Below are 51,926 nucleotides of genomic sequence, written 5' to 3'. Positions count from 1 at the left end.
TTCCATTTTAGAGATTTGTTTAAGATAAGATATAACTCATTGAGATGTGTCATAGTATTCGTCGTTAGAAAACAATTATTGTGACATTATTTCAATGAGTTATCTATTTTTGTCGTGTACAGAGATTTTTTTCAATTTCATTTGCAAATTTCAATTCATCTAATTTATTTTCAGATGTTGAGGCTTCAATTTCTTTAACTTTCTCTGAATTAGTCCAATTATTAATCGTATTTGAATTGGTAACATGAGCGGCGGCAGTTAATGATGTCGCCAGCGCATCAAATCCTTGAGCTATTTCAGCTCCTACCGCACTATCTAAAGCTAAAGATTTTCCTGTCTCAATTGCTAAACGGACTGGGCCTGAAATCATTAGTCCTACCGCAAGTTGAACAGTACCTAAATCAACTCCAGTATCTTCACTAATCTGCTTTATATTATTTCCTAAATCAGCAATATTGCTTAATATCGTCATACCAACTGTGGTTTGGGTCGTAACTTTTGTCTCAATGTCAGTTCCTTTCGCATAAATTACTTCTTGTTCATTTACGCCTATTTTAGGTTGTTTAAAAATCGTTTCTAAACCAACACCAGATTGAGCTAATGTATCTAGTTGACTCTGAATTTCACTAAACTCTTTTGCTGCATAGAAAAAATCTAATTTAGAAAATAAAGCTTCAACTTCTTTTGGCTCTATCCCTCGTTTGAGCAATTCACTTGCAACTTTGTCACCAACTACACCCGTTTCTTTATATTCACTTGGTAAATTGTAAAGCCTTGCCTGAATATTATTTAGTGTTTGTAAAGCCTTATCTTTATACTCACCCGCTGGTAAGGCTTGTGCTAAATTTTCTGCACTTTGACGGAAATTCTCTGGCAAATCCTTCTGTTCTTGAATAATCTCCTGTCGTCCAGCTTCTGTCAGTAATCGATGATCAATCGTTACTGAACCATCCAGCATACCTGTGGTCTGATCACGAGTAATTTCTTGGGTATTGTTGATATCACGGTTGGTGGTATCTTTCACATTCGTCACAGTACCTTGACCTAAGGTTGCCTTGGTCAGTTGTTCTGTTTCTTGCCCGCTGCTATTGATACCAATGGTCGTTGAACCTTTTGGAGCTGTAGAAGCTTCTTTAGTTCCCTTTTGTGGAATACCAATACTGGTCGATACATTAATTTCAAAAATTAAAATCCTTTAACGTCTTTCCTTTTTCATCCAATAATTTATATACAAAATCAGGTTCAATTTTTAAAAATAACTCAATAACATCATGAATTTTCCAACCATGTATTTCTGGATGATCAATGATTGAAATTAAATGTTCTTTTAAAAATGGAATATATTCTTTGAAGTCCTCATCGATTATTAAACCAAATAAAGAATCTATTCCAAAAGGTTGAGTATTAGCAAGCTCTATTATTTTGACAATATATGGAAACAATTTTTTTCTTGTTAAGGTACCTAGACCATGGTCAGATTTATCAGCCCAATAACGAATAAATGCTCTAAGAACATGTTGCAATGTATCATCATAACCATTTAGCCTATGATCAATAAAACCATTTAATTTATTGTTTTCAAATAATGCAGTTAAAGCATTAAAACCATAATCATCTCCCCAAAATGTCAACAATTTAGCAGCTTGGAATACAATATAGTCATCCGAATTTGTTAATAATTCTCTTAACTGTTCTATACGGCTAACTGAAATATCTTCAGCATCTAAGTCCTCTGCTATATCTGTATAATTGACACTATCAGGAATCTCATTTAATAAGTCTATAATCTTCTGTTCCAACTCTATACTCCTTACAAACTATTTCTTTATGTATTCTGATGGAACACAACCTTTGATTAAGCATTCCCCATCTCTAATAGCATGATTCAAATCTTTATTTGCATCTCTTAATTTATCTCGATTTTTTTTACTAGGATTACGATCATATTTCGCCTGAGCTGCATCGACTTTAGATTGTAATTCCTTTCTAACTTCGGTATGTGTCACAATCTGACTACCAGAAATCTTACCTGCATCAATATCTTCCTGCAATCGCTTCGTATCAATCTTAATTTGCTCACCACCATAATTTTTAGAATCAATAGCTATTGCTGGATCACTTGTTGAAATGTATGGTGTATTCTCAGAATTACCACCTCTAATATGAGATTGAACAGATCCTGTTCCTTCAGGGTTTGCAGCAACCAAATCACCTTTGTCATTTATGTAAGCTTTTGGTTTACCTTTATAATTTTCTGTAGCAGAAAAATCATGATCATTACGAGTAACATAATCAGGAACAGTAGGTTTTACTGATATTTCATCACTATTTTTAGCTTTTCCTTTCCCTGAAATTAGTGTCTCAGCAGCTATACCAACAATAAAAGTAGCACCTAGCTTTGCATTTTGCAGTGATTCCGCATAATTAAGACTTCGTTGAAAATCATCATCGCTTAGTCCAAGCTGTTTCAACTCACTAATTTTTTCAGACCGACTCCAATCATCATATAGACCATCTGAAAGTCCGTAGAGTGATTTTACTAAATGATCTGATACCGCATTTGTAGCATAATCAATATATTCTCCACTAAATTGATTAACTATATATCCTGCTGTTGCTTTTACAGGCCCTCCTAACAACACGCTAGCAGCAAGTTGTATTTTTTCAATGTCAACACCACTATCTACAGAAATTTTTTCTATATTTTTACTAATTTCTGCTGCCGCATGTAAAAATTTAAAACCTAGTAAATCCGTTTCTTTTACAGCAAGAGAACTATCTGTATTTTCAGCTAATATACTAATTAAGGAGTTTGAGTTGACTATTGGTTGCTCTTTAGAGAGCTCAGAATTAAGAATCTGTTCAATGCCACTACCATTCTGACTCAAAATATCTAATTGTTCTTGGACAGCAGATAATTTTTGAATTGCATACCAATAATTATCTGTATCTATAATCTTTTCGACCTCTTTAATTTCAAGACCATTTTTCAATAGCTCCCCTGCAACTTGCTGCCCATATTCCTCTAAACCCTCAAAATCTGCTGGTAAACTATAAAGTTTTGCTTGTATATTATTTAAACTTTGTAAAGCCTTCTCTTTATATTCTCCCTCAGGCATTTGCTTCACAATATTTTCAGCACTTTGACGGAAATTTTCAGGTAATTCCTTCTGCTCTTGAATAATCTCCGCCCGTCCACTCTTACTCAGTAAACGCTGATCAACCGTCACAGAACCATCCAGCATGCCCGTCACTTGGTCACGAGTAATTTCTTGCGTATTATTAATGTCCCGATTGGTGCTGTCTGGGGCATTTGCAACAGTCCCTTGACCCATCGTTGCCTTAGTCAATTGTTCTGTTTCTTGTCCACTGCTGTTAAGGCCAATGGTGGTTGAACCGTTTGGATATTTGGATTTTTCTCCATCTTTGTTGTTCGTGGTTTTGCCTATCGTCGTTGATACATTAAAACCACTGCTACTGTTGTAGTTATGATCTTCTATGTCTTTCAGCGCAAGTTCGCCTGAATAGTTCAGCTTACCGTGATCCGTTAATGTGCCGTCTTCATTCTTCGTCGCATTGGCAATCACACCACCAATACTGGTAATATTTTTAACACCCATCGCATCTAGATCAGCATCGTTCTGCGCATTGCCAATCAGCAGCTTACTAGTGTCATTTACCCATGCACTGTCAATGCTGCCCTTACTTTGGTTATAGCCAGCGCTGATATTGCTGGCTTTACCGTTAGAACCAAAACCTAAGCCAATATTTCCGCCTTTGCTGCTATTACTGCTAGTCTCTGTATCCTGCAAGCTTTCTACATGGATCTGATTTACTTGTAGATTACCTCGGTCAGCGATAGAAACCTCACCGCCCTGAATATTCAGTTTGTCTATTGCACCTTCAGTACGATTCAGCACAACTTCACTATTTACGTGGGTGAGGCTTTCGTTTTGTGATTGGCTGGTTTGCTTGCCTATTGAAGCACTGCCGCCACCGCCATAGGTATAGCTCACACTTTGGCTATTGGTTTTACTATTGCTGTCCTGTTTACTATGCTCGACGCCTGCAGTCACATTGAGGTCTTTGCTGCCATCAAAGGTCGTGGTGCCTGTTGCATTCACTCGGCTGCCTTGGATATTGATGTCTTGGCCTTCTGATTTAAGCTGAAGGTTATTTAAATCTAAGTTGCTACCTTGCCATTGGCTTTGTTCTGTATTCGTGGTCGTCGTAGTTTCAATCCTTTCACCATTGGCACCAATAGTAAAGCCATAGGTTGCACTGCTTGCAGCCGCAGATGCGGCTGCTGCCCCTACAGCAATCTGTGCACTTGCCACATTGGCCGTTGCCATTGCGACATTGGCTTTGCTGTCATCTAAGGCTCCTTTGGTAATTCGACCCGCTGCATAGTCACGTTGTGCTTGGCTATAATCATCTTTAGCTTTAGATAAGGCTTTAGTTGCATCTGCAACAGCTTCTACCGCTAAGATTGCATCTAAATAGGCATTGCGAATGCCGACTTCTGTACTGATGGTTTCAGTATGAGTCTTTTCTTCTGTGGTGGTTTTATTTTCATAACCGCCTATGTTAAGATTTCCTCGACCATGATCAATGATCGTATCACCTGTCACTGTGATATTTTGGCCGAGGATATCTACACCTTCTGCACCTTGAATTGTTAAATTTTCAGTATTGATATTGCCTGACTTATGCGTTGTGGCTGTAGTTTTAACGGTATTCTCTGCGTCTTCAAGTACAAAGCCGCCCACTCGAATGCTGTCTTTATTCAGCTTAACCCCAAGACCTTGTACCGTTTCTTTGCTGTTTGACGTAACAGTTTTGTGTTGTTCTTCTGCTGCATCGAGCGTGACTTTTTTGCCCGCTAAGACCGTGTTCTGTGCATCAATGTTGCTACTGGTCAGTGTCGTTTGACCTGCTGAACCCACATAGACATTATTGGCACCAAGATCGGTCCCTGTTTGTGTTCTTTGCTCAGTCCGTGTGCTCGATGATTCTCCGATCGTGATCTTCGGTGCTTTTAATCCCGGAGCTAAAGCCTCAATACCCGCTAAGCCAACAGCAGTCACTTTCATTAAGTCTTTGGCAATGCCACGATAACCTTTTTGGGTTTCATCCCATTGCTGATCATTGGTTTCTAATGTCGTCAGACTGACATTTTCGGGCAGGGCATTACCATCTTTGGATTTTAAACTGCCATCCGCTTGGCGTTCGAATTGTTTATTGCCAATATAAATATTGTCTTGAGCTTGTATATCATTGGCTTGCAGCTCGATATTTTTACCGGCATTGATATCAACATTTTTGCCAGCTTTGAGCTGTGTTTGTGCAACATCTTCGTCGATATATCCTGATTGACGGTTTTTAAATTGAATTGTATTTTTCTTGGCTGTTTCCGTGCTCTTTATATCAGTATCAATATCTGACAAAAGTTTTACATTGCCTTGGTTTGCCGTAATTTGAATGCTGTCTTTCGCACCAGCTTGCAGGTGCGTGGCTTGAATATCTCCTGTTTGGCTATTGATCAGGATATTGCCACCCGATTGGATGTCGGTTGCAATCGATTGACTGGTCGAAGATTGGATTTTTTTATCTGTTGTAGAGAAGCCACCTTTTTCTTGGGCTGCAAGCTGAGAACTGCGTTCATCTCGTCCATTTTCGATCAAGACATTTTGTCCAGCATCAATCACTACATTGCCCGACGTACTGTTCAAGGTGCTGGCTTTAATCTGAGTATTGGCACCACTTTGCAGGGAAATATTTCCTTTCGCCTGAATCTGCGTCCCTACATCTCGACTCGAAGCATTCAGAATCTGATCCTTGTCACCTGCTGAGCTTAAATCACTGCGACTGACATTCACCGTAGAAAGATTCAGGTCTTGTCCCGCTTGGATCGCAATGCTACCTTGGCTTTGTAGATCTGATGCAGTCAGATTGATATTATTCTTGGCATTGGCAACCAGCTGACCATCCGCATCTTGTACATACAGCCCAGCAACACGGCCAATGTTTTCAGCGCTAAATTCACTTAAACCGTGCTTATTTTCAGTTTTAATCGTCGTGGTGATGTTGTTAATGTCTCGGCCCGCATCAAGGGCAAGGATTTGATTGGCGGTCATTGTCCCACCAATATTATTGATATCGGTGTGTGCTGTCGCAAAGACATCTCGACCTTGTATTAAGCCACCCACGTTATTAATGTTATTGGCTTCAAGACTCACCAATTGGCGTCCAGCAATACTGCCTTGGTTGTTTAAATCCCCACTCAGTTTTAAATTGACCGTCTCGCCTGCAATCAAGGCACCTTTGTTGTTTAAGTCCCCCGACTGTACCGCAACATACACTTTCGGTACCAAGACTTGGATTTTTTCGCCATCAACGGTAATGGTTTCTGTCACCAGCCACACCATATCACTGGTCAATCGAGCAATCTGTGCTTCTGAGAGCTTCACTCCAACACTTAAATTAAGATCTTTGGCAGCACTTACCCCAGAATCCATCAAGGCTTTGAATTGATCCTCGAAGTTCGTATAACCATCTAAATAAACTTGACCCGTCAGTTGTGCAATTTGGTCATTGACCAGTTTTTGCTCGTAATAACCATCCCCTAAACGTTTTTGCATATTTTGTGGGTTGGTCGTGAACATTTGCAGCATGTAATCACTGCCTAACCAATTTTTATAATTGGTAAAGGCATCGCTGCTTTCAATCAAAGGGCGGTTATTATTTTCTTTATTAACGCTGTATAAGGATTGCAGCGGTAAGCTGAGTTCTGAGGTATCACCATTTAATGTGCCTTGGTGAGCACCATCATATTTCACCACATCAAGTTTTATTGGCGTTACGATATCAGCTGGATTATAGGGTTTAACACTGTTCCACTTACTTCGTTTACTTGTACCTAATGTATTCCAACCTACATAGTGATACTGTGATGTCCCCGTTTTAATCACACGATGCTCACCCTCAGCATCAATATTATTCACTTCATTTTGTTCAATATTAATGCCTTTCGTCGCTAGAATTTGGCTCTTGTCATTGGTCAGGCTTTGGCCTTTTAGCGTCAGTGTGCCACCTGAAATAATCTCCGCTGGTGCACTGGAATCCACATAGTGTTGGGTTTCGTACTGGTTGTAGATATATCGGGTATAGTCTTCATATTTTTGACCATCCAGATAAATGCTGTCATAACTGCCACGACCTGTAATATGCGATGAATCAAGAATTTCAGCGCTTCCAGCACCTTGATAAGCGGTCACATCTTTGCGGGTTTCTGGTATTTCTTTGACACTTGAACTGAAATGCAAATTTCGGTTGGTCAAAATATCCACGCCTAAGTACATATCACCCACGGATTGAATACGTGCACTGGCATTGTCTAATAATGCGGCAGAGCCTTCTGCCATATGGTTTGCATTGAGTTGTCCACCAACAGTCAGCGCACCTTCGCTGGCAATTAAGGCTTGTTCTCGGTTTTCAATTTTTCCGCCTGCAATATCTAAGCGTTGACGTGCCGCAATCGTGCCTGCTTTGACATCGCCATTGGTTTGCTGTTCTGCATTGAGAAGATGCGCGGCTTGCAGGGCAATATGGTCACCATAGATTTGACCTGTACCCACGTTTTGGATGCCTTGACTGGCATCAATACGAGTTAAACCTTGGCTATTAATGAGGCCGGTATTGTTGACGTTTTCAGCCTGAATGCGTTGATCGCCTAGACTTAATATCTTGCCATTATTGTTTAAATCTTTTGCTTGAAGATTTAAACTCGCTGGGGTGCTATCGACTTTATTTTCTGCAACTACTGCACCGCTATTTTGCAGCTCGCCATTGGCACTGATTTTAATATGCCCGGCTGAAGCAAACACTTGCCCTGCATTGTTAATCCCAACCCCTTGTTCGGTACTGATTAAACTGATTTTGCCCGCATACATTCCGCCTAAGTGACTGGTATCAATGGCAAACTGTGGCACAGTGCCTGCCAACCCCGAAGCCGCCTGTATCGCACCAGCCTGCGGATTAACTTCAATATCATTTTGTCCAGCAACCACCGTCAATTCTTTAGCCCAAATCCCCGCATTGATCTGTGCAGCACGGCTGAGTAACTGGGTATAGTCGGCTTTACTGGCATCCAAGCCCTGACCTGTGATGTTAATCACCCCGTCACGGACTTGATAACCTGTCACTTGTCCATTTTGAATATTCGGATTGGCGGTACTTAAAGTCACCCCACCTGCATTGATAAAACCGCCACCATCGACATTAATCCCAGCTTGGTTGGCAATGATCACATCTGCTTTACGTCCACCGACCTCTACATAGCCATTTAAGTGACTTGGATTGCTGCCGTTCACCTGATTAACAATGACTTTGGCTTCACCGCCTGCAAGCCACGGATTGGCTTGGATATAACCCCCAAGCTGCGTTTGAGTATTTTGGCGGCTGTTATTTAAAATGACACCGTTCTGATTCACATCAAATTGCTGGTAGTGATTCACCGATACCCCAGCTTTGCTTGGGGTTTGAATATTCACCTGCGTTGTGCCATTGGCACTGTTCAATATCGTTGGACGCTGATTGCCTGCCGCATTCGAGTCTGCAACAACATTGCTGTGCGATACACCAATAGATGCATTGATCAGGGCAGTGCCTGTAATCAGCATCAATGAAAATGAAAGAACTTTTAAAGCTAAACTTTTTTCAGAAGCAACGACTGGTGTTTCAAGATCAACCGCTTTATTATTCTGTGTTGAGGCTTGTCCTGCAGCTGCGACATTTTCTGCAACAGCAATCATTTCACCACGGGTTTGACTAAAAATCGTTTTATAGCAGTTCTTATTCATTTTTCAATTACCAATGTGTCTTTATTTGGGAGATTTTTTCGCTTTAATACTACGAGCTCATTTTTTAGTTTGTACTTTTCTTTAGATCAGAATGAATAACTGGCACTAAAACCATAATTCAAATCATAATTTTGGAAATATTCAGGCTTCTTGATTGGTTTACCGATAAATATATCGTAGTAAAAAGTGCCACCCACCTTAAATTGACCACGTAGCCCCATCGCACCACCCACAAGGGTTTTACCTAAAAGCCATTGGGCAGATTGACCATCAACATGCCCAGCATCCAAGGCCATATAGAATTGATGTGCGGGAAAAATAGACATGGCTAAATCATTGCGCCAGTAGAAGCCACGGTCTGCTGCTAGGGTTAGGTCACCATCAAAACCGCGTACTGTATACCTTCCACCAATGGAAAGCCGGTCTTGGATGGTCAGCGGGGTGTCATTGTATTGCGCTCTAAAGGCACTTGAGTAGCTATATTGCTGGTTCTCAAATTGGAACGGAACATTCAGATTGGCATCTAGCGTCCAGATCTTCATCCGTGATGTACCTTCGTTCAGCGCTTCCTCAACTGCTGGTAATGAATCGAATGCACCTGTGCCTCGCTTATACCCTAGACTCAAATCCAGCACTGCAAATTGAATATATTCACGATGATCAAGGTTTAACTGCCAACCCGCAACATCTCTGCGCTGTATGGTCAGTTCGGCATCATCAATATAGCTTTTAGATTCTCGATGCCAGCCTTTCAAGGTCGCTGAGGTTTTACGCTTGGCATCCCGATAAAGCAATCGGGTCAAGCCTAAGTCTTGAGTCTGACTTTCTCCATTATAGTTATAGACATTATTGGTGCCTGCAACAGCTTGGTCATAATTGTATCGACTCGCATTGGCGCTGATCAGCCAGTTTTTATAAGGGACTGAATAATGAAGGGCATAGTTATGGGTTCCGCTCTTCACAGTGGTTCCATTTTGATCCGTAATCTCTTGCTGATCTGCTAAGTTACGGCCCATGGTGACGTAAAATAAGTCACTTCTAAATAAAGGGTTATCGACTGAAACGGTGATGTTACCTTGGTATTTACCGGTTTGACGACTACCGGCATCATCAGCACTTAAGGTCACGCGAATTGGAATTTTTCGCTGTTTCCATTTGACGATAACATCACTTTGATTGGGCGCATCTGCAGGAATAATTTGAATATCAGCTTCCGCTGTAGGCAGTCTTTTTAAGTTTTCTAAGCCTTGCTCTAAGTCACGTAAATTGAGAATATCGCCACTCTTCATTGGAAAGATATTTTTGGCATATTGAATTCGGCCTGCTCGGGTATTTTCCTCATCACTTAAATCGAGTTTGATTTCTCGAACTAATCCCGGAATGACGGTGAGTTTTAATACGCCTGTACTTAAGTTTTGAGGTGCAGCCAATATTCGTGTCGTAGTAAAGCCTCGGCCAATGATGATGTTCTGCGTTTGCGTCATCAACAGATTAATTCGCTGCTCACCCATGCATAAACCTGGAGTAAAACTTAAATCTTTTAACGCTTGTTGCACATATTGATCAAAATGCTTACTCATTTCGCCATCAAGTTCAACTGTCTTGATTTCAAAACAATTCTGATCTTCAAGGTCGGTAAGTTGTACAGCTTCTTTTTTTTGGATGACATCTAAATTAACATCACGTTCTGGTTGTATAATTTTTTCTAGTTCTGCTTGGCGCTGCTGGTTTCGAATCAAACCATCTATCGCTGGATCAAATGTTTCTGCAAATGCAAAAGGAGTAACAACAAAACCACCCAAAGTAAGCAAAATACTTTTTAATACTATATTTTTTTTGAACATAAATTTATTGCATGTTAAATTTTGCGCAGAAATTAACAAATAATGACCAAATATTCAATGGTATTTTATTTTTCAATTTCTCCCATTAGATTGTACCCCTCAATAGACACTTAACTTTCATTCTGCAGGACACCTTCACTTGCCACATGTGTCGTTGATAGCCAATCTGACCATTGTTCTTGATATAACTGTACCATATGAGCACTTGGCTGTTTTTTCGTAAGCGTCCGCTGAACACACCTTATGAATTCATCCTATAAGCCTTAATTTAGTCCCCACTTAAAAACAAGTGGGGACTTAAATTTATGACGACAAATAATCAGACATCCATCGCATCTCTAGCGAAAAAACGAAGAACATACAGTGCTGAATTTAAACAGCAGATCGTTCAGGCTTGTAAAGCACCTGACGTTTCAATTGCTTCGGTCGCTTTGCAACATGGATTGAATGCAAATCTTGTATCCAAATGGATTCGCTTATTTGATGGTAAACCAAAGAATGATCGCTCACCACCACCGAATAAACCTGCATTTATTGCCTTATCCTGCTCTGCACCATTAGATCCTATTTCTACTAATATGTTAACGGTTCAAATTGCTTTACCTCACTCAAAAGCAGAAATTGGCTTTGTGATACGGGTCTGATTTTTCTTGATAAGCTGTGGCTCAAATTTACCCTCACGATCTCTAGGGGTATCTAGTTCAAACTCACCATCATCAGTCAGTAGACGCTTCGTTGTGTAACCATTGCGAGCATTTTTACCTGTTCGTGGACTATTCTTTTCGTAACCTAAATGGTCGGTGAGTTCCGCATTAAGGGCAGTTTCAACAGTCAATTTCTTTAAAGCCCGACTAAAATTATTGAGATCGAGTTCGGTTTTTAGGTTCTTGGCTAACTCTTTAGCGAGTGCCAACATTGCTTCATCTTTCATGGTAAACACCTTTTGTTTGACCCCAACAACGTTGGGGGAGTTTAAGCGTTTACATAGTTTTATTTACAGTCTCAACAAATCCGAAAACAAGGCATCACCATTGCTCATCTAAGGAGTAGACCCAGATACGATATTAGGCATATTTAGGTTTTTTGTCGTGTACAGAGTCAAAAAAGATAGAATCTGGATTTTTATTACATTTACTATCCGTATACTTCAACAGCAGCTTTGAATGTTTCACTTAACCTTAAACTTTTTTTAAAATTAAATATATTTACATATACGTTCTAAAATTTGATATAATTTATTAAAACTTTAGATTCCAAGTGTAAATAATGAGAAGCGCTAATATTCGACGTGATGGCTACTTAAAATTTCTGAATACATGGCAAGACCGTGATGTCATTAAAGTACTTTCAGGTGTGCGTCGCTCTGGAAAATCCACCTTATTGGCAATGTTTCAACAAATCCTAAAAGCACAGGGTGTACAAGCCGAAAACATCATTGCCATCAACTTCGAATTTATGGAATTTGAAGAACTCACCGATTACCGTAAACTACATGATTATGTATTGTCCAAAGTTGATAAAAGTAAAAAAAACTATGTTTTCTTAGATGAAATACAACATGTTACAAATTTTGAGAAAGTAGTCGACTCTTTATATGTTCGGGATTATATCGATTTATATATTACAGGCTCAAATGCATTCTTTCTAAGTGGAGAACTTGCGACTTTACTTACAGGACGCTATATCGAGCAACATGTTCTACCTCTGTCATTCCAAGAATTTAAACAGTGGCATATTGAAAATAATCCGATCATCCAACAATTATCAAATCGTGATTTGTATGCCATGTATACGCGCAGTAGTTTCCCTTATACGCTTGCCATGACTAGCCAGCAGGAAACTTATGATTACTTGCAAGCAGTCTATGCCAGTGTAATGTTTAAAGATGTTATTCCCCGTTTGAATACTGCCGATATTAACTCTCTCGAGCGTGTCGCAAGATATTTGGCAAGCGTGACAGGCTCACCTATTTCCATCAATAAAATTAAAAATACCTTTGTTTCAAGTGGGGTTAAAATTTCATTTGAAACAGTAAAACGCTATATTCAGGGCTTACAGGACAGTTTGTTATTTTATAGTGCCGCACAATTTAAAGTACGCGGGCGTGAGTTATTACAATCCTCTGAAAAATACTATTTAGTTGATGTCGGATTGCGCCGGATTATGTTGCCTGATGCTAATGCTGATCAAGGTCATATCTTAGAAAATGTGATTTATCTTGAGCTTGTCAGACGAGGTTATACGGTCTATGTAGGGCGGGTTGATGAATATGAAATTGATTTTGTTGCTGTCGATACTTTACAGAATTTAACTTATTATCAGGTGGCATTAGAAACGCTCAATGAGGAGACACTCAGCCGAGAGTTACGTCCATTACAGAAAATTTCTGATTCGTATCCCAAGTATTTGCTTACCTTAGACACGATAGGGACTGAAGCGAATTATAATGGTATTGTAAAAATGAGTGCTCTCGATTGGTTGCTATCTGAAAATAAGTAAAGTTGAGGGTAGACATGGATACACTTATTTATTAATTAAAACTCAAAGACTTTTCAGCATTAACCAAGAGTGTGATCAAGCATAATTTCTGCTCCATTTGTGATGGATTGATTTACCTCGACTCGATTTCTATCTGATTAAGATGTATGGTCCGCTTGCATCATGTGAGGACAGGAAAAGGCGAAACGGCTACTTTTTGCATGTGATTAGATAGTTACGGCTGTTATAATCCGTTACTTAACGGGGGATTAATATGTTTAAAAATTTATTACTGAGTTTATTTGTGGCTGTTCCACGGCTTTGTTGCATAAAGATTTTGTAAGCTTCTGATTTAAATAGGTTTGTATGAATTTCAACCTAAAAATTAATGAACAAAATCAGTTGGTTATGTATTTATGCAACAAAGCCTATGTTAGAATATTTTTTTATCGATAGTCCAACATTAAAATTTCGTCTATCTGCGGGCTCAAAGAAACGATTATTACTATCATTGACAATCACGGAACCCACATAGTTTCGATCTAATAAATTATCTAGTCGTGCATAAGTATTTACTTTCCAGTCTTTATTGACCCACAAATAGCCAACATTTGCCGCAACGACCGTATAACTTGGTGCAGTATCAGAGTTGATATCATCGACATAAATCTTGTCCATATAACGTGCTTCTAAGCCTGCCTGAAATCCCTGCTCAGGTTGCCATGCCAAGCCTACAAAAGCTTGATTCTTGGCAATACCTGGAATATATGTTCCTTTTTGTATCAGCGGTTTGGTTGTGGTCGCTGGAATATCAGCATCAAAAGTCGCATCTAAATAACTATAACTGGTTCGAATATTGAGTGCTTGCCAGAGCTGTTTTTGCCACGATAACTCTAAGCCTTCACGTAAGGTTTTTTCTGCATTACGAAATGTGCTTCGCCCGCCATTGGCATCGTCAGGCACAATGTCATTTTTAGTTTCAGTATGAAATACAGCAAAAGTAAATAACCCTAAGGTATTCTGCGATTTTAAGCCAAGTTCTACGGTATCACTGGTCGCAGGTTTTAAATTAAAGTTAATGCCTGAAGTCCCTACTGTAAGATAGGCCATCTCGGTAAAGGTTGGTGTTTCGAAGCCTTTGCCATAGCTAGCATAAGTATAAAGCTCAGGTAATATATCCCAGCCTAAAGCGACAGTTGGAAGTAACTTTTGATAATCTGTTGAACCACTGTCATCACCATTGCCTGTGGTTTAGTCATGGTGCTGAAGCTATTTCTGATGTCTTAATTCTATTACCTGCAACACAGTACATTTAAGTTGATGATGCTACTAGCAATGTTTTAACTATTGGAAAATATTACAGTAATTTAAATTATTTGGGGGAATTTTCAATAAACATAAATTTCGACACGTCACATTGTGTCGTTAGTAAGTAGGATGATTCAATCACTTCAAACTTAGCATTGGTATAACCCTGCCCTATGAGACAGCTTCATAATAAGGCTGCTTATATCTAGAATACTGTGGCAGTTTAAAGTTTTATTTTAATTTTACCTCAAACCACATTTGATAAATAATGAAGAAAACCTAGATATAACCCCCACAAACTACTGATATTTTTAATTTGCTAAAATTTTACATTGATCATATTTCATTCATGTAATTGTCATTTTTGCTTCTTATGATGAAGCTTTTTAAACATGATGCTTCAAAAAAATGAAAAAAAAACCACTAACCTTAGCTTTATTAGCTTCGACAATTTTATTAACCGCATGTACTGATGATGGGGACAATGGTCAAAATGGATTGAATAGTTTGATTCAACAGACGCCTTTAGTACTTGGAAATGATGATTGCTGGAGTGCTGGAACACGTATTGAAAGTGGTTTGGATAAAAATCAAAATGGTGAGTTGGATGCGAATGAAATCCAGCAAAGCTCCATCCAGTGTGGTCCAAACTTATTTGCCCAAGGGGTTGCATTGCCTTACCAAAACTTAACAAGCTTTAAGGCGAATGGAACAACTATTGCGAGTGCATTTACACTTCGACAGGGTGGCTTTGGCTCTGATGTTGCTGCCCATCCTACGAACAATAAACAATTTTACGCAATCACAGATCGTGGCCCAAATGCTGACTATAATGATGGCGTGAATGGTGCTGGTAAGATTTTTCCAATGCCAGACTATATACCTAAAATTGGGTTGTTTGAGGTACAAGATGATGGCTCAATCAAACTCATCAAAACGATTTTATTAAAAGATCGTGATGGAAATAATATTAGTGGATTACCGAATACTGCTGCACTAGGTGGTACAGGCGAAACACCTTACGATATTCATGGCAAGGTCATCGCTAAAGATCCATCAAAGCCTTATGACCCAATAACGAACCCTATCAAACTTGATGATTACGGTCTCGATTCTGAAGGTTTGGCAGCATTGAATGATGGTACATTCTGGGTGAGTGATGAATATGGTCCTCACATTGTGCACTATGATGCCAATGGAAAAGAAATTGGTCGTATTAATCCTTTTGTAAATGATGTGCGCAATACCTTCACTTTACCGCAAGAATTTAGTTATCGTCGTGCCAACCGTGGTATGGAAGGTTTAACTATTACACCTGACCAAAAAACATTGGTTGGGATTATGCAATCGACAATGGACTTACCGACTAAAGCTGTTAATAAATCAACCTTAACACGTATTGTGACGATCAATCTTGAAACAGGAAAAGTTGCTCAGTATCTCTATCGTCAAGAAATTGATGCTAACTCAAACTCAGCTATTATTGCGATTAATGATCATGAGTTTTTAGTACTGGAACGTGATGGCAAATTCCTTAAAGACGATCCGAATATCATGAAACATGTTTATCGTATTGATCTGAAGGATGCTACCAATTTGGAGGATATCGCAACTCAGGGCGATCTAGTGCAAGATCCTAAACTTGGTTTAACGATTGCAGGTAAAACCCTCGAGCAATATTTCATCAATAACGATAAAAAATGGGAAGCATTACAAGCACTAAATATTCAGCCAGTAAGTAAAACATTGGTATTGGATATGGGTAAACGTGTAAGTTATGCGCATGACAAAATGGAAGGTCTATGGTTGATTAACCGACAAACTCTTGGCATTGTGAATGATGATGACATGGGTCTTTGGACAACCAATGGTTTAGAGCAAAAGTATTTGGATAATGTGGGCATGCGTGTCGATACACCTACCTTATATATTGCCGATAAGTTAAATCTTTTCAACCCATAACAATGAATGAAGCCCAAAAGCTAAAACTTTTGGGCTTTTTAAATTCAACTTTTGTCTAGAGAGAAAAATGAGAATAACTCAATCGGCTTTGATAACTTTCTTGGCAATTACAGTGCTACCATCGCTGAGCTATGCATCTCCCAAAGTCACATCTCGCGAATACAAAGTACTATTAGATCCCATAAATTTTAATTATGGAAATGAAGCAAGCAGCATAAATAGCTATTTTTCAGCGGTGAAAAATGCGATTGAAAATAAAATCAGTCGTGACGTAACTGGTGCTATGATCTTTGATACACAAAGAGAAATCCGCTTTTACGATACTCAAGGAAGCTGTACTTTAAAAAATATGGGATACAGCTTCAGAGAGCGTAATGAAAATGGTACAAAAGAAGTAACTTTAAAGTATCGTGGATATGACCATTATATTGCTGACTTCAAAGATTTGACTAGCAATGTATCAGGCGCAAAAACTAAGCTAGAAGATGACATTACTCGTAAAGATAACTTGAGTTTCCTTGTAGTTGCAAGCAAGTCAACAACCGTACCAACCTCGCGAACCATTAACGATTTTGAGGATATCAATATTCTATTTACTGGCTTCAAAAATGACTATAATTTTAATAATAGTCTAGCCCTGAATCAAGTTGGTGGTCTAACTATCTATGAACGAAAATATAGTGGTGCAACGATTGATTTAGGTGAATTCGATGCAGATTTAGAGTTAAGTTTATGGTATACCCTATTGCCTTACGGTAGTCTAAAACCTGTTTTAGCAGAAATTTCGTTTAAATATTCAGATCCCAATGCGAATTTCACAAGAAAAGTAGTTGATCGTGCTGCTTTAAGCTTCAGTGCTTTAAAAGGTTTAACCCAATATAATGCACCAACTTCGACAGCAACAAAGACTCAGTTTGTGTACCAATATCAATCAAATTTCTGCAATTAGCCTTCATACACATCTAGAAAATTTAACCTGATAGAAACAATAAAAAATGGGTAACTGTCAGATCAGGTTTGAGATACAAGTTATCCTTCTCTGCCCCAATTTCAAGCCCAATATTTAAAGCTTGGGCTGTTCTAAACACATTAATCACACAGCCTAAACCGAGTGAATAAATCGGCTGTCTTAATAGAACAACAACAGCACCTAGAATATGCTCAACTTCAGCCACAGTTTCAGGCTCGTATAGGTATTTTCCGTTCGCTTCTACGTGATTGTCAGTTTAGGACGCAAACTGGGGCTCATCCCGCCTGCACGTCCAACGCACAGCTTGGGGTATGAAGAATCACTCTATTGGTTCAGAGTATTGGCCTTCTTCGATGGCAAACGCAGCCGCATGTCGAAAAGGCCCATCAGGCGAAAATAGCAAGCCCCCCATTTGATCACTTACCGTGGCAGTTGGGACAATGGGGCAACACTTGATATGCCGAGCTTAAGAGGGTGAATAAGAGGGATGTGAACCGCCCCAAGGAATGGGGCAATTGGGGATGCGGTAACAACTCCTAACCGCATCAAGAATACCAAACTTGCAAAAGTCCCAAATTGGGACTAATATCTATTTATGAGAATTATCGCACTATCAACCTTAAAAACATTTTGGGAAGACAGCTCAGAATACATTGACGCTAAAGAGCCAACGTTAGCTTGGTATAGGCATGCATTAAACGCTGATTGGGGAGCACCGGCGGATGTGAAACAGGACTTTAGAAATGCCAGCATCCTCAAAGATGGGCGTGTCGTGTTTAACATTGCCGGTAATAAATACCGGTTAGTTGCTTGGATCAATTATGCGTACAAAGTGGTTTACATACGGTTTATCGGCAGCCATGCGCAATACGATAAAATTGATGTACAAACGATTTGAAGCCAAAAGGTAGTAACAAGAGGTAAATATAATGGACATCAGACCTATTAAAACAGATGCCGACTACCGCGCGGCATTAAACGACATCGAAAACCTAATGATGGCGGAGCCTGATACCGTCGAAGGCGAAAAGCTGGACATTTTGGTTACGTTAGTCGAGGCCTACGAAGCAAAGCATTTTCCAATGGATTTGCCAGACCCTGTTGAGGCAATAAAGTTTGAGATGGAGCGCAAAGGCTTAACCGTTAAAGATCTTGAACCCATGATAGGTAAAAGCAATCGTGTTTATGAAATCCTAAACCATAAGCGATCACTCACGCTAAAAATGATTTGGAAACTTCATGAAGGGTTAGGTATTCCAGCAGAGTCGCTGATCAAGCCACCGCAAGTTCGCGCTTTATAGTGCTGCGAATCAAAATTAGTTTGTTATGAATGACGCTCGCTACCCAAACATTTCTGCTATTGATAACAGGCTAGCTGAGCTTGAAAATGAAAAGCAGCAGCTTCTCGCATTAAGAGAGGCTTTGCGTAGCGCTCAAATCGAGCGTTCAGTACAGACATTCACGCCAGAACAAAAGGTCGCCTTATTCAGACAACGATTTCGTGGAAGAGAGGATATCTTTGCCAATCGTTGGCAAAATCAACAGGGGCGCAGTGGCTATTCCGTAGCCTGTGATAATGAGTGGGTAAGCGGGCTATGCAACAAACCCCGCATTAAATGCCAAGACTGTTCACACCGAAAGTTTAGCGAATTAAACGAGCACATTATTTACAGGCACCTTGCCGGTCATCAAGTGGTTGGTCTGTATCCACTACTTAAAGATAATTCGTGCTATTTGTTGGCAGCCGATTTTGACAAAGGCTGTTGGCAAGAAGAAGTCAAAGCAATGTCTAAAGTGTGCCAAGCGTTTGATATTCCGCACGCGATAGAAATCTCGCGTTCTGGCAACGGGGCTCACTTATGGATATTTTTTGAAACCAATATCCCAGCGAACCATGCTCGGGCACTGGGTTTCGCTTTGCTTGATAAAGCCATGGAAATATTTCCAAATCTATCGTTTGACTCCTATGACAGGCTCTTTCCTAACCAAGATGTACTTCCTGAAGGCGGGTTTGGCAATCTCATTGCGTTACCACTTCAAAAGGAGGCTCGCCTTTCAGGTCGTAGTTGCTTTGTTGACAGTGACCTGAATGCCATCGATGATCAATGGCGGTACCTTGCTGAGCTTAAAACGCTCACTCAGTCGAGTATTGACCAACTCATAACAACTATTTCACCCAACACCCTATTACTGTCCGAGCAAGGGCTAACAGACAACCGCCCTCCTTGGGAAATCACAGCCAAAGCCGCACCAATAAAATTAGAGTCTTTGCCGAAAAACGTGACCATTACCTTGGCCAACCATATCTACTTTTTGATGAGCGAGTTACCTGGGCCATTACTGGCCGGACTAAAGCGATTAGCTAGTTTTTCTAATCCTGTGTTTTTTAAAACACAAGCGTTGCGCTTTTCAACCCATGGCATTCCGAGGTTTATTTCCTGTGCTCGTATTGAAAACGGTTATCTAGCACTACCGCGAGGCTGCCTCGATGATGCGATTGCTTTGCTACAAGAGCAAAACATTTCGCCACTATTTGACGATAAGCGTGAAATTGGTAAACCATTATTAAAGCTTACCCCTGAGTTCACTTTGCGAAAGAACCAGCGTGACGCAGTGGCCGCAATATCTAAACATGACTTCGGTATTTTGCATGCGCCAACTGCATTTGGAAAAACGGTTACTGCCATTGCTATGATCGTAAAACGCAAAGTAAATACCCTCATACTGGTTCATAGCCGACAACTGCTCGAACAATGGCAAGAGCGCTTACGCACGTTCCTACCCGAAGTAACCATTGGCAGTATAGGCGGAGGTAAAAGAAAGCCGAGTGGCATTATCGACATAGCCACCTACCAAAGTTTGGTTAATAAAAAAGACAATTCCATCACTCCTCTCATTCAAGACTACGGCCATATTATTGTTGACGAATGCCACCACCTATCTGCACCAAGGTTTGAAATGGTACTCAACGAGGTAAGAGCAAAATATGTATTGGGCCTTACAGCAACACCAGAGCGACAAGATGGTCATCAAAAGATCATTTTTATGGCGGCAGGGCCTATTCGCTACAAAGTGAAACAAAGCCCTGATGAGCAATTTACTCAAACCGTGATGATTCATCAGCTCTACGATGTACCAGCAGCAGAGCTTATAAAAACAGATGAGCGCCCCAAAATAAGCGATGCCTACCGCTGGCTCGTCAATAATGAGCAGCGCACTTCAAAAATCGTCTCAGACGCCTACGAGTGTGTTCAAAATGGCGGACACCCGTTAGTCCTTACAGAGCGTAGAGAGCACGCAGAATCCATACACTCACGACTTACCGAAATGGGTATAAGCACTGTCGTACTTAAAGGCGCCATGAAAGCTGCGGAACGCAAGAACGCTGACAATCATCTGCAATCGGCTCAAGTCGTCGTCGCAACAGGAAAATATGTAGGCGAAGGGTTTGACCTACCAAGACTGGATACGTTGTTTTTGGCCATGCCCATCTCATGGAAAGGAACATTGGCTCAATATGCCGGTCGTATTCATCGTGAATCGGAAGGCAAAACACAAGTCACTATTCACGACTATGTGGACTGCACTCTCCCTATGCTGCAACGCATGTTTAAAAAACGCGAGAAAAGCTACAAGGCTATGAGGTACGCCCTTGAGTACATTGATGACAACAGTAACAAGCAACCTTCATTGAAATTAGAAAACATCCCTTCACCAAATACCAAGCCAAAATAAACAGCAGCACTTCATTAAACACTTCCCCATGCCTTTACCCCCATACGCCAAAACTGAGCTAAATCAGCTGTGGTTTGTGCTCCACAATTGGAAATAAATTCAGCAATCTCTAAGTAGCTGGCACCTTGAGATTGTTCACCATCATAGTATTGAAGCTGTGTCATGGCCGACGAAAAATGCAGCCGCTTGTCACCGTCGCGGTCAAACCGTTTTGTTAAGAAGGTATGGTGCTGTGACGAAAATTGCCTCATCTCACTTGGAAACATGTCAACACCTGCCGCTAACGCCAATTCATAACAGACCATCTCCCACGCGCCCACATCATGGGTATCGTTTAAATTGGGAAACTTAGCAATCCACAAGTGGTCTTGTTCATCTGTGACACAAGCTTTGGGCCTTGCACCACCTAATGATGAGCCTGGAGAAATCAGCATTTTCAACCAGCGGTAATACTCGTCACTGTCGATGTTATCGTCTTTTTCAATCTGCATTGCTGCATGCTCTAGCTCTCGCAAAGAAGCCATTGGCGGCGCAGCAAATTCAGAATTGTCGTCCAAAAAAGCATTCGAGCCTGTTCGCTTAAATCGAATACCACCCATCCGGTAAGAGTCATTTACGCCCAGCAGGTAATCCAATTCGTTTAATCGACTTGTTGCTCGAATGCCTTTGCGCGCCTCAATCGCCGCACGCCGCTGCATTAAAATACGCCCCCATCTATCAGGCGATGAATCAAGAAATGCGCGGAAGCTTTTATCGACTTCATCGTTTTAGAGTACACCGGAGTGGAGGGTCAGGATGGGATCAATTTGCAAGCGATAGGCTGAGGTTAAAAATGCTTTATCGTAGGCAAAACTAAACACGCCACCTCGGCTTGAATCGCTGTAAGAAAGCAGCCCTATTAGCAAAGGTGCTTCAATTGGCTGCCAGTCGGCATAGACTTCAACGATTTCACGGCTCATCTTGAACCTTCCAGCAATTTTATGTTTTGCAGCTTGATACCCACTTCATCATGGGCGGCCATTTCTGCAAAGTTGCTTTCCATGCCAAGAACGGCCATCACCTTTAAGTAAGTGCCTATGGCAACGCCCGGATCACCGGCTAAGACTTAATTCACGGTTTTATGATCAAAACCAGTACGTTCACACAGTAGCTTTTTGGTAAAACCACGTCTTTTCATCGCCAACAGCAAGTCTTCACCAAACTGCGTCAGGATTTTACGCTGCTTTGGAAACAATATATTGTGTAAGTCACGCTTAGCCATATCACCAACCAAAGGGACTATATTCCCACTTTACTCAATATAATTGGATTTATATCCTACTTTTAGGTTTAGCTTGCGCGTTGGCCAAGGCGATGATGTGAATCCCTGAATGCCAAAGGTCATCAAATTACACTTTTATGCGCATAAAAATGTAAAATTCCGCACTTTTCTGCGCGTAAAAGTGTAGGCTGAGTTATACTACAGGCAGTTAACAGTCTTAATTGGCGGGAAATGACAATGCAGCGCAACTTACTAAACGCCCTAATAACATGGAAAAATCAACCGGTGCGCAAGCCATTATTGATCGATGGTGCAAGACAAACAGGTAAAACCTATCTGCTACAAGAGTTATTTGGGAATACCTTTGCCAACATCCTTCGTATCGACTTCCTTGAAAACCCTGCCTACAAAGAAGCGTTCGATGGCTCTCTGTCACCTGACGAGCTAGTAATGAATATTGAGTTGTTAACCAACCAAGCGTTCAACCCAGAAACCGATCTGCTGATATTAGATGAAATTGGCGAATGTGAACGTGCCGTTACCTCACTAAAGTACTTTGCTGAAAAAGCACCGTCCTATTTTGTCGCTGCCAGCGGCTCGAATATTGGTTTGCTCAACACCTTCCCTGTGGGCAAGGTAGAACAATACAATTTACGACCACTGACCTTCCAAGAATTTATTTACGCATCCAACGAGCAAGCGCTGATCAAAGCGTTTGATAGTCAAGCAAGCACACCGGCAGTACACACCAAATTGATGGACAAACTCACTGACTACTTTTTTACTGGTGGTATGCCGGAAGCCGTTTCTGCTTGGTATCAGTATAAGGATTCAAGCATTCTAGAGCGTGTTGAAAAAGTCACAAAAATTCATGCCGATTTAGTGGAAGGTTATCGCCGCGATTTTGGTAAGTACGCGGGCAAGGTCGACACCACACTGATTGAATCGGTATTTAATAGCATTCCAGCCCAGCTATCACTTGTCAGCGATGAGTCGGTTAAACGCTTTAAATTTAAGCATGTGCATGAGCGTAAATCTCGTTATAGCGATTTTGAAACCGCGATCCATTGGCTTAACTGCTGCCGCCTAGCTTTGCCAAACTACCCTATTGAAGGATTGCCGAAATCTCCGTTAGCGGCCTATAAAAAAGAAAATATGGTGAAACTGTTTTTGTTTGATGTGGGTCTGCTTAATCATATGCTCGGCAGCAGTTATAAAGAAATTAAGCAACAAAACTATGAATACAAAGGTTATGTGGCTGAAAACTTTGTGCAACAAGAGCTCACTGCCATTGGCGTTGACCCAAGCTATTCATGGAATGACGCCCGTGCCGAAATCGAATTTATTTTGGCGACCGATGAAGGCGATATCGTCCCTGTGGAGGTCAAAAGTGGTAAACGTACAAGAGCAAAATCGTTGGCATCCTACGTTGAAAAATGTACTCCAAGTAAAACCTTTAAGTTAACGGGTACACAAGGCTCATCCGCATTAGAGCAAACCAATATCGTGATGCCTTTGTATTTCACGCAGTATTTACCACAGAGATGGTAAAAGCGCGTTACTTAGACCCCGAGGTCTACACAAAGTGACTTCATAGGTAACAATTTGTAGACCTTTGGTGGGCTTACAACCTTTCAACCAACCCTCAATCGGTTTTTTGCTAACGTCATTTGGCCAGCCTATCGCCTCATCGTTTAAAGCAAATCACTCAAGCGATTTAACAGTGCTTTACGGCTATTATTCGCCACAACAAAGCGCTTAAAACGTTGTTCAAACGCCGCTTCATCAGCTTTGAACTGATAGGCCTCAAACAGCTGATGCAGATAGCGTGATGCCGCATCGTAACCACTGGCGCAAGTTCGATCCGCTTGCTCTTGTGATTGCTGCCAGTAGTGCTCACGTTGATTGTAGATATACGTCAACGCTTTTTCTTTTTCCGCTTTTTCGATAGCTAATTTTTTTGCGAGTGCTGCGGCTTGCTCTTGCTGTAATTGACTTTGCGCTTGCTCAATGAAAGGAGAAATGACGGCGGAAGTTAACCAGTATTGATAGATCTCGTCTGTGTTGACAGGTTCTTTTCGCGTCAGCGCTAAGGCTTGGTGACGGGTTAGCTGGCCTTGCTCAAACAACGTGCGTAATAGCGTGTCTTTCTCTGCTTGCGAGAGATTATGGATCCACGCATCAAGCGTAAGCTGAGTTTGTTTGGCTTGGTGACTGGGTTGTTCGCTCAGCACCATGGCGAGCGCCTTAACCAATGCTAAGGGAATATCATACAGCGCAGCAAACGACTGCTCCTCTTCCCTGAGGTGCTCAAAATCGAATTGAATTAACGGCACTCGCTCAACGCCATCATTAAAATCAAACGCTTTGAGCCACATTAAGTACACAAGGCGCCAATCCCCTTGCATTAACCCGCCGCGTAAAGCGGCTAAATGCTGGAAAAAGTCGTCAGCATGCTCATCGTCAAAATACTCATCACACTCCTCAAGGGAAAAAATCAGCAACTGCCACTCATCGTTTTCGTGAACATGAAGTCCATCACTTGAAAAGCCAAGTAACGCATCTGGAAGCGTTCCTGCTGGTAGCTTGATGTATACATCGATTGAGCCCCAATCGGCATAGTAAAAACCGATATCAAAGTATTTTAACATCAGCTCAAAAGGCTCGGCCTTTAGATCACTGTAGGTGTAATACACCTGAAAGGCCGTAGCGCTGATCTCGGCACGGCTTGAAATGGCTCTGAGTGCTTGACGTGCTTTAGCATCTAAATACCCATCCAGACGCTCAAATTTATAGTATTGAAATTCGCTCACGGTGACCTTGCTATTTATTTATTGTGAATTGAAAAGTTTGTTTTAACAAAGGCTGTACCTGAATCACTCTGGCGACTTGTTCAGCGTTTATATAACGTCTTGGGTCAATCGTTACAAATCCCCAAAACTGCAAAAATCGCTCAATAAATCGTGATTCGATGAGCATACTTAAGTTTCTTTCTGGCGAGAAGTAATCATCCGTAGGGAATACCAGCAATAGATTAGGGAAAGCTGTCATCACCTCTTTCACAAGCTGCTCCACACTGTTGTGGCTTTGAATACGCCACAGCATAAACAACCAAAAAGTGCGCAAGTCGACATCGTATTCGAAACTGTCCAAATAACCCCAGTTATATTTGCTGATAGCGGCCTCTAACATAGGTTTGAAAAAGGCCTGTATGCCTAGCGCTTGATACTGCTTTTGCGCTGATTTTTTTACATGGTAGCGGCCACTGCGCCGATAAATAATACCGCTAATTTCGGCAAGCACTCGGGTGTAGTGCAAGGCATTAAATTTGTCTTCATTGCTGCCCGAAAACTCGCTGATGCTTATACTACGTTCTAATTGAGCAACGGCAAACTCAGGCAATAACTCACTGGCCTGTTTAACCAACTTAGCCGGTAAGTTGCCTTTACTCGTGGCTTTGAAGGAGCCTTCTTGCGCCATGGCCTCATCAAGAATGAGGGCTAGATAACGCATTATTGGGCTGGCAGAAAGAGAGTCGGGAGTGCAAATTGTCACCCACTTTAATTCATCAAAAGGCGCATAAAGCCAATTGGCCATTTGCGTTGGCGTTACGCCACAAAAATCGGGATGAGGTTGATGATTGCGTTCTTGCACTTTGTGCTGCAAAGCGGCATTGAGTTCATCAAGACTCAAATTTGGGTTCATTGCCAGCATGGTTTCAACATCATCGAAGACTTGGGCATGTTGCTTGGAAACGCTGCTCATACAACAACGTTTAAATTTTTTACCACTGCCACAATGGCAAGGATCGTTTCGGCCGAGCTTCATTACTGTCCCTTCTTATTGTTATAGAAAAAGCGCTGCATTTTCTTGTTTACGCTGCTCCAATGTCTTAGCAATCACGGACATTGTTGTTTTACTGATCCCTTGTTGCTTGGCAAGATACGTAAATTGGCTGATGGCTTCTGCGACTTCTTCAATAACTTGCTTTGCATCATTCCAATTCGCAAAGCCAGCACTAGTAGCAAGTTTTTGCATCACCTTAAGCGATGGCACTTTGCCATAACCGCCGAAAGCAGTGGCGTGTTCGTTGAATGGATGTGGGCTGTAGGTAACATCGTAAAAAGGTGCAGGGTTCCATTGACCGTCATCCGCTTGCAAAAACGCCCAGTTTTTACTGTGGTCGTCTTGGTTAGACGACAGCAGGTTAAAAACGGCACGGCGAAATTGCAGCTGCCCAGCAGCAGGAGATTTACACAACTGACGGCTGGCTTTGATCAAGTCAATATAATCTAAACTTGGCGTTCGAAAGTCTGCATCCAGCAGCCCGCAAGCGCTGTGCATATGCAAGCGACCTGAACTGCGATTACCGCTTAAACGGGCCTGCTCCGTGACATAATCAAAACGCTTAAGCGCCAACCAGGCAGACGCACCGCTTGTAGTTGGTGCTTCAATGAGTTGCCAGACTGGTGGTTGGCACTTGGCAAGCTCGGCCATTTGCAAATAAACCGCTTCACACAACCCTTCTTCATGCCCGAGCGCGAGATTTTTCGAGGTAAACTTAATCAGCCAAGCCTCATCTCCAGGCTGAGCAAAGGTTCGACAATGCTGAGTTTCCCCTGCAGGCATATAAATCTGCGCCTTAGGCCTTGCTCCACCCGAACTACCACCGGCGACTAATGCGGCCAACACCTGTTGCGTATGCCCATCTAACTCATCGTGATTATCATCCATATAATCTGACATTGAAGCATCGAACAGCGTTTGTGCTTCTAAGCCCAAGGTTGCTAAATCAATGTCCGCGTATGTCGTGGCTGAAAACTCAGACACCGGAGCAAAAGACAGCGCTCCCATGCCTTTATCACCGACAAAGGCCAGTCTATCCATCGCCGTTAATTGATTAGGTAGGATGCCCTTTTGCCGGAAAATACGATCTTGTAACAACATGCCCCAGCCATCGGGCAAACAATCCCCAAATACGCCATGTACACCTTGGTGCGGCGCTTTAGGTGCGGCTTGAACTAGCGTATTCGCTTGCAAGGTAAACGGTGATAAATTGCCAAACTGCTGCAAATAGTCGTCAGTATACTGAAAAAAAACGCCTTGCCGATTCTGCGCCAAGACTCCAACAGATATCTGCTCACCTGAGCTTAGCGTACGAGTAACATTAAGCTTCTGAATCGGTTTAAAACTCATCTTTTAGCACCTCATCAATACTCATGGGTATAGCAGCGCGTTCTTTGCTAAGTTGCGTGAGCTGATAAAGCCTATCTAGCGAATCAAGTGTCTGCCATAGCAACAGCAATTGACGAAATGAAATTTGCCCGGTCAGCTCAAATTTCTTAATGGTGGCCGCAGGTACGCAGCTTCGCTCAGCCAATGCAGCGCGCGACAGCTTTGCCTGCTTGCGTAACTCACGTAAATAAGCCGCATAAGCTTGGCTTACATCGGTATCATCAAGTAAGGTAAAATTCATCCGCAAAGACCAAATGGATACAGTTATATCCATTATAGCGAAATAAAACATAAAGTGGATACTATGATATCCATAATTGCGTAGAGTGTTGAAAAAATCACTCGATAAAGCCCTTCAAAACTGCTATTTTTAGACCCTAACAGCAGCATAAGATTAACCCGTTAGGTCAGGTGGCCTAACTTAAATAAAAAAGTCTCCGACAAACCCGGTACGGTTCAGCCATATATAACTCCATCAACCTGATTTTTTACCATTCGGTTTACCTAATTAATCATCACAAAATTATGTTGGTGATTATTTGGTAAATTTTTAAAAACTTATGTGACCAAAATTAAACGATCTTAATAAACATTAATTCCAATAAAAATATTTTAAAACGTAAGTTATTGATGTTATTGTACTTATATACACAGCAATTTATACAATTTAATGTAAATTATGTTGGTGACTATTGCCAAGGTTGGGGTATTTTTATGATCTAACTTTTACTACTTTGTAGCAGGAATCACAGCCATACAATCAATCAATCCCAACCTCGGTAATAGCTTAAAAATATTACTAATAAAAATAGAACCAAATTAAATTATGCACACCAAAACTATAAATTGTGTCTACTTTTCTACACTTACACAATAAATACCGTTAGATTACTTGAAAAGTAAACAGTTAAATAGTAGAAATGTATCATAGTTATATTTTAATAATCTAAATATGTGCCGTGGAACGCGTAAACAAGTAACTTCTGAATGTTCATTTAATTTTGATAACCCCAAAATTATCTTCAAGCGAGATCTTTCTAAACTCGCATTAAACACTCATCCAGATTTTGCTGGCATTCATCACTGCTATCACATGGCCTTTCGAGCTCTACGATTAACTTCTCATTTTCGTTTAGCATCAAACAAACTCAATGTTTGGTCTATAGCAGGAATATCCAATTTCTGGATCGCTGATAATTTTGATTTGTACCTGCATCACATGAAGCTTCCGCCTTCACCTCAGGAATTACATGTATATACGTTCCCACCTGATGCCAACTTACAACAACAACTCAAACACTATGCAAGCTTTGAATTCTTAAGTTTTTTGCAAGCAAATACTTTTGATATACACAATTTAAATCCGCAGCATCTTCAGCAAGCGATCAACCGATATATTTCGACTGAAGTTTTACTCGACTTTAATCGCTTACATTCATTCAAAGCACATAAAACGCTCAGTCTTGAGGGGCTTGGTAAGTTACTCAATTTTAGCCATACACAACTCCACAATAGAAACAGAAAAATCCATGCACGTCGCCAGCATCTACTTGACGAAGTCAGCAAGCAATCAAAAGTCGTCGATCATTATTTAAATCAAAATGATTTTTCACCAAATCCAACAGATTTTTGGAATTGTTCATATGCACGAAAGTGAAACTAAGCCCCTTCCTCAACCCAAAATTTTATTATCAGACTTATTAAAAAAGCTTTTTAATGCAGAGGATTTGTGTCTTCATGCACATATTAACTTTATCGCAGATCTATTGGTTTACCATGACTGCTCAGATTATCTTAAGGGGCTTGTTCTCAGTGAGATTGAATCTGATATTTCTACAAGTTCACCACCTCGCATTCCCGCTACTCTCCAAGCGTCTAGAAAATCTAAAATTGGTGATTCCCCAATCACGTATTACATCAACAGTATTGCCAGCATTTATCATGCGCACACGGAACTACTCACCTGGAATGTGCTCGTCCTTAAAGCAGCACTATATTTATTAGCATTGCCGCAGATCAAACCAGATTTATTTGAAAAACAACATACAGAGCATCTCAATACGATTAAGCGCTTATTTCAGCGTTTCCGCGTTGCAAACAAGTCTTTTTTTGCAAAAAAAAAAGATGCTCACGCATTAGATTATCAAGCATTCTTAACTCTTAAATTCCCTGCTTTATTTCTATCATTAGAGCAATTTGTAGAGTCTGCTCTTCAACCTGAAGCAGATCAAGAACTAAATGATTTTCAGAAAAATTTCTGTGATGAATTACGTATTGCATTCAATTATGTACTAAAAAGCCGTCCAAAAATTGCCAAATCAAGTGTAGATAGTAAACTGCAATATCGTACATGGGATACCGATGGAACTATTAACGAAATCATTGAGACTAAAAAAAGTAATAGAGGTTTAGCTAATGAGCAAGCCCTTGACGAGCAAGAAGACCCCTCTGTTATTGTTCAAGCAGATCAGATTACACCACTTGCCAGACATTCTAAAAATGCCCAACGTATGGCACTTTCGTTAATTCCAAAACATATGCAACGACAAGATCATTTGCTCACTGCAAGTTGTTTACTCCCAAGTGTTTATACTATTTCTGACCTAATTACATACCTGTATCATGATGATAAAAAACATAATGATAAAAGCGTGCTCGTTGTATTACTTTGCTTAATCACAGGCGTTGGCTTTAAAGACTGGTTAAATTTTCAAAAAAGGCGTGTAAAAAGATTAAATCATCGCCAAGTCATTAAATTGCAAAGTGACCAATACTATCTCTCAACCAAATTCAGCATTTTTGAAGATGCAACGTTTGAATATCCGGAGTCACTGATCAATAACACCGTTCATTTAGATATCCCTATCCCAAATCACTTTATTGATCGTATCAAAGCAGAACCAATCATCACTGAAGATGAGCTAAAGAAAAAAATTAGAATAATAAAAGATGAAGTCAAAATTCCTCAGCTGAACTTATCAAAAACTAGCTCATTACTGCATCATGTTATTTTGCAAAAAACAGGCAATAGGCAACTTGCTGACATCATCACTGGTGTAGATGCAAGTCACTCTTCTTCAAGCTCTTACTGCCATTACAATGTAAATAAATTACAAAAAAATTATGTCAAAGTTTTATCTGAACTATGTACACAGCTCGCTGAAAATGACTACGGTGATATTGTCTATAGTGATCAGTCCATCTGCTTTGGTAGCCAAAAAGCACCAAGTAAAAATGTCATAAAGGACATCCTTTTCTATCTTTACACCAAAATTTATACGACTTCAGATAACGACTGGGTAGAAAGTTTTAATGCTTATAGCATTTGGATGTGGCATATCCTACTTTTGTTTACCGCTGCACGACCTGTTCGGGACTTTCCAGGTTTTTTGAATAATATAAGTTTTCAGCAACAGACAATTATGCTGTCTGACAAAGAGGTCGGTGGTAGACGTGGCTTTGGACGCTTGATTCCACTTTGTGCATTTCTCATCGGTGAATTAAAGAAATATCTTCGTTTCCTCGAACATATCCAACAACATTACATGGCGATTAACCGCGAAATCTCAGCCCAAATTGATGCCATATTTAATAATGAACAGCCTCTGTTAAATCTTTTACAAAATGGCACACTCACTCCGCTTACACCTTCCAATGTGCGTGACTTTCATCCTGAAGTTGGGTTAGCACATCCCAACTGGCACCGCCATACAACACGTGCCTTTCTCACCAACAAACAAATCCCCGAGCCTTTAATACTTGCACTTTTTGGACATGAAGCCTTCCAACAGGAAGCCGCACATCCATTTTCTAGTTTGTCTCTGAACCAATATCGCGCGCTCGCAACACATTTAAATGAAATGCAGGAATATTTTGAAATTATTGGAGTGAATTTAAATGTCCTCATCGCTTAAAAAAGCAGATCAACTGTTTGCCGAAAAGAAACGAGAACTTACTCGACAATTAAATGAACAAAAAATTCAAAATGAAGTTCATGCTTCACTCCGCAAATATTTTTCAGAACAGCAGTTTGATCAGAATCCACATTTGCTAGGTGATTACGGCGAGGTTTATAGCCACATCAAGAAAAACTCTACGAGTAAAAAGTGGATCAAGTTTGCATATGATTTTTTTGAAGATTACATCAAAGAGTTAAATGCTCAGCATCGCTTGGATTTAGAGCTGCCTCATGCTGTTTTAGATATTAAAAGAGATAAGCCTATCGTGACCATGAGCTGGAATGCCGATGGTCATGAAATAAATGACCTCGTACAACAGCTTTATAATTATTGGGAATTGGCTGAAAGCTGTGACTCATTCTCAAATGAGGAAATCGTGGGCAATATTATATTGTCTGCCATTCTATTTGGTGGCTTAAATGAAAAAGCTGAACTTAATGCCTTGCTTGAACACCTCAGAAATCCAGTAAAAGTACGCCATTATAAAGACCTTAATATTCTTTTTTTAGAATCCCATTCTAATCATTATGGCGATATTTTTATTGATGAATATACTGTTCGAAAATCTAGAAATTTTATTCCAGACCCCGTCACACGTCTGTGGCTAATACATTTTAATCTGAGAGATATTCGACATGTTCATCTTCCCGTAGAGGGCTATCTTGAGTATATCTTTCGAAAAATAAAGAAAAAGTTTAAAAAAAATAGCTTATCGCATTTACTTCAGCATGCTCGCTACAACTGGTTACAGCTTCCCAACGTAGATATAGATCCGGCGCTCTCTGAATGCCTCATCGGGAATTTACTCAGTTGTGGTTTACCCGAACAAGAGTTTGAGCGTTTTGTGCAACCAAAATTTAAATATAAGCATGAGCTCACTACTGAAGTCATTCATCAGTCTAAGAATTTACCTCCACAAACTGTTTATTTGCATCATGAGCAAGATGCACTAAAAGATGTACTAAAAATTCATAAAGACTTATTAAAAATTATTCGTCTTCGCCAAACAGATGCCCCAATCTATCAACTCATGATCGATTATTGTATGGAGAATGCAAAACTCTTTAATGAATACAGTAAACGAATCACCCTGTGGTTAATTAGTCTCTTTAAACCACCTCAAGAAGATATAGATCTGCTAGCTCAGAGATTTGATTTTTGCGCTACAATTTTTGCTAAAATCATTTCCAACAATAGCCAGTTAGCCAAAAGCTCAATTTACACATACTACACTCGAATTGGTGAGCCTTGGCTAATCTATTCTTTACAATATCAATTTTCTGAGGACGATGAAGAAACACGCCTGCAAAAAATATATGCACAGATTTATCAAAATAACTGTATTGCTGAAAGTCTGCTCGAAGATACTGTTAAAAAATCGGCTGCTCAAATTGTAAAAACACTCAAACGTTTTCATCAATTTCAAGAACAACTATTCGATGCCCCAGCATTCACTTTAGAGACGCTGGATCAACAAACCAGACCACGCACACGTATTATCAGCCCAGTCACATTTCAACTGTTAATCAAAAAACTTCAACAAGCACATCTACAAAATATCATCTCTCAACATGACTATGAAAATCTTAGTCTTATTTATACGCTTGCTTACAGAACTGGGATGCGAATTAATGAAATGATTGGTTTACGTATCAAAGATACTGAAGGATTAAACAGAATATCATTATTGGTCAAGCCATATGGGTCAGAAAAAATAGGCAATGAACACAGATTAAAGACTGACAGCGCGCAACGTAGCGTGCCCGTGTATTGCTTACTCAAAGCATCTGAGTATCAACAATTTCATCAATATGTTGTCAAACAGCGGTTAACAAAAAAACCGAATGATTATTTATTCAGTCAGTTCAATGAGAATAAGAAACTCAGCCAGCACATGCTGACTGCACCCTTTAAAAATTTTATGGATCAGTTATTCAAGCAACATCACTATACATTTCATTCATTTAGACATTCTGCAGCAAATCATTTAGCATTAATTTTTAAATGTGATTATCATTTTTTGTCTGATAGCCTCACAGACTATACGGAAGTTGAATATAATCAGCTCAGGGCTGAGTTATTACGTAATTCAATTGATCAAAATCATTGGATTATCATCGCACATCTTTTGGGGCATCTCGAACCCATCGAGACCTTTAAAAGTTATATTCATGTAGCTTACTTTATTGCAGGTTATCAATTTTCCAAATATCGCCCATTACTAAGCAATGGTTTGGTTAAGAAAATGCTGGGGATAAGCAATTCAACACAAGAGTTACATTTTCTAAAATCGCTCAATGATCAGTCTGAATTCAATTTTGAAATGCATGCTACAACGCTCTGTAAACTCCTTCTAAACAATCAAGAAAAATGGATAGCGAGCAATGCTCACACACTACATGCAGAATTAGAGGTAAATCAAACGCAAGAACATTGTATTTTTGACTATTTTGTCGCGACTCCAGAATCTAAAATCGATCTTGATCTATTTTATAAGGCACTCTGCTTATTAGAGTTATACAAATATGATACGGAGCGCGTAGCACAAGAACTTTGCCTATCTCATGAGCTCATCAAGTATTGGTATGACAATGCAATCCAACTCAAACAACTTAAATCTAGAAAAAACAATCCAAGACTTTTTCATATAACCGAACTGCAATACATCAAACCGTCAATGATTGATACTAATGAGGACCTTTTATTGGTCACACATTTTTTTAACTATCTACAAGCCTGCTATCAAAAGTCACCTGAAAATATTAGGTATGTCTTAGAATTCTTTATTAATCACGTAACTGCTTCACATACAGGTTTACATTCAACGCGGAAAAATATTCAGAATCTGGAAAAATTCTACTATGCGGCCAAAGATCTGTTTCCTGCCAACATGTGGCATTTACTTGGAATAGATATGGTTAATTTTTTAAACAAAGAAATTACGCCGAATCTACTCAAACTTGCCAAGGCAAATCAGAAACTAGAAGGTTACCCAACAACAAAAGAAAATAATGCACGCTTACAGCTATATTCCTTAAAACAAGGCAAAGCACTACCGGCTTTTAAATTTTGTTTACATCTGGCTTGCATTGGTAGGCCTGCTCAATTGCAGTTAGAAATAAAATGACTTCAATAAATCATCGTAACGGATACTGCTTAACTCTCGTGCTACACCTAAGTTTTAATGGTGAGTGTCTGTTTTAATTTTTTTTGGGGGTTATACAGTTAATTAATGCTGATAAAAGCCTAGGCTGGCCATATATAATTCCATCAACCTGATTTTTTACCATTCGGTTTACCTAATTAATCATCACAAAATTATGTTGGTGATAATTTGGTAAATTTTTAAAAACTTATGTGACCACAATTAAACGATCTTAATAAAAATTAATTCCAATAAAAAATATTTGAAAACGTAAGTTGTTTATTTCATTGTACTTATATACACAGCAATTTATACAATTTAATGTATATTATGTTGGTGACTATTGCCAATATCGGGCTTTGGATTTTGATGCTGTATTGATTGAATTTAATGGGGAGGATGATCATGTTCATTTATTAATTAATTACCCACCAAAAGTTGCTATTTCAAATTTAGTGAATAGCTTAAAAGGTCTATCTAGTCGCCACCTTAGAAAAGACTTTCCTGAAATTAAAAACAAACTTTGGGGTGATTCTTTATGGTCGCCAAGTTACTTTGCTTCAAGTTGCGGTGGTGCGCCATTAGAAATTATTAAACAATACATCGAGCAACAACAATCACCTCATTAGAATTAAAAATCGAGCCTTATATCACCTCCATAAATGAGGGTGTTTTACGGCTCATTGGATAAATAAACATAAACGTCGACTACTCCCAGATCATTTAGCAACCGTACGTATTGAGCATGAATCTGCATCAACGCAATACATCTGTGGGTGCACACTGCGTCGTATCGGCGAATATCAGTGAAAAATTGAATTTCAGACCAGCGCAGTTCTATAAAGAACAGCATGTGCGTGGTAAATGGGTTTGTGATCAATGTGACACCCTGACTCAGCAAACGATGCCTGCCTATGTGATCGATAAATGTATTGCGACACTTGAGTTACTTAGCCATGTGCTGGTATCCAAATATGCTGATCACTTACCGCTGTATCGTCAGCGACAGATCTTTCTGCGCGCAGGTGTAGATCTATCTAGATCCACCCTGTCAGATTGGATTGGTCGCTGTGGTGTAGACACTTGAACCTCTGGTCAATGCCTTAAAACAGGTGGTGCTGCAGCAAGGGGGTGATCTATGACTTTCAAGAAACCGTTCAGGTCTGCATGCAGAAGAATTCCTGAATGGCTGGCAGGGACATCTGGTCTGTGATGATTACAGTGGTTATAAAGCACATTTCAAATCAGGTCAGATCATTGAAGTAGGTTGCATGGCACATGCATGTCGTAAATTCCATGAACTGCATATCACTGGGAAAAGTCAGATTGCTGAACAGGCACTGGTGCTGATTCAGAAATTGTATGCGATAGAAGCAGAGTTAAGGCACAAGACCGACGGTACAGCGCAACAACGCTGCGAATACCGGCAACGGCATAGTCAACCAGTGATGCAACAACTATATGAATTGCTCAACCAACATCATCTGATGGTGCCATCAAGTTCTACCACCGCTAAGGCAATCAATTACACTCTAAAGCGCTGGCAAGCCTTAAGCCGCTATTCAGATGATGGTAATCTATCTATTTACAATGATTTGGTGGAGAACCAAATGCACCCTTGGGCTTTAAGTCGTAAGAACTGGTTGTATGTTGGATCACTGCGCAGTGGTCAGCGAGTTGCTAACATCATGACATTGATCCAGTCAGCAAAGTTGAATGGTCTAGATCTGTATGCCTATTTAAATGGTGTACTGCAAAAGTTGCCGACATACAAAGTGATCCAAATTAAAAGATTGGCATAGAGTTTAGAGGATACTTACAAATCAATGGTATCGCCAAGTTGATCGTCATCATCTTTAGCTAAAACGGTCTTTAGCTTATCATTTGTGGCTAGACGCAACAGCATCAAATATCTAGCTTAAGAAGCATCTCAGAGTAAATTTTTACAACAAAGCTAATAAGCTTAGGCTATTTTAATAGTTTTCATGATCCGCTGCTTTATACAAAGGCTATAAAAATATTTAGTAATTTTTTATCTAAATTACTCTATATACTTAAAACTTGGTTGATCTCCCTATCTTAACCACACCATTTTTTGAGCACTGAAAAACTTTTTTCTGCAAAAATATATGAGGAACAACAAAAGTGTAAAATCTAAAAATAATATCTATTCTTTTAACTATTTTTCATTCAGCTATACACACAGATATTTTGTATCCAATTTTCTTAGTACTTGAATTCTTCAGTGATACATTAAAAAATGTGTAGCAAGTTGCTACACTTTTCCTTAGACAAGCTCTTTACCAAAAATATCATTCAGCCTATCACGAATACTTTGTACAAATTCCGGATTATTTTTTAGTTTATGCTTCATATTACGTTTAAAGTCATTCAAGCTCATACCAACTTCAGCAAAATCCATTTGGAATAAAGTGTCATTAATAACAATATTTGCTTGAGAGTCAGTGAGACAACCAATTTTTTTAAACCACTTCTTGAACTGCGAATACTTTTCATCATTATTAAAAATGTACCAGGAACGTACATTCGTATCGAATTTTGCCCCCAATTCTTTTACTAATGCATTCTCTTCAAATGGAACATCAAGATAAATTTTTTCAATTACAGCAGTTTCATTTAGTGTTTTATCAGTAATACGCTGATGCAGTTTAAAATTCACCCCCACAATTGGGCGCCCTTTTTTTATGGTTTCATACTCTAGTTGTAGATCTGTATTTTCGTTAATTTCTGCAACTATTTTATCTAATACATAGCGTCTAAAATCTACCCAGCGATCATATTTAGTTTCATTAATATCAATCAGAGCTTTCAAGTTTTCTAAAAGCATTGGGACTTCATAACTCTTTTGGCTTGCGTACTTGAATTCATTTTTAATGAAATACGTATAAAGACTCATACTAGCAACAGAATCCAAGGCAAACAGATGTTTCAATTGATAGGTGGTGAAATTCCCCCCAGCCAACTGCGTGAAATACGGTAACACCTCACTGGTAAAACGAATCTGAATGGCATTTTTAGAATCATCTTCCCATCTTAACTCACGGATAATAGGAACGACAGAATGTACTTTTTTAGTCTTTCTCTTACCATCATCAGTAGGTTCCTCAATAATAAAATGAGCCACCCTAGATGAAAGTTCTTTATAAATCCGGTCTATTGCAACATTAATCGAATTGCGTTTATTCAATCCTAGTAAATCTGCCAAATCATCCTTATACAGATAAATATAGGTTTGTTCTGTGATTTCACCATTTACCCTATTTTTCTCACTATAATTTGCAACAGCCATTGCATATAGGAGCGCCTTATATTCATTGGCTGATAACTCAATTGGGCGAATTAAGCGGTTACTAGTGCTAACAACGCCATTATGACGAATATTGCCTATACAGTAAGGAATATGATTCAATTCTTCTTGCAATGATTCTGATTCTGTCATAACCGTGATATTTATATATTTAATTCTATTTTTATATACAAAAGTGGAAAAACTTTCAAGACTTTCACCACAAGAATCTAAGAGTGGAAGGCTTGTCATCAGAAATATGCATTTTTGACGATTTATTGTCCTTAAAGTGGAATGAAATATATTATTTCCACCATATAGTGACAGACCTTCCACCTTTAGCTCTAAACTAACAGTTCAAAATACCCATTTTCACTTATTTCTTCCAAATTTAGGTATGCTATGTCAGATAGAAACCTAGATGTGACAAGGCTTCCACCTTTCATTAGATTTGAAAGGTATAAATGAATAGATAATCATCAGGAAATATCCAATAAAAAAAATTTATCCACAGGGTGCTAACACATAGTGACAAACCTTCCACCCTTAAAGATTGTTTAGCCAACTTTATCAACAAATTAAGTATTTATTTTTGCAAGAGTTTTTTAAAAAATATAACCTTTTTAAAAATAGTAGTGACAAACCTTCCACTCTTGTGACAAACTTTCCACTTTACGGTGACAGACCTTCCACCTTTGAGTGACAGACCTTCCACCTTTGAGTGACAGACCTTCCACCTTTGAGTGACAAACCTTCCACTTTACGGTGACAAGCCCTCCACTTTTAAACTTATAAGCATTTGTTTTATATAGCAAAAAAACAGTCTTAATTATTAATTAGCTAAATAAATAATTATACTAATTATTAATTAAGCTAGCTTATTTAAAAATTAGTTTTTTAAGTTGTTTTACACCTAAATAAATAAGATTTATAAATTTAAAAACTATAGTATGATGAGTGAAAGTTATTTATATTGTTAAACATTCAAATACGGAAGCATCTGACACGTATGTCTGCAAAAATTATTACGGTTGCTAACCACAAAGGTGGATGTGGCAAAACAACGACCGTTGTACATCTAGCCTCTGAACTTGCAAATCTTGGCAATAAAGTTTTAGTCATTGATTTAGATCCTCAAGCAAACGCAAGTTTACACATTGGGATCCAACATCCAAGCGAAATTGTTGTTACTTCAGCAGAATTACTCGTTGGTGATATTTCATTATTAGCTGATGCATTACAAGAAGAAACAAACTTTGAAAAAGTATCATTAATTTATGGCTCATTAAATTTAGGAAAAACTGAAGACCAGCTTAAAGAAGAAGCTCCTCGTCCTTCAGAAGAATTAAGCATCAAGCTAGAACTGTTAAAAGATCTTTACGACTTCATATTAATTGATTGCCCACCTAGTCTTAAACTATTAACCAGTAATGCCTTAGCATCATCAACACATGTCATTATCCCTATCGAATCTGGATCACAATATGGACTGTATGGGGTAACAGATCTTTTAAACCATCTTGAAAAGATAAAACGTATTAATCCAGATTTAGAGCTTTTAGGCGCTTTACTGATTAAACATGATGAACGTCAGAATGTTTGTAAATTGATTCGGGATGAAGCTTTAAAACAGGTTGGAAAAATTTTACAAACTACCATTCCTCAAAGTACTAAAGTTAATCAAGCAGCAATTCTGCAACAGCCACTTTTGAAAGTAGAAAAAAATTCAAAAGTACGTAAGGCTTTTGAAAGCCTTGCTTATGAAATTGTAGCGAAAGTTTAAACCTGAGAGTATTATGGCAAGCACTAAAGAGCTTTTAGCTCAAAAATTGAAACAAAATACAGAAAAACATCAGCAAGCACAGAAAGACAATATTAAAGAGCTAAAAGAATTTAGACGTAATGTTCCTATTGAGGATATCAGTCGCAGTCCCAACCAACCGCGTAAAGTATTTGAAGATTCTCAATTAAAAGAACTGGCGGATTCTATTAATGAAATCGGCCTTTTGCAGCCCATTACAGTGCGTAAACTTGATAATCTGAAATATGAACTGATTGCAGGCGAGCGACGCTTACGGGCGCATCAATTACTCGGCAAGTCGGTGATTGAAGCCATTATCATTGATGCTAATGATGAAGAAGCATCTTTGTTAACCCTAGCTGAAAATTTAAAGCGTCAAGATCTGACAGATTATGAAATTTTTATTGGTTTGAACTCACTTGATGAAAAGTTGAAGAAGAACAAGCAACGTTTAGCTAATTCATTGGGTTTAAATCGCGAAGATATGTACAAATATCTATCGTATGAAAAGCTGCCTAAAGCAATGTTGAATGACCTGGATTTGGAGCCAGGTCTAGTCGGTCGTACTGCTGCAACAGCGTTCAAGAAATTTTTATCGGATCATATAGAGCAACTTTCGGAGGCGGAAACAGCTTTACTCGGTGCTTGGGAGAAATTAAAAGAAAAAAAACTGGAGCAAAGCAAAGTTACTTCTTATGCTGAAAAACTATTGAGTCAAGATCCAGAAAAAGTAACCACGACATCAGTGGTAAGAAAAATCGAATATGATGGTAAGGTTGCTGGAAATATCAAACTGAATCAAAAACAGCTCAATATCTCTCTTAAAATTTCAGAAATTGATGAAGCTAGTCTTTTACAACTAGAAGATTTTTTAAAACAGCTTATTCAGAAAAGTGAAAAAGTGTAGCAACTTGCTACACTTTTCAGTTTGCTCATAAAACTCTCACACTTACGTGAGAATTTTTTATAATTATCACATGCGAAAAATTATACCACCCAAACTGAAATTGATATGGTTACGCTAGAAGAGTTTATTCCTAAAAATTATCTTATACGTAAAATAGACAAAGCGATTGATCTCAATATCATTCATGAACGTGTCGCGCATCTATATTGTCCCGATAAGGAGACTGTTGAACGAATTTTGCCGTTGCAAAATAATTACAGGGTCTCTGTTATGCAAGTAACGCAGCAATGTTTACTGTCAGTTACAGCACAAAACTTGAAGAAAATCGCCTTGCACTTATCGAAGTTAATTTTTATTGTATTTTTTAGCCATCAATACGCTTAAAAATAAATCACTATGAATAAGCGATAGAAGTTTAGAAAATACCCCCACTTTAACGATCGCTAAAGTGGGGTTTGTGATTAGTCTGAAAAGTGTAGCAACTTGCTACACTTTTTTAATACTTAAATTGTACGACAAGAAATGACGTATCAATACTTACACACGAGCGTATTATTGGGTACTATTGGTTTAACTAAAACTAGATAACCTATTCATTGCAGGACAATTCCATGGCACGTACTCCAAAGCAAACCAAACAAGAACCCATTGAGGTCATTCTTTGGAAAGCTGCAGACAAACTTCGTAAGAACATTGATGCTGCTGAGTACAAGCATGTAGTCCTTGGTTTGATCTTCCTCAAGTACATCTCTGACTCATTTGAAGCTCACTACAACCTATTGGTTGAAGGTGAGGGAGAGTTTGCAGGAGCTGATCCTGAAGATCGTGATGAATACACTGCATACAACGTCTTCTTCGTTCCTGAGATCGCACGTTGGTCATACCTGTTAAACCAAGCAAAGCAAGTCACCATTGGTAAGATTGTAGACGATGCAATGGAAGCCATTGAGAATGAGAACCCTCAGCTCAAAGGTGTACTACCTAAAGTCTATGCACGTCAAAATCTCGATCCTACGAGCCTAGGTGAGCTGATAGACCTCATTGGTAACATTGCCCTAGGTGATGCAAAAGATCGCTCTGCCGACGTTTTAGGACACGTATTCGAGTACTTCCTAGGTGAGTTCGCTTTAGCTGAAGGTAAGCAAGGTGGGCAGTTCTACACGCCTAAATCCATCGTGAGCTTATTGGTTGAAATGCTAGAGCCATACAAAGGACGTGTATTCGATCCTTGCTGTGGTTCAGGTGGTATGTTCGTACAGTCTGAGAAATTCGTAGAATCGCATCAGGGTTTAGTGGACGACATCTCCATCTATGGTCAAGAAAGTAACCAGACAACTTGGCGTTTGGCCAAGATGAACTTAGCCATTCGTGGCATTAACTCAGAGCATGTGAAATGGAACTCTGAGGGTTCATTCCTGAATGATGCACACAAAGACCTGAAAGCGGATTACATCATTGCTAATCCACCATTCAACGTCTCTGATTGGAGCGGTGAGCAGTTAGTGGGTGATGCTCGTTGGTCTCTAGGTACACCACCTGCAGGCAATGCGAACTTCGCATGGATGCAACACTTCTTGTATCACATGAGTCCTAAAGGTCAGGCAGGCGTTGTGCTTGCTAAAGGTGCATTAACCTCTAAGACCAGTGGTGAAGGTGAGATTCGTAAAGCCTTGGTTTCAGAAGCCAATGTCATCGACTGTATTGTGAACCTACCTGCCAAGCTGTTCCTGAACACACAGATTCCTGCTGCTTTATGGTTTATGCGTCGTGACCGTGTTAACTCAAGCCAATACCAAGATCGTAGCAATGAGATTCTGTTCATTGATGCTCGTAACCTAGGTCATCTGATTAACCGCAGAACCAAAGTCTTGTCTGATGAAGATATTAAGCTCATCACAGACACTTACCACAATTGGCGTAACAAGGGTGGTGAGTATGAGGATGTTGCAGGCTTCTGTGCATCTGTACCACTTGAGAAAGTCGCTGAGCTTGATTATGTACTGACGCCAGGTCGTTATGTTGGTTTAGCTGATGATGAAGATGAGTTCGACTTCAAGGTACGCTTTACAAGCTTAAAGGCAGAGTTTGAAGCACAGCTTGCTGAGGAAGCCAAGCTAAACCAAGCCATTGCTGAGAACTTAGCAAAGGTGGTTGTATGAGTGAGTGGCAGGTTGGGCGATTAGATAGCTTCTTTACCCTAAAACGTGGTTATGACTTACCAAAGCAATCTCGTGTTTCTGGTAGTGTTCCCATCATTGCTTCTTCAGGTTTTGCTGATTTTCATAATGAAGCCAAAGTAAATGAATCAGGTGTTGTGACGGGCCGATATGGAACCATTGGTTCAGTTTTTTTCAGTGATGTACCATTTTGGCCATTAAACACATCTCTTTATGTAAACGACTTTAAGGGGAATGACAAAAAGTTCATCTACTACTTTTTGCAAACATTGGATTGGGAAAAATTTAGTGACAAAAGTGCGGTGCCTGGAGTTAACCGTAATGATGTTCATCAAGAAGAGATATGCTTTCCGTCTCTCCCTGAACAAAAAGCCATAGCCTCAATCCTTTCATCATTAGATGACAAGATCGACTTACTGCACTGTCAGAACAAGACTTTGGAAGCCATGGCTGAAACACTGTTTCGTCAATGGTTTATTGAGGAAGCGAAAGAGGATTGGGATGATTTACTAGTAAGTGATATAGCTACTCATATCAAAGACAATGTGAACCCATCAAAAGATCCTCTTAAGACATACTATCATTTTAGTTTGCCTGCTTTTGATTCAGGAGAAAAGCCTACTATTGAATTGGGTGCGGAAATTCTGAGTAATAAGTACAGAGTATGTGAGAACTCAATTTTAGTCTCAAAGCTGAATCCAAGAGTGCCTCGTATATGGTTATTAACTGATGTCAAAGATAATTATGTATGTTCAACAGAGTTTCAGAATTTGAAGCCTAAAGTAGGATCTCATTTAATGTTCTTGTATAGCTTATTCAATTCAAGAGATGTTATTGATGAATTAGCAATGAGTGCTTCGGGAACCAGTGGCAGTCATCAAAGGGTTAAGCCAGAAGATATGTTAAATATCTCTTTTAAGACTCCAAGTTTAGACTACCTTGAAGAGTATTCGCTGTTGATTACTCCTTCGATGCAAAAGGTTTCATCTAACAAGAAGCAAATCCAAACACTTGAACAACTACGAGATACCTTGCTTCCTAAGCTGATGAGCGGCGAAGTCAGAGTCCAATACCAAACAGAAGAAGTTGCATAACATTTGAGGTGAAGTCATTTGATGGCTTCACCTTTTTTACATTCAGGGGGCTGAATTGAATAAAAAAATTATAGGGGCAATCATTGCCTTAGTCGTAGTGATCTGTGGCTACTTGTATGCTTCGCCATACATTGCCATCAATAACATCAAGAATGCTGCACAAGTAGGTGATAGCGAAAAGGTGTCCAAGTACATCGACTATCCAAGTGTGCGTCAGAGCTTCAAAGATCAAATGAATGCCATGATGATGAAAGAGATGGCAACCCATAAAGATGATGGTTTCGCAGCACTAGGTGCCATGCTTGCATCTACCATGGTAGACAAGATGATTGATGGTTTTGTCACACCTGAAGGGATGACCATGATGATGCAAGGCAAAGACCTTAAAGATGCAGCACATTCATCACAGGGAGCATCAACAACAGAAACCAAAGAAGAAGATCAAGCAGAGTACAAAACTCGCTATACCTCATTCAGTGACTTTGAGGTTGTGATCCAACATCCAAATGATTCCAAAGCCGTCACTGTCAAAATGGTTCGTGATGGTTTGAGTTGGAAAGTGAATAAGATCGCTGTGCCGATGGATTAAGTAAAAGAGAACAAAGAGGAAAAACAGAATGATAAAGCGCATGATTCAAATGGGATTTGGCTTGATTGCTGTAGTTAGCTTTGCTGCAACCGTTCAAGCAGCACCGGCTAAATTCAATCATAGCGGCATACAAAAAGGTAAAGTCATAGAAACCTGTTATCACTCTCCTTGTTCAGTCGCCAAGTTTGTCTCTTACAAACAACTGAATAAGACAGCGACTGAATCCAAGATTCAAGTCACCTTGCTGGGCGGTAGTCGTGAGTGGGAAGCCAAGAAAATTGACTGGAATAGATCGCCACATAAAGTCACTGTGAATTGCTCATACCAACGACCAACAGTTCAGATTGGTTCACAAAAGACTCTGATTCCACTCAATGATGGTTTAGGTGTTCCTGGAGTACTGATGGTAGATGCTGAACTCTATCTATATGTTTGCCATAAGTTTGAGGGCGCTATTGAGAATGCTGTGCAGAAGTATGGCTATAACGTGCAGGACGATGAATAAGGTTTCTTAGCTTTACATCATATAAAAAATTAATGAGTCCAGGTTATATGGATAAGTTTAGGGGGAAATAATCAAGTGACTAAGATGACCGAATCAGACATTGAGCTGATGGCGATAGAGCAACTAGAGGGATTGGGCTATACCTATGTGTATGGACCTGAGATTGAATCGAAGGGCACTAACCCTCTACGAAGCTATAAGCAGGTCATCTTGGAAGACAAAGTGCTTGATGCATTACAACGCTTAAATCCTCATTTAAGCCAAGACAAATGTACTGAAGCACTAAAGCAAGTCACCAATATTCAATCCCCTGATCTACTCAGTAATAACCAAGCATTCCACCGACTGCTCACTGAGGGCATTAACATTGAGGTGAGCAAAGAGGGTAACACTCAAGGTGAGTATGCTTGGTTGATTGACTTTGAGAATCCAACCAATAACGAATTCCTTGTCGTCAATCAAGTAACCATCAAAGAAGATCGCTGGACAAGACGACCAGACATTATCTTGTATGTGAATGGCTTACCCTTGGTGGTCATTGAACTCAAGAATGCAACAGACGAGAATGCCACTGTAGAAGGCGCATACAAGCAAATACAGACCTATCAAAGCCAAATCCCTAGCTTGTTTACCTACAATGCTTTCAACGTCATCTCTGATGGTTTAGAGGCGAAAGCAGGTACTGTCTCAGCAGACTACAGTCGCTACATGGCGTGGAAGACAAACAATGGTCAAACCAAAGCCAAGAAGACACAAGCACAGCTAGAAGTCCTGATTCATGGTTTACTGAATCCAGTCACACTACTCGACATGATTCGACACTTCATTGTCTATGAATCAACGAAGCACGAGGATACCAATGGCTTAATCACCATTAAGACCATCAAGAAGATGGCTGCATATCATCAGTACTATGCAGTGAATGCAGCAGTCCTCTCGACTATTCGTGCGTCTGCAGTGAACTCGGACTCGAAATCAGCAGAAGTTGCCATGCAACATCAAGGTAGAAGTAAGCTCGAATTGGTACAGCAACAAGCAGTCGGTGACAAGAAAGCCGGTGTGGTATGGCATACCCAAGGCTCAGGTAAGTCTTTGTCTATGGTTTTCTACACAGGCAAGATTGTCTTGGCTTTGGATAATCCAACAGTCGTTGTGATCACAGATCGTAATGATCTAGATGATCAGCTCTTTGGTACATTCGCTGCATCAAGCCAACTCCTTAGACAAACACCACGACAAGCAGACAGCCGAGAAGAACTCAAAGAGTTACTCAAGGTGGGTTCAGGTGGCGTGATCTTCACCACCATCCAAAAGTTCCAACCGGATGATGGCACTAGCGTCTACGAGCAACTGTCAGACCGAACCAACATTGTCGTGATTGCAGATGAAGCACATCGTTCTCAGTATGGCTTTAATGCCAAGGAAGTCGATGTCAAAGATGAAGATGGCAAGGTTGTCGGTAAACGTACTGTCTATGGTTTTGCCAAGTACATGCGTGATGCACTTCCTAATGCTACTTACCTTGGTTTCACAGGAACACCAATTGAGAAGACGGATGTAAACACACCTGCAGTCTTCGGGAACTATGTAGATATCTATGACATCTCGCAAGCAGTGGAGGATGGTGCAACTGTTCGTATCTTCTATGAAAGCCGCCTAGCTAAGATTGCCATCAGTGAGGAAGGCAAAGAGCTGATTGAAGACTTTGATGACCAGTTTACTGAAGATGACTTAAACCAAACTCAAAAAGAACGTGCGAAGTGGGCAAGAGTCGAAGGTTTGATCGGCAGTAAAGAACGTATCAAAGCCATTGCAAAGGACATCGTAGAACACTTTGAGCAGCGTCTTAAAGCCAATGCAAACCAAGGCAAAGGCATGATCGTCAGCATGTCTCGCAGGATCGCTGTAGACCTTTACAACGAGATTGTAAAGATCAAACCAGAGTGGCACAGTGATGATCTGAATGATGGTGTAATCAAAGTTGTGATGACTGCCTCAGCTTCAGATGGTGAGGTGATTGCTAAACATCACACTACCAAGCAACAGCGCCAACGCTTAGCAGATCGTATGAAAGACAATGATGATAAGCTCAAACTCGTTATTGTTCGTGATATGTGGCTGACTGGTTTCGATGCCCCAAGTATGCACACCCTTTACATCGACAAACCAATGAAAGGTCACAACCTCATGCAAGCGATTGCACGAGTCAACCGTGTCTACAAAGACAAGGCTGGTGGCTTGGTTGTGGACTATCTTGGTATCGCATCTGACTTGAAAGAAGCCTTATCGTTTTACTCAGAAGCAGGTGGTAAAGGTGATCCTGCATTGGTGCAGGATGAAGCTGCAACGATCCTGCAAGAAAAGCTAGAAGTGCTTGATGGCATTTTGCATGGCTTCAACTACCAAGAGTACTTCACTGCAGATACTTCTCGTAAGCTCAACATCATTTTAGAAGCGGAAGAGCATATCCTTGGTGTAGATCAAGGAGAAGGGAAGACTCGCTTCCTGACAGCAGTCACAGCGATGTCACAGGCATTCGCATTAGCTGTACCTCATCCACATGCTATGGAAGCTGCACCAGTGGTGGCATTCTTCCAAGCAGTCAAAGCACGTCTTGCTAAGTTTAGTGATGGTACAGGCAAGATTTCTGGCTTAAGTAATGCTGAGCTTGAAGCCAAGGTAAAGCAAACCATTGACCAAGCTCTAGTCACAGAGCAAGTGGTAGATATCTTCGATGCTGCAGGGATTCAGAAACCAGATATCTCGATTCTCTCTGATGAGTTTATGCAGGAGATGAAAGACTATAAGCATAAGAACATTGCGCTTGAAACACTTAAGAAGTTACTTGGTGATGAGATTAAGGTACGAGAGCAACGCAGTGTCACCCAAGGTAAGAAGCTCATGGATATGTTGAGTTCAGCAATTAAGGGTTATCAGAACAAGGTACTTACTGCAGCAGAAGTCATTGATGAACTGATCAAGTTAGCTAAGACAATTCAGGAGTCAGACAAACTGGCTGAAGAACTCAACCTGACTGAATACGAATATGCGTTCTACTCAGCAGTAGCAGACAATGACAGTGCTCGAGAATTGATGCAGAAAGACATATTGAGAGAACTTGCAGTCGTACTCACTGATTCTATTCGTAAGAATGTGACTTTGGATTGGACGATCAAGGAAGCTGCTAGAGCAAAGTTAAGAGTCATCGTGAAGAGATTGCTGAAGAAGTATGGCTATCCACCTGATATGGCTTTATTGGCTACAGAAACTGTATTGGAACAGGCTGAGCAGTTGGCTGAAGAGCTTTCCAGTTCAAAAGAATAGGGTACAGATAGTGTTCAAAAAGACCGCTATATTAACCATAACCAAGGGGGCATTTTTACACTGCTGCTAACAAGGACAACCCTTCACTTATACTAGCTCAAAACTGATCTGACAGTTCCCCGTTTTTTATTGTGCCTGTCAGGTTAAATTTGGGCTAAATTCTTATCAGCCCAAATTCGTTTTCCATTAAGTAAAGTTTCAAATGGGCTTCCTGTTTGACATCTTTTGGGAATAGTTTCGGATATTTTGTTGTTCTAACTTTTCATGATGCTGTTGAATTTAGTCCAGATCTCATAAAACATTGTATAACTGAAACGCTGGAAAACCTATTTAGCAAATTTGGGGTGTAGTTTCCACTTGAAATAATTCAATTAAAAATAAATGTATGTATTTTATTTATTTTTTGATATATTTCAGTTTAACCTAAAAACGACTAGTGATAGTTATAAAAAGTTGTGCTTAGAAGAATCTTTATTATTTTCAGAGGTTTACTTATGAAAAAGTTAGTAATCTTATTATCAATGTCGACGGTTTTTTTATCAGCTTGTGGTAATAAACATGACAAAATGGTTGGCTACTGGCAATTAGAAAATGTGCAAGGAAAGCGCATTATGCAAATTTTTAAAGAGGGTAAAGATAGTTATATTCTTAAAGAAAATGTGGTTGCTCGTAGTAATGTGGTGAATGGTAAAGAGGGAAGTTCTCTCGTATTGGAAAAAAAAGATGATACTTTAGCGGTTAATAATGGTTTAGCTGCTATGCCCTTACATTTATCTGATGATGGTCAAACATTACGTATTTCTAAAAATCAGTACAAAAAAGTAGATGAAAATTTTGTCAATAAAACAATAGAAAATATTAAAGTGTGTCATGAAATTGAAACAGAATATCGGACTAAAGTTAAAGAACTACCTATTTTTACTCGTGACCCTGCAATTCAAGAGCAACGTAAAACGTTGGCTGAGTCAACTACTAAAAAAATGCAAGCCATTGAAGATTGTAAATTTGGTATCTACTGATAATTACACTATTTAATGAGGGTGTAAATAATTCTGTGTAAATGTGGTTTTAAAAATACTTGGTTACACGTTCATCAAACATGATACTAAAACGATTCATGGCAGCTTTCCAATTCTGAATGGGCATCGTCCATTTTTTGCTTGCTGCCATAATCGCTAAATATACCACTTTTTTCACAGATTCATCGGTTGGGAAGATTTTTCTTTTCTTGGTGGCATGGCGAATGACACTGTTCAAGGATTCAATTGCATTGGTGGTATAAATCGCCTTGCGAATGTCCATTGGATAGGCAAAGAACGTGTTGAGATTCGACCAGTTGGCAAGCCATGATTTACTGATTTGAGGATATTTATCGTCTCACTTTTGACCAAATTCATCCAGGGATGACATACAATCGATACAGCGCATCATTATTATTGAAAATGGTGCCATGATGAATAGGGTATTTGATTGGTATATGCAGTTGCCTCTTGAGTGGCAGTCGAGCCTGTTTGTCTATCGTGGGCATGGGGCCAACATTAAAACAGTAGTTAAATTATTAGAACAAGTATCGGATAACTGCTTGTTGGCATTTTATGGTGATCTTGATCCGTATGGGATTAATATTGCCTCTCATTTTTATAAAATACGTCCTTTAGCCCTGATTGTGCCTAGTATCTGGCAGGAGATCACAGTCACTCATATCGACAACAATGTGAATAAATTCTTGAAGCAGATCGTTCAGACTAGGGATATTGCATTTGATCAAGCTGAACCTTTGATTTTAAGAGAGCTATTTCATCATGTTGATCCTAGCCAAAATAATGGACAGTACTTCCCTCTAAAGATAACGTAACGTTAACTTTGGAGATCCAAGAAATGGCCAAACGTTTTAATCCCAAATTTAAACAGCAAGCAATTGATTATGCACTTTCAAACTCACACGAGCCTACAGCTGCAATCGCCCAGAAATTAGGTGTGGGTTATTCAACTTTAGACAAATGGATTCGTGAAGCCAATCCAGTGGGTTCAAGCAAACGTCAACTTTCACCAGAACAACAGCGGATATTGGAATTAGAGAAAGAAGTCAAACAGCTTAGGGAAGTCAATGACATCTTAAAAAAAGCGCATGTGTACTTTCTGACAGATCATGCCAAGAAAAGTACACGGTAATTCAAGATCTGGATGTGAATGAAGTCACTGTATCTTCTGTCTGTAAATGCCTGGGTGTCAGCACTTCAGGCTATTATGCCTGGCGAAAGCGCCAGACCAATCTAGCGCAGAAATATAATGATTTAAAAGCCGTATATTGGCAGCATCATGCACGATTGGGTGCACCTTCATTGGTACATGACATGCATGATTTAGGTTACAGCATGAGCGAACGAACCGTTGGAAGAATGCTTAAAAAGCTTGGTTTACGTAGCAGGATTGCACGTAAATACAAGCATACGACTGATTCAAACCATCGTTTGCCTACAGCACCTAACTTGTTAGATCGTCAATTTACGGTCAATGAACCCAATAAGATCTGGACAACAGATATTACCTATATCCGTACTAAGCAAGGTTGGCTGTATTTATGTGTGATGCTGGATCTATTCAGCCGTCGTATTGTCGGTTGGCAAACCAGCTATCGAATAGACCGTCAATTGGTATGTGATGCGTTTCATTATGCAATGGCTCGTCAGGGGTATCCAATGGGTGTCATGGTACATTCGGACCAAGGCTCACAGTACTGTAGTCGTGATTTTAGGGCGCTATTATTGACGAATAACTGCGTTCAAAGTATGTCACGCAGGGGAAACTGCTGGGATAATGCAGTGACCGAAAGCTTCTTTCATACATTGAAAGTTCATGTGGTCCATGGCAGTGTATTTGCCACTCGAAAAGAAGCGAATGCTGTCTTGTTTGACTATATTGAGATTTATTACAATCGAATCAGAAGACATTCTGCAAACGGCTGTTTAAGCCCAGAAGCCTTTGAACAGAAATATTTCAAGAATTTAGAGGGATTTGTTGTCCACGATACTGTCTAGGATCAAAAACTAGATCACCTACCTGTATATCTTCGATTTTTTTCCAAATTCTCCGTGGTAAATTTAGATCCCTCTGTACACGCACTAGAGTACCCGCAATAAAACACCCAGTAAGTGCTGGTATTTCTTTCAATTTATCACCCATAAAAAATGTCCCCTATTATTTGTTAATGATAATGTATGACTGTTAATTTTTTATCGTTCAAATTCTATTCTATTTAACATAATGGGCGTTATACGAAATTTTCAAAAAAATACAATAAAAATGCGAGCTTAAGGCTCCCATTTTTGATTTTTGTGTGTTATTCACCAATTAAAATGTCTATGCGATAAACCATTTAAAATGTCCTGTTTTTAACTGCAAGAGTCAAGAACAGGATTTAAATTTCTTTGTTCATTGCTAGCTTTCTGAGCTTTACGACTCGG

At 39.7% G+C, this 51,926-nt stretch carries 33 protein-coding genes and 7 pseudogenes; 25 read left to right on the top strand and 15 right to left on the bottom strand.

All coding sequences use genetic code 11. The features are described 5' to 3' along the window. Positions 1-103 precede the first annotated feature (103 nt). From FTU65_RS11885 to FTU65_RS11870, 4 genes are all read right to left on the bottom strand, one after another. Positions 104-1,024 (bottom strand): hypothetical protein, encoded by a 921-nt coding sequence (locus tag FTU65_RS11885; protein WP_180066820.1) that lies wholly within the window; start codon positions 1,022-1,024, stop codon positions 104-106. A 154-nt stretch (positions 1,025-1,178) separates the two neighbouring features. Next, the gene (locus FTU65_RS11880) at positions 1,179-1,799 is read right to left on the bottom strand and encodes a hypothetical protein (protein ID WP_154320123.1); all 621 of its coding nucleotides are present in this window, start codon (positions 1,797-1,799) and stop codon (positions 1,179-1,181) included. Positions 1,800-1,817: 18 nt separating this feature from the next. After that, positions 1,818-8,861, bottom strand: coding sequence for a hemagglutinin repeat-containing protein (locus FTU65_RS11875; protein ID WP_180066819.1), 7,044 nt, complete (start codon positions 8,859-8,861; stop codon positions 1,818-1,820). Positions 8,862-8,947: 86 nt separating this feature from the next. Then, positions 8,948-10,705 carry a ShlB/FhaC/HecB family hemolysin secretion/activation protein gene (locus FTU65_RS11870; RefSeq protein WP_154320126.1) on the bottom strand — a complete coding sequence of 586 codons (1,758 nt, stop codon included), beginning with the start codon at positions 10,703-10,705 and terminating at the stop codon, positions 8,948-8,950. 305 nt (positions 10,706-11,010) lie between these two features. Here FTU65_RS11870 and FTU65_RS11865 point away from each other — a divergent pair, with 305 nt between their 5' ends. Then, a complete protein-coding gene (locus FTU65_RS11865; RefSeq protein WP_154320127.1) occupies positions 11,011-11,349 on the top strand; it encodes a transposase in 339 nt (112 codons plus the stop codon). Here the strand turns inward: FTU65_RS11865 and FTU65_RS11860 are convergent. Continuing rightward, positions 11,334-11,636: pseudogene (locus FTU65_RS11860) on the bottom strand (transposase); the annotation flags it as partial. The gene FTU65_RS11865 and the pseudogene FTU65_RS11860 sit on opposite strands and share 16 nt — an antisense overlap. A 335-nt stretch (positions 11,637-11,971) precedes the next feature. Here FTU65_RS11860 and FTU65_RS11855 point away from each other — a divergent pair. Further along, on the top strand, positions 11,972-13,204 hold the full coding sequence (locus FTU65_RS11855) for an ATP-binding protein (protein ID WP_094069408.1): 1,233 nt from the start codon (positions 11,972-11,974) through the stop codon (positions 13,202-13,204). A 38-nt stretch (positions 13,205-13,242) separates the two neighbouring features. Next, positions 13,243-13,329: pseudogene (locus FTU65_RS16470) on the top strand (HNH endonuclease); the annotation flags it as partial. A 268-nt stretch (positions 13,330-13,597) separates the two neighbouring features. On the opposite strand, the pseudogene FTU65_RS11850 reads toward FTU65_RS16470, so the two are convergent. Continuing rightward, a pseudogene (locus tag FTU65_RS11850) lies at positions 13,598-14,425 on the bottom strand (TonB-dependent receptor domain-containing protein); the annotation flags it as partial. Between the two features lie 474 nt (positions 14,426-14,899). On the opposite strand from FTU65_RS11850, the gene FTU65_RS11845 reads away from it, so the two are divergent. Together FTU65_RS11845 and FTU65_RS11840 are read left to right on the top strand one after the other, a co-directional pair. Next, entirely contained in the window at positions 14,900-16,453 is a 1,554-nt protein-coding gene (locus FTU65_RS11845; RefSeq protein ID WP_167846514.1) for an esterase-like activity of phytase family protein, read from the top strand. Positions 16,454-16,520: 67 nt separating this feature from the next. Next, positions 16,521-17,402: a hypothetical protein gene (locus tag FTU65_RS11840; protein ID WP_094069355.1), complete on the top strand. Its 882-nt coding sequence runs from the start codon at positions 16,521-16,523 to the stop codon at positions 17,400-17,402. 22 nt (positions 17,403-17,424) lie between these two features. Here the strand turns inward: FTU65_RS11840 and FTU65_RS11835 are convergent, their stop codons facing one another. After that, positions 17,425-17,628 (bottom strand): hypothetical protein, encoded by a 204-nt coding sequence (locus FTU65_RS11835; RefSeq protein WP_094069354.1) that lies wholly within the window; start codon positions 17,626-17,628, stop codon positions 17,425-17,427. A gap of 390 nt (positions 17,629-18,018) precedes the next feature. Here FTU65_RS11835 and FTU65_RS11830 point away from each other — a divergent pair, with 390 nt between their 5' ends. From FTU65_RS11830 to FTU65_RS11820, 3 genes are read left to right on the top strand one after another with little or no spacing between them, the layout of a single operon-like run. Then, positions 18,019-18,321, top strand: a complete 303-nt coding sequence (locus FTU65_RS11830) for a type II toxin-antitoxin system HigB family toxin (protein WP_154320130.1) — start codon at positions 18,019-18,021, stop codon at positions 18,319-18,321. A 31-nt stretch (positions 18,322-18,352) separates the two neighbouring features. Next, complete coding sequence (locus FTU65_RS11825) at positions 18,353-18,724, top strand: type II toxin-antitoxin system HigA family antitoxin (RefSeq protein ID WP_000354814.1); 372 nt, start codon at positions 18,353-18,355, stop codon at positions 18,722-18,724. Between the two features lie 25 nt (positions 18,725-18,749). After that, on the top strand, positions 18,750-21,158 hold the full coding sequence (locus FTU65_RS11820) for a DEAD/DEAH box helicase family protein (protein ID WP_094069352.1): 2,409 nt from the start codon (positions 18,750-18,752) through the stop codon (positions 21,156-21,158). Positions 21,159-21,202: 44 nt separating this feature from the next. On the opposite strand, the pseudogene FTU65_RS11815 reads toward FTU65_RS11820, so the two are convergent. Both FTU65_RS11815 and FTU65_RS16465 read right to left on the bottom strand, forming a co-directional pair. After that, positions 21,203-22,117: pseudogene (locus FTU65_RS11815) on the bottom strand (type II toxin-antitoxin system HipA family toxin); the annotation flags it as partial. Continuing rightward, positions 22,114-22,419 (bottom strand): annotated as a pseudogene (locus tag FTU65_RS16465) (transcriptional regulator). The pseudogenes FTU65_RS11815 and FTU65_RS16465, both read right to left, overlap by 4 nt. Before the next feature lie 237 nt (positions 22,420-22,656). Between FTU65_RS16465 and FTU65_RS11805 the strand changes: the two are divergent. Further along, positions 22,657-23,970: an ATP-binding protein gene (locus FTU65_RS11805; RefSeq protein WP_070153175.1), complete on the top strand. Its 1,314-nt coding sequence runs from the start codon at positions 22,657-22,659 to the stop codon at positions 23,968-23,970. Between the two features lie 143 nt (positions 23,971-24,113). Here the strand turns inward: FTU65_RS11805 and FTU65_RS11800 are convergent, their stop codons facing one another. The 4 genes from FTU65_RS11800 to FTU65_RS11785 are packed head-to-tail and all read right to left on the bottom strand — an operon-like array spanning position 24,114 to position 27,895. Further along, positions 24,114-25,232 (bottom strand): hypothetical protein, encoded by a 1,119-nt coding sequence (locus FTU65_RS11800; protein ID WP_179989052.1) that lies wholly within the window; start codon positions 25,230-25,232, stop codon positions 24,114-24,116. Between the two features lie 10 nt (positions 25,233-25,242). Next, complete coding sequence (locus tag FTU65_RS11795; RefSeq protein WP_070153169.1) at positions 25,243-26,247, bottom strand: YecA family protein; 1,005 nt, start codon at positions 26,245-26,247, stop codon at positions 25,243-25,245. A gap of 18 nt (positions 26,248-26,265) precedes the next feature. Further along, positions 26,266-27,615 (bottom strand): type II toxin-antitoxin system HipA family toxin, encoded by a 1,350-nt coding sequence (locus FTU65_RS11790; protein WP_179994267.1) that lies wholly within the window; start codon positions 27,613-27,615, stop codon positions 26,266-26,268. Next, positions 27,605-27,895, bottom strand: coding sequence for a helix-turn-helix transcriptional regulator (locus FTU65_RS11785; protein WP_070153163.1), 291 nt, complete (start codon positions 27,893-27,895; stop codon positions 27,605-27,607). The genes FTU65_RS11790 and FTU65_RS11785 overlap by 11 nt, the downstream gene beginning before the upstream one ends. 978 nt (positions 27,896-28,873) lie before the next feature. Here FTU65_RS11785 and FTU65_RS11780 point away from each other — a divergent pair. From FTU65_RS11780 to FTU65_RS11760, 5 genes and pseudogenes are all read left to right on the top strand, one after another. Continuing rightward, a complete protein-coding gene (locus FTU65_RS11780; protein ID WP_070153154.1) occupies positions 28,874-29,311 on the top strand; it encodes a hypothetical protein in 438 nt (145 codons plus the stop codon). Continuing rightward, positions 29,298-31,568 carry a hypothetical protein gene (locus FTU65_RS11775; protein WP_070153152.1) on the top strand — a complete coding sequence of 757 codons (2,271 nt, stop codon included), beginning with the start codon at positions 29,298-29,300 and terminating at the stop codon, positions 31,566-31,568. Before FTU65_RS11780 ends, FTU65_RS11775 begins: the two co-directional genes overlap by 14 nt. Next, positions 31,552-34,740 carry a tyrosine-type recombinase/integrase gene (locus FTU65_RS11770; RefSeq protein WP_154320135.1) on the top strand — a complete coding sequence of 1,063 codons (3,189 nt, stop codon included), beginning with the start codon at positions 31,552-31,554 and terminating at the stop codon, positions 34,738-34,740. Before FTU65_RS11775 ends, FTU65_RS11770 begins: the two co-directional genes overlap by 17 nt. Before the next feature lie 329 nt (positions 34,741-35,069). After that, entirely contained in the window at positions 35,070-35,387 is a 318-nt protein-coding gene (tnpA, locus tag FTU65_RS11765; protein WP_257229519.1) for an IS200/IS605 family transposase, read from the top strand. 61 nt (positions 35,388-35,448) lie between these two features. After that, positions 35,449-36,560 (top strand): annotated as a pseudogene (locus FTU65_RS11760) (IS66 family transposase); the annotation flags it as partial. A gap of 485 nt (positions 36,561-37,045) precedes the next feature. Here FTU65_RS11760 and FTU65_RS11755 read toward each other — a convergent pair. Further along, the gene (locus FTU65_RS11755; protein WP_094069347.1) at positions 37,046-38,218 is read right to left on the bottom strand and encodes a replication initiation protein; all 1,173 of its coding nucleotides are present in this window, start codon (positions 38,216-38,218) and stop codon (positions 37,046-37,048) included. Between the two features lie 856 nt (positions 38,219-39,074). On the opposite strand from FTU65_RS11755, the gene FTU65_RS11750 reads away from it, so the two are divergent. The 9 genes from FTU65_RS11750 to FTU65_RS11710 all read left to right on the top strand — a co-directional run bounded on the left by FTU65_RS11750 (position 39,075) and on the right by FTU65_RS11710 (position 49,481). Next, entirely contained in the window at positions 39,075-39,848 is a 774-nt protein-coding gene (locus FTU65_RS11750; protein ID WP_094069344.1) for a ParA family protein, read from the top strand. A gap of 13 nt (positions 39,849-39,861) precedes the next feature. Next, complete coding sequence (locus tag FTU65_RS11745; RefSeq protein ID WP_070153141.1) at positions 39,862-40,773, top strand: ParB/RepB/Spo0J family partition protein; 912 nt, start codon at positions 39,862-39,864, stop codon at positions 40,771-40,773. A gap of 105 nt (positions 40,774-40,878) precedes the next feature. Then, positions 40,879-41,157 carry a hypothetical protein gene (locus tag FTU65_RS11740; RefSeq protein ID WP_070153138.1) on the top strand — a complete coding sequence of 93 codons (279 nt, stop codon included), beginning with the start codon at positions 40,879-40,881 and terminating at the stop codon, positions 41,155-41,157. 227 nt (positions 41,158-41,384) lie between these two features. Continuing rightward, the gene (locus FTU65_RS11735; protein ID WP_154320136.1) at positions 41,385-42,932 is read left to right on the top strand and encodes a class I SAM-dependent DNA methyltransferase; all 1,548 of its coding nucleotides are present in this window, start codon (positions 41,385-41,387) and stop codon (positions 42,930-42,932) included. After that, positions 42,929-44,044 (top strand): restriction endonuclease subunit S, encoded by a 1,116-nt coding sequence (locus FTU65_RS11730; protein WP_104915058.1) that lies wholly within the window; start codon positions 42,929-42,931, stop codon positions 44,042-44,044. Before FTU65_RS11735 ends, FTU65_RS11730 begins: the two co-directional genes overlap by 4 nt. A gap of 55 nt (positions 44,045-44,099) precedes the next feature. Further along, positions 44,100-44,633, top strand: a complete 534-nt coding sequence (locus tag FTU65_RS11725; protein WP_167846516.1) for a DUF2939 domain-containing protein — start codon at positions 44,100-44,102, stop codon at positions 44,631-44,633. 28 nt (positions 44,634-44,661) lie between these two features. Next, positions 44,662-45,138 carry a hypothetical protein gene (locus FTU65_RS11720; RefSeq protein ID WP_070153126.1) on the top strand — a complete coding sequence of 159 codons (477 nt, stop codon included), beginning with the start codon at positions 44,662-44,664 and terminating at the stop codon, positions 45,136-45,138. A gap of 84 nt (positions 45,139-45,222) precedes the next feature. Continuing rightward, positions 45,223-48,462, top strand: a complete 3,240-nt coding sequence (locus FTU65_RS11715) for a type I restriction endonuclease subunit R (RefSeq protein WP_218944576.1) — start codon at positions 45,223-45,225, stop codon at positions 48,460-48,462. Positions 48,463-48,956: 494 nt separating this feature from the next. Continuing rightward, positions 48,957-49,481, top strand: a complete 525-nt coding sequence (locus FTU65_RS11710) for a hypothetical protein (RefSeq protein WP_154320138.1) — start codon at positions 48,957-48,959, stop codon at positions 49,479-49,481. Positions 49,482-49,530: 49 nt separating this feature from the next. On the opposite strand, the pseudogene FTU65_RS11705 reads toward FTU65_RS11710, so the two are convergent. Next, positions 49,531-49,839: pseudogene (locus FTU65_RS11705) on the bottom strand (transposase); the annotation flags it as partial. A 31-nt stretch (positions 49,840-49,870) separates the two neighbouring features. Here FTU65_RS11705 and FTU65_RS11700 point away from each other — a divergent pair. Further along, the gene (locus FTU65_RS11700) at positions 49,871-50,317 is read left to right on the top strand and encodes a Wadjet anti-phage system protein JetD domain-containing protein (RefSeq protein WP_228291712.1); all 447 of its coding nucleotides are present in this window, start codon (positions 49,871-49,873) and stop codon (positions 50,315-50,317) included. 23 nt (positions 50,318-50,340) lie between these two features. After that, positions 50,341-51,500, top strand: a protein-coding gene (locus tag FTU65_RS11695) for an IS3 family transposase (protein ID WP_154320140.1) whose coding sequence is annotated in 2 segments (ribosomal slippage) — positions 50,341-50,575 and positions 50,575-51,500 — 1,161 coding nt in all. Because the reading frame shifts where the segments join, the coding sequence is not laid out codon by codon here. The last annotated feature ends 426 nt before the right edge of the window (positions 51,501-51,926 follow it).

It is taken from the genome of Acinetobacter sp. YH12129 (assembly GCF_013418685.1).
In the GTDB taxonomy this organism is placed as follows: Bacteria; Pseudomonadota; Gammaproteobacteria; order Pseudomonadales; family Moraxellaceae; genus Acinetobacter; species Acinetobacter amyesii.
The sequence above is the reverse complement of the archived record's forward strand: the minus strand, read 5'-3'. Positions and strand labels throughout refer to the sequence as shown.

Excerpts from the sequence above, each read along its gene's own strand:
- FTU65_RS11875 (WP_180066819.1), bottom strand. The coding sequence starts at position 8,861 with ATGAATAAGAACTGCTATAAAACGATTTTTAGTCAAACCCGTGGTGAA.
- FTU65_RS11870 (WP_154320126.1), bottom strand. The coding sequence starts at position 10,705 with ATGTTCAAAAAAAATATAGTATTAAAAAGTATTTTGCTTACTTTGGGT.
- FTU65_RS11865 (WP_154320127.1), top strand. The coding sequence starts at position 11,011 with ATGACGACAAATAATCAGACATCCATCGCATCTCTAGCGAAAAAACGA.
- FTU65_RS11855 (WP_094069408.1), top strand. The coding sequence starts at position 11,972 with ATGAGAAGCGCTAATATTCGACGTGATGGCTACTTAAAATTTCTGAAT.
- FTU65_RS11845 (WP_167846514.1), top strand. The coding sequence starts at position 14,900 with ATGAAAAAAAAACCACTAACCTTAGCTTTATTAGCTTCGACAATTTTA.
- FTU65_RS11840 (WP_094069355.1), top strand. The coding sequence starts at position 16,521 with ATGAGAATAACTCAATCGGCTTTGATAACTTTCTTGGCAATTACAGTG.
- FTU65_RS11830 (WP_154320130.1), top strand. The coding sequence starts at position 18,019 with ATGAGAATTATCGCACTATCAACCTTAAAAACATTTTGGGAAGACAGC.
- FTU65_RS11825 (WP_000354814.1), top strand. The coding sequence starts at position 18,353 with ATGGACATCAGACCTATTAAAACAGATGCCGACTACCGCGCGGCATTA.
- FTU65_RS11820 (WP_094069352.1), top strand. The coding sequence starts at position 18,750 with ATGAATGACGCTCGCTACCCAAACATTTCTGCTATTGATAACAGGCTA.
- FTU65_RS11805 (WP_070153175.1), top strand. The coding sequence starts at position 22,657 with ATGCAGCGCAACTTACTAAACGCCCTAATAACATGGAAAAATCAACCG.
- FTU65_RS11795 (WP_070153169.1), bottom strand. The coding sequence starts at position 26,247 with ATGAAGCTCGGCCGAAACGATCCTTGCCATTGTGGCAGTGGTAAAAAA.
- FTU65_RS11790 (WP_179994267.1), bottom strand. The coding sequence starts at position 27,615 with ATGAGTTTTAAACCGATTCAGAAGCTTAATGTTACTCGTACGCTAAGC.
- FTU65_RS11785 (WP_070153163.1), bottom strand. The coding sequence starts at position 27,895 with ATGAATTTTACCTTACTTGATGATACCGATGTAAGCCAAGCTTATGCG.
- FTU65_RS11780 (WP_070153154.1), top strand. The coding sequence starts at position 28,874 with ATGAAGCTTCCGCCTTCACCTCAGGAATTACATGTATATACGTTCCCA.
- FTU65_RS11775 (WP_070153152.1), top strand. The coding sequence starts at position 29,298 with ATGCACGAAAGTGAAACTAAGCCCCTTCCTCAACCCAAAATTTTATTA.
- FTU65_RS11770 (WP_154320135.1), top strand. The coding sequence starts at position 31,552 with ATGTCCTCATCGCTTAAAAAAGCAGATCAACTGTTTGCCGAAAAGAAA.
- FTU65_RS11755 (WP_094069347.1), bottom strand. The coding sequence starts at position 38,218 with ATGACAGAATCAGAATCATTGCAAGAAGAATTGAATCATATTCCTTAC.
- FTU65_RS11750 (WP_094069344.1), top strand. The coding sequence starts at position 39,075 with ATGTCTGCAAAAATTATTACGGTTGCTAACCACAAAGGTGGATGTGGC.
- FTU65_RS11745 (WP_070153141.1), top strand. The coding sequence starts at position 39,862 with ATGGCAAGCACTAAAGAGCTTTTAGCTCAAAAATTGAAACAAAATACA.
- FTU65_RS11740 (WP_070153138.1), top strand. The coding sequence starts at position 40,879 with ATGGTTACGCTAGAAGAGTTTATTCCTAAAAATTATCTTATACGTAAA.
- FTU65_RS11735 (WP_154320136.1), top strand. The coding sequence starts at position 41,385 with ATGGCACGTACTCCAAAGCAAACCAAACAAGAACCCATTGAGGTCATT.
- FTU65_RS11730 (WP_104915058.1), top strand. The coding sequence starts at position 42,929 with ATGAGTGAGTGGCAGGTTGGGCGATTAGATAGCTTCTTTACCCTAAAA.
- FTU65_RS11720 (WP_070153126.1), top strand. The coding sequence starts at position 44,662 with ATGATAAAGCGCATGATTCAAATGGGATTTGGCTTGATTGCTGTAGTT.
- FTU65_RS11715 (WP_218944576.1), top strand. The coding sequence starts at position 45,223 with ATGACCGAATCAGACATTGAGCTGATGGCGATAGAGCAACTAGAGGGA.
- FTU65_RS11710 (WP_154320138.1), top strand. The coding sequence starts at position 48,957 with ATGAAAAAGTTAGTAATCTTATTATCAATGTCGACGGTTTTTTTATCA.